This window comes from Methylobacterium hispanicum, assembly GCF_022179285.1.
GTDB classification, from domain to species: Bacteria; Pseudomonadota; Alphaproteobacteria; order Rhizobiales; family Beijerinckiaceae; genus Methylobacterium; species Methylobacterium hispanicum.
Genome location: NZ_BPQO01000033.1, coordinates 1 through 56,233 on the forward strand (window position 1 = coordinate 1; position 56,233 = coordinate 56,233).

The 56,233-nt window shown below is 65.4% G+C and carries 51 protein-coding genes and 4 pseudogenes (1 of these 55 cut by a window edge); 39 read left to right on the top strand and 16 right to left on the bottom strand.

Annotated elements, in window-relative coordinates; genetic code table 11:
* From MFF56_RS26905 to MFF56_RS26915, 3 genes and pseudogenes are all read right to left on the bottom strand, one after another.
* Positions 1-274: phage integrase N-terminal SAM-like domain-containing protein (locus tag MFF56_RS26905; protein ID WP_238231785.1), on the bottom strand; the 274-nt coding region annotated here is incomplete at its 3' end.
* A 170-nt stretch (positions 275-444) separates the two neighbouring features.
* Positions 445-1,858, bottom strand: a pseudogene (locus MFF56_RS26910) (TAXI family TRAP transporter solute-binding subunit).
* 318 nt (positions 1,859-2,176) lie between these two features.
* The gene (locus MFF56_RS26915; RefSeq protein ID WP_059410323.1) at positions 2,177-2,377 is read right to left on the bottom strand and encodes a hypothetical protein; all 201 of its coding nucleotides are present in this window, start codon (positions 2,375-2,377) and stop codon (positions 2,177-2,179) included.
* A gap of 156 nt (positions 2,378-2,533) precedes the next feature.
* On the opposite strand from MFF56_RS26915, the pseudogene MFF56_RS26920 reads away from it, so the two are divergent.
* From MFF56_RS26920 to MFF56_RS32350, 12 genes and pseudogenes are all read left to right on the top strand, one after another.
* Positions 2,534-3,576, top strand: a pseudogene (locus MFF56_RS26920) (IS3 family transposase); the annotation flags it as partial.
* 78 nt (positions 3,577-3,654) lie between these two features.
* Positions 3,655-4,754 (top strand): IS3-like element ISMex11 family transposase gene (locus tag MFF56_RS26925; RefSeq protein WP_089231740.1). Its coding sequence is split into 2 segments (ribosomal slippage): positions 3,655-3,907 and positions 3,907-4,754, totalling 1,101 coding nucleotides; the frame shifts between segments, so codons are not numbered across the junction.
* Between the two features lie 236 nt (positions 4,755-4,990).
* The gene (locus MFF56_RS26930) at positions 4,991-5,461 is read left to right on the top strand and encodes a hypothetical protein (protein ID WP_238231787.1); all 471 of its coding nucleotides are present in this window, start codon (positions 4,991-4,993) and stop codon (positions 5,459-5,461) included.
* A 1,862-nt stretch (positions 5,462-7,323) separates the two neighbouring features.
* Positions 7,324-7,902, top strand: coding sequence for an ABC transporter C-terminal domain-containing protein (locus MFF56_RS26935; RefSeq protein ID WP_139239580.1), 579 nt, complete (start codon positions 7,324-7,326; stop codon positions 7,900-7,902).
* Positions 7,903-8,602: 700 nt separating this feature from the next.
* Entirely contained in the window at positions 8,603-9,418 is an 816-nt protein-coding gene (locus MFF56_RS26940) for a hypothetical protein (protein WP_139239581.1), read from the top strand.
* Complete coding sequence (locus tag MFF56_RS26945; RefSeq protein ID WP_238231789.1) at positions 9,415-11,649, top strand: TnsB C-terminal domain-containing protein; 2,235 nt, start codon at positions 9,415-9,417, stop codon at positions 11,647-11,649. Before MFF56_RS26940 ends, MFF56_RS26945 begins: the two co-directional genes overlap by 4 nt.
* 1 nt (position 11,650) lies before the next feature.
* The gene (locus MFF56_RS26950) at positions 11,651-12,703 is read left to right on the top strand and encodes an AAA family ATPase (RefSeq protein ID WP_179696867.1); all 1,053 of its coding nucleotides are present in this window, start codon (positions 11,651-11,653) and stop codon (positions 12,701-12,703) included.
* Positions 12,696-13,787 (top strand): hypothetical protein, encoded by a 1,092-nt coding sequence (locus tag MFF56_RS26955; protein WP_139239620.1) that lies wholly within the window; start codon positions 12,696-12,698, stop codon positions 13,785-13,787. Before MFF56_RS26950 ends, MFF56_RS26955 begins: the two co-directional genes overlap by 8 nt.
* A gap of 1,070 nt (positions 13,788-14,857) precedes the next feature.
* Positions 14,858-15,226 (top strand): cupin domain-containing protein, encoded by a 369-nt coding sequence (locus tag MFF56_RS26960; protein WP_059408428.1) that lies wholly within the window; start codon positions 14,858-14,860, stop codon positions 15,224-15,226.
* A 306-nt stretch (positions 15,227-15,532) separates the two neighbouring features.
* Positions 15,533-15,817, top strand: coding sequence for a cyclase family protein (locus tag MFF56_RS32345; protein ID WP_179239982.1), 285 nt, complete (start codon positions 15,533-15,535; stop codon positions 15,815-15,817).
* Complete coding sequence (locus tag MFF56_RS26965) at positions 15,715-16,074, top strand: hypothetical protein (RefSeq protein WP_179696548.1); 360 nt, start codon at positions 15,715-15,717, stop codon at positions 16,072-16,074. Before MFF56_RS32345 ends, MFF56_RS26965 begins: the two co-directional genes overlap by 103 nt.
* A 28-nt stretch (positions 16,075-16,102) precedes the next feature.
* Entirely contained in the window at positions 16,103-16,534 is a 432-nt protein-coding gene (locus tag MFF56_RS32350; protein ID WP_179239981.1) for a LysR family transcriptional regulator, read from the top strand.
* On the opposite strand, the gene MFF56_RS26970 is transcribed toward MFF56_RS32350, so the two are convergent.
* Positions 16,525-17,040, bottom strand: coding sequence for a MarR family winged helix-turn-helix transcriptional regulator (locus MFF56_RS26970; protein ID WP_081948528.1), 516 nt, complete (start codon positions 17,038-17,040; stop codon positions 16,525-16,527). The genes MFF56_RS32350 and MFF56_RS26970 overlap by 10 nt on opposite strands.
* A gap of 168 nt (positions 17,041-17,208) precedes the next feature.
* Here MFF56_RS26970 and MFF56_RS26975 point away from each other — a divergent pair, with 168 nt between their 5' ends.
* The 5 genes from MFF56_RS26975 to MFF56_RS26995 all read left to right on the top strand — a co-directional run bounded on the left by MFF56_RS26975 (position 17,209) and on the right by MFF56_RS26995 (position 20,113).
* Positions 17,209-17,517 (top strand): hypothetical protein, encoded by a 309-nt coding sequence (locus MFF56_RS26975; protein ID WP_043378310.1) that lies wholly within the window; start codon positions 17,209-17,211, stop codon positions 17,515-17,517.
* Between the two features lie 79 nt (positions 17,518-17,596).
* Positions 17,597-18,124, top strand: coding sequence for a YkgB family protein (locus MFF56_RS26980; RefSeq protein WP_043378313.1), 528 nt, complete (start codon positions 17,597-17,599; stop codon positions 18,122-18,124).
* 45 nt (positions 18,125-18,169) lie between these two features.
* On the top strand, positions 18,170-18,721 hold the full coding sequence (locus MFF56_RS26985) for a carboxymuconolactone decarboxylase family protein (RefSeq protein ID WP_043378316.1): 552 nt from the start codon (positions 18,170-18,172) through the stop codon (positions 18,719-18,721).
* A gap of 343 nt (positions 18,722-19,064) precedes the next feature.
* Positions 19,065-19,205 carry a hypothetical protein gene (locus MFF56_RS26990; RefSeq protein WP_158713259.1) on the top strand — a complete coding sequence of 47 codons (141 nt, stop codon included), beginning with the start codon at positions 19,065-19,067 and terminating at the stop codon, positions 19,203-19,205.
* Positions 19,202-20,113, top strand: a complete 912-nt coding sequence (locus MFF56_RS26995) for a helix-turn-helix domain-containing protein (RefSeq protein WP_139239449.1) — start codon at positions 19,202-19,204, stop codon at positions 20,111-20,113. The genes MFF56_RS26990 and MFF56_RS26995 overlap by 4 nt, the downstream gene beginning before the upstream one ends.
* A 473-nt stretch (positions 20,114-20,586) precedes the next feature.
* On the opposite strand, the gene MFF56_RS27000 is transcribed toward MFF56_RS26995, so the two are convergent.
* Positions 20,587-21,183, bottom strand: a complete 597-nt coding sequence (locus MFF56_RS27000; RefSeq protein WP_051975887.1) for a cytochrome P460 family protein — start codon at positions 21,181-21,183, stop codon at positions 20,587-20,589.
* A gap of 36 nt (positions 21,184-21,219) precedes the next feature.
* On the bottom strand, positions 21,220-22,095 hold the full coding sequence (locus MFF56_RS27005; protein WP_051975888.1) for a cytochrome P460 family protein: 876 nt from the start codon (positions 22,093-22,095) through the stop codon (positions 21,220-21,222).
* A 226-nt stretch (positions 22,096-22,321) separates the two neighbouring features.
* Here MFF56_RS27005 and MFF56_RS27010 point away from each other — a divergent pair, with 226 nt between their 5' ends.
* The gene (locus MFF56_RS27010; protein ID WP_043378319.1) at positions 22,322-22,654 is read left to right on the top strand and encodes a hypothetical protein; all 333 of its coding nucleotides are present in this window, start codon (positions 22,322-22,324) and stop codon (positions 22,652-22,654) included.
* 66 nt (positions 22,655-22,720) lie between these two features.
* Here the strand turns inward: MFF56_RS27010 and MFF56_RS27015 are convergent, their stop codons facing one another.
* Both MFF56_RS27015 and MFF56_RS27020 read right to left on the bottom strand, forming a co-directional pair.
* Positions 22,721-25,486, bottom strand: a complete 2,766-nt coding sequence (locus tag MFF56_RS27015; protein ID WP_051975889.1) for a sensor domain-containing protein — start codon at positions 25,484-25,486, stop codon at positions 22,721-22,723.
* A gap of 608 nt (positions 25,487-26,094) precedes the next feature.
* On the bottom strand, positions 26,095-27,252 hold the full coding sequence (locus MFF56_RS27020; RefSeq protein WP_308445284.1) for an RNA-guided endonuclease InsQ/TnpB family protein: 1,158 nt from the start codon (positions 27,250-27,252) through the stop codon (positions 26,095-26,097).
* Here MFF56_RS27020 and tnpA point away from each other — a divergent pair.
* The gene (gene tnpA, locus MFF56_RS27025; RefSeq protein ID WP_043378321.1) at positions 27,205-27,612 is read left to right on the top strand and encodes an IS200/IS605 family transposase; all 408 of its coding nucleotides are present in this window, start codon (positions 27,205-27,207) and stop codon (positions 27,610-27,612) included. The genes MFF56_RS27020 and tnpA overlap by 48 nt on opposite strands.
* Positions 27,613-27,700: 88 nt before the next feature.
* Here tnpA and MFF56_RS27030 read toward each other — a convergent pair whose 3' ends face one another.
* Positions 27,701-28,972, bottom strand: coding sequence for a glycosyltransferase (locus MFF56_RS27030; protein ID WP_043378323.1), 1,272 nt, complete (start codon positions 28,970-28,972; stop codon positions 27,701-27,703).
* 485 nt (positions 28,973-29,457) lie between these two features.
* Positions 29,458-30,444, bottom strand: a complete 987-nt coding sequence (locus MFF56_RS27035) for an AraC family transcriptional regulator (protein WP_043378325.1) — start codon at positions 30,442-30,444, stop codon at positions 29,458-29,460.
* Positions 30,445-30,606: 162 nt separating this feature from the next.
* Here MFF56_RS27035 and MFF56_RS27040 point away from each other — a divergent pair, with 162 nt between their 5' ends.
* From MFF56_RS27040 to MFF56_RS27095, 12 genes are all read left to right on the top strand, one after another.
* The gene (locus tag MFF56_RS27040) at positions 30,607-31,296 is read left to right on the top strand and encodes a cytochrome b/b6 domain-containing protein (RefSeq protein WP_051975891.1); all 690 of its coding nucleotides are present in this window, start codon (positions 30,607-30,609) and stop codon (positions 31,294-31,296) included.
* On the top strand, positions 31,293-32,066 hold the full coding sequence (locus MFF56_RS27045; protein ID WP_043378328.1) for a molybdopterin-dependent oxidoreductase: 774 nt from the start codon (positions 31,293-31,295) through the stop codon (positions 32,064-32,066). The genes MFF56_RS27040 and MFF56_RS27045 overlap by 4 nt, the downstream gene beginning before the upstream one ends.
* Positions 32,063-32,593 (top strand): hypothetical protein, encoded by a 531-nt coding sequence (locus MFF56_RS27050; protein ID WP_043378331.1) that lies wholly within the window; start codon positions 32,063-32,065, stop codon positions 32,591-32,593. The genes MFF56_RS27045 and MFF56_RS27050 overlap by 4 nt, the downstream gene beginning before the upstream one ends.
* Before the next feature lie 70 nt (positions 32,594-32,663).
* Positions 32,664-33,356, top strand: coding sequence for a TIGR04282 family arsenosugar biosynthesis glycosyltransferase (locus tag MFF56_RS27055; protein WP_238231791.1), 693 nt, complete (start codon positions 32,664-32,666; stop codon positions 33,354-33,356).
* Entirely contained in the window at positions 33,353-34,711 is a 1,359-nt protein-coding gene (locus MFF56_RS27060) for an MptA/MptB family glycosyltransferase (RefSeq protein WP_043378335.1), read from the top strand. The genes MFF56_RS27055 and MFF56_RS27060 overlap by 4 nt, the downstream gene beginning before the upstream one ends.
* Positions 34,708-35,760, top strand: coding sequence for a radical SAM protein (locus MFF56_RS27065; protein ID WP_043378338.1), 1,053 nt, complete (start codon positions 34,708-34,710; stop codon positions 35,758-35,760). Before MFF56_RS27060 ends, MFF56_RS27065 begins: the two co-directional genes overlap by 4 nt.
* Before the next feature lie 3 nt (positions 35,761-35,763).
* Entirely contained in the window at positions 35,764-36,462 is a 699-nt protein-coding gene (locus tag MFF56_RS27070) for a glycosyltransferase family 2 protein (RefSeq protein WP_043378343.1), read from the top strand.
* On the top strand, positions 36,459-37,691 hold the full coding sequence (locus MFF56_RS27075; RefSeq protein ID WP_230365906.1) for a pyridoxal phosphate-dependent aminotransferase: 1,233 nt from the start codon (positions 36,459-36,461) through the stop codon (positions 37,689-37,691). The genes MFF56_RS27070 and MFF56_RS27075 overlap by 4 nt, the downstream gene beginning before the upstream one ends.
* A gap of 239 nt (positions 37,692-37,930) precedes the next feature.
* The gene (locus tag MFF56_RS27080) at positions 37,931-39,586 is read left to right on the top strand and encodes a patatin-like phospholipase family protein (RefSeq protein WP_210274612.1); all 1,656 of its coding nucleotides are present in this window, start codon (positions 37,931-37,933) and stop codon (positions 39,584-39,586) included.
* Between the two features lie 71 nt (positions 39,587-39,657).
* Positions 39,658-39,873: a ferredoxin gene (locus tag MFF56_RS27085; protein ID WP_043378346.1), complete on the top strand. Its 216-nt coding sequence runs from the start codon at positions 39,658-39,660 to the stop codon at positions 39,871-39,873.
* Positions 39,870-41,195, top strand: a complete 1,326-nt coding sequence (locus MFF56_RS27090; protein ID WP_043378349.1) for an NAD(P)/FAD-dependent oxidoreductase — start codon at positions 39,870-39,872, stop codon at positions 41,193-41,195. Before MFF56_RS27085 ends, MFF56_RS27090 begins: the two co-directional genes overlap by 4 nt.
* Positions 41,188-42,429 carry a cytochrome P450 gene (locus tag MFF56_RS27095; RefSeq protein ID WP_043378352.1) on the top strand — a complete coding sequence of 414 codons (1,242 nt, stop codon included), beginning with the start codon at positions 41,188-41,190 and terminating at the stop codon, positions 42,427-42,429. The genes MFF56_RS27090 and MFF56_RS27095 overlap by 8 nt, the downstream gene beginning before the upstream one ends.
* A 238-nt stretch (positions 42,430-42,667) precedes the next feature.
* Here MFF56_RS27095 and MFF56_RS27100 read toward each other — a convergent pair whose 3' ends face one another.
* Complete coding sequence (locus MFF56_RS27100; RefSeq protein WP_043378355.1) at positions 42,668-45,379, bottom strand: MGH1-like glycoside hydrolase domain-containing protein; 2,712 nt, start codon at positions 45,377-45,379, stop codon at positions 42,668-42,670.
* An 11-nt stretch (positions 45,380-45,390) separates the two neighbouring features.
* Entirely contained in the window at positions 45,391-47,328 is a 1,938-nt protein-coding gene (locus MFF56_RS27105) for an amylo-alpha-1,6-glucosidase (RefSeq protein ID WP_051975920.1), read from the bottom strand.
* 232 nt (positions 47,329-47,560) lie between these two features.
* Here MFF56_RS27105 and MFF56_RS27110 point away from each other — a divergent pair, with 232 nt between their 5' ends.
* Positions 47,561-47,824: a hypothetical protein gene (locus MFF56_RS27110; protein ID WP_043378358.1), complete on the top strand. Its 264-nt coding sequence runs from the start codon at positions 47,561-47,563 to the stop codon at positions 47,822-47,824.
* A 136-nt stretch (positions 47,825-47,960) separates the two neighbouring features.
* Here MFF56_RS27110 and MFF56_RS32175 read toward each other — a convergent pair.
* The 4 genes and pseudogenes from MFF56_RS32175 to MFF56_RS27125 form a co-directional block, all read right to left on the bottom strand.
* Positions 47,961-48,059 (bottom strand): annotated as a pseudogene (locus MFF56_RS32175) (zf-HC2 domain-containing protein); the annotation flags it as partial.
* A 26-nt stretch (positions 48,060-48,085) separates the two neighbouring features.
* Entirely contained in the window at positions 48,086-48,748 is a 663-nt protein-coding gene (locus MFF56_RS27115) for a sigma-70 family RNA polymerase sigma factor (RefSeq protein ID WP_230365905.1), read from the bottom strand.
* Complete coding sequence (locus tag MFF56_RS27120; protein ID WP_043378364.1) at positions 48,735-49,307, bottom strand: chlorite dismutase family protein; 573 nt, start codon at positions 49,305-49,307, stop codon at positions 48,735-48,737. Before MFF56_RS27120 ends, MFF56_RS27115 begins: the two co-directional genes overlap by 14 nt.
* A 935-nt stretch (positions 49,308-50,242) precedes the next feature.
* Complete coding sequence (locus tag MFF56_RS27125) at positions 50,243-51,154, bottom strand: LysR family transcriptional regulator (RefSeq protein WP_043378370.1); 912 nt, start codon at positions 51,152-51,154, stop codon at positions 50,243-50,245.
* Between the two features lie 306 nt (positions 51,155-51,460).
* Between MFF56_RS27125 and MFF56_RS27130 the strand changes: the two genes are divergently transcribed.
* The 7 genes and pseudogenes from MFF56_RS27130 to MFF56_RS27160 all read left to right on the top strand — a co-directional run.
* On the top strand, positions 51,461-52,327 hold the full coding sequence (locus tag MFF56_RS27130; protein WP_043378372.1) for an alpha/beta fold hydrolase: 867 nt from the start codon (positions 51,461-51,463) through the stop codon (positions 52,325-52,327).
* A 2-nt stretch (positions 52,328-52,329) separates the two neighbouring features.
* Positions 52,330-53,262: a C-terminal binding protein gene (locus tag MFF56_RS27135; RefSeq protein WP_043378923.1), complete on the top strand. Its 933-nt coding sequence runs from the start codon at positions 52,330-52,332 to the stop codon at positions 53,260-53,262.
* An 18-nt stretch (positions 53,263-53,280) separates the two neighbouring features.
* Positions 53,281-53,856: a carboxymuconolactone decarboxylase family protein gene (locus tag MFF56_RS27140; RefSeq protein WP_043378376.1), complete on the top strand. Its 576-nt coding sequence runs from the start codon at positions 53,281-53,283 to the stop codon at positions 53,854-53,856.
* Positions 53,857-53,878: 22 nt separating this feature from the next.
* Positions 53,879-54,601, top strand: a complete 723-nt coding sequence (locus tag MFF56_RS27145; protein WP_051975893.1) for a glutathione S-transferase family protein — start codon at positions 53,879-53,881, stop codon at positions 54,599-54,601.
* Positions 54,598-55,293 (top strand): annotated as a pseudogene (locus MFF56_RS27150) (glutathione binding-like protein). The gene MFF56_RS27145 and the pseudogene MFF56_RS27150 overlap by 4 nt, the downstream one beginning before the upstream one ends.
* Before the next feature lie 53 nt (positions 55,294-55,346).
* A complete protein-coding gene (locus tag MFF56_RS27155) occupies positions 55,347-55,700 on the top strand; it encodes an ABC transporter substrate-binding protein (RefSeq protein WP_043378379.1) in 354 nt (117 codons plus the stop codon).
* A protein-coding gene (locus tag MFF56_RS27160; protein WP_089231281.1) for an IS3 family transposase occupies positions 55,669-56,233 on the top strand; the annotation gives its coding sequence in 2 pieces (ribosomal slippage) (positions 55,669-55,936 and positions 55,936-56,233; 1,170 coding nt in all) (it continues 604 nt past the right edge of the window). Before MFF56_RS27155 ends, MFF56_RS27160 begins: the two co-directional genes overlap by 32 nt.

Consider the following 56,233-nt stretch of genomic DNA (forward strand, 5'->3'; position numbering starts at 1 on the left):
GCCGGTCGAGGGTGTGGGTGAAGAAGAAGCGCAATGCCGAGACGATGGCGTTGAGGGTCGGCACCGGCACGCCGGCCTCGCGCTGCTCGACCTGGAAGCGGCGCAGGTCCTGCGCGGTGGCCGTGTCGGGCCGGCGCCCGAGGAAGGTGGCGAGGCGGCCGACGTCGCGGATGTAGTTGCGCTGGGTCTCGTGCGAGAACCGGCGCAGGCTCATGTCGTCGATCAGGCGCTGGCGCAGGGGGCTGACCGCGCTGGCGGGGAGAAGATCGTGCATCGTGGGGCTCCTCGGATGAAGGAGCCTCGATGCTCGACCCGCCTCCGACGGGCCTCAAACGATGCGCGACGGTCCCGACCCTACCGCGCCCTCACCACACGCACCCTCCCGCGCAGCGGGTTCGTTCTTCGGCCAACTCCGGCCGTCTGCTTCGCGACCATCCCGGTCATTCAGCCATTCTTGCTTGTATCCTGGAAGCAGACGTCGAGGGGTGAGGCTTGGTCATTTAGCGAGGGGTATCCCTCACGAACGATAGCGCGCCGGATCGTCGAGCGGGCCGCGTCGATGGCCAGCGTGGCGGCGCCTAGCGTCCGCGCCTCGGTTGGCCTGTTTAGTGCGTGGCGCGCTATGCTGCCCGCGAGGTCTTCCACCTCACCGGCCATGTTCTCCAGGCGCTCGGGGTCGGTCTCGCGGCGTGCGTCGGACCGGAGCTCCAGCAGCCGCGCGGTGGCCACTTCGATCCTCTCCCGGCGGATGCGCCCGAGGCGCTGCCTCACCCAGGCCGCCGTCGAGCCCAGGCCGCCACCCAGGATGGCCACGAGGTAGATCCAGCTCTCGTAGCGCTCGATGAAGGTCTCCTGCTCGCGTTCGTAGTAGTCGATGGCGCCTGGGTGGATGGGCAAGCGGGCGCTGGTAGCGTCCGCCGTATCCTCATAATCCGGATGGCTGACGTCTTCCGCTGCCGGGACGGTCTCGGCTAGGGCCGCGCGCATCTCGAACAGGTGCTGCGTCACCTCCGCGGCGAGGCTGCGCGACAGGTCGGCCCGCGCCATCAGGCGGTAAGACGAGCCGACTGTCGCCACGTCCTCCGCCGGAAGGCGCGGATGGCCGCCGAACAGGGCGGCCGGCACTGTGACCGGCTGCACGCGCGGCCAGCGCGCCAGCACCGCGGCGGTGTCGGGTACGCCGAACAGTGCGACCTCGCCATCGGCGCTCGCCTCTCGAACCAGCCCGACAACCCGCCGCGCGGCCGAGGACGTAGGCGTCGTCAACAGCACCATCGCGTCGATACGGCCGTCCCCAAGCGCGGCCGCCACATCGGTCTCCTCTACCGGCACGAGGGCGACAGCCTTCTGCGGTAGGGGGCCGCCTGGAGCGCCGGTCAGAAGCTCCATTTCGTAATGGGCGACCAAGGTGCCGACCAGCGCCCTATCGGCGGTCCTGTTCGACAGCACGCCTAGTCGCCTGGCCGCCAAATCCGGGAAATCCTTGATACCGGATTGCGCGGGGGCGACAACGAACGCCGCCAGCCTTCGCAAGACGGCTAGGGTAAGGCCGTTCCCCGGCATCGAGACGTCCGGACGGACTACCGCGAGGTCGGCCTTCGGTCTTGAGCGCCTCTGCACTCTCGCGCACCCCGTCGAAAGCCGACACCGTCAGCCGGATGCCGAGCTTCCTGCGGGCGAGTTCGTCGGCGTAGGCCCGTAACAGGGCCGGCTCGGGGCCGCCTTTCGGGGCGACCGCGATGGTCAGCGCCGTAGGCCGCATCAGGTGGAGCGCGGCGGCGATCCCGAGGACGACAAGGAACGCCAGACCGAGAAGAAGCCATGCTTCCCGGCCAACCGGAAATGCCAACTTACGCACGCACGCTCCTCGCCCGCCGCGGCCCTGCCAGATAGTGTTGCCCAGGTGGGCGACGTGATGCCTGTTTTCGAGTGGGCGAGGAGTAGGCCGCCGAGCAATCGGCCGCTCCTGCTTGGACGCGTGCGAGCATGTGGGGGGCTGCCCGCTCAGCCGGTAATCTCGCCGTCGACGTTCGGCTGGGGCACCGTTTTCGCGTTTCAGGATGTCCAAAAAAGGTACTCAGCGGCGATCCGGTTCAGCGCTATCGAGGACGCTTGGAAGCGCTTTCCCTCTCTCGGACCCCCCGGCTCGCCGGCGCGGGCTTTTTCGCGTGCCTCATCAAGCCTCATCAAGCACGATGCTGGCTGCCAGGGTGGCTATCGATAGGTCCTCGCCCTCAGCGGTGGATGTGCGCACGTGGTAGCCGTCTCCCTCGAGCTCCTGGACTCTTTGAAGCGCCTCGGTGGCTGTCTCGGCCTGATGGACGACGCTCGGCTTCTCGGTGTTGGCGAGGTTGGCGCCAGCGATGATGTAACCCATAGATCCTCCTGCTGGGCGCCCTGCATAGGCTGGCTAGATGGCGCTCGCGAGGCCGAGCCCCGCTCCATCGTAGCGGCGGACTACAGGCACACATGAGGGTATCTGGACTTGCCTCGAGAAAGTGGAGAGCTCTTTTCCTGAAGGAGGAGGGGTCCGATGGCAGACCGGAAGCAGACCTTTACCCCTGAGTTTCGTGCTGAGGCGGTGCGATTGGCCCAGACGAGCGGGCGGTCCCGCCGCGAGGTCGCCGCCGATCTCGGTGTCGGGCTCTCGACGCTGCGCAACTGGATCGACGGTCGACGCGAGCGGGAGATGGACAACCCACCGGCCGATCGGCAGGAGGACATGGCCGCCGAGCTCAAGCGTCTGCGGCGCGAGAACGAGGTGCTGCGCCAGGAGCGGGAGATCCTGAAGCGGGCCACGGCTTTTTTCGCCAAGGAGGGAAGTCGATGAGGTTCCGCCTCATCGACGCGGCGAAGAAGGACTTCCCTGTCGCGCGCCTGTGCAAGGTTCTCGATGTCAGTCCGAGCGGCTACTTTGCCTGGAAGAGTCGTCCGGCCTCGACGCGGCAGCGCGAGGACCTCGTGCTGCTTGCCCACGTCCGATCCGCGTTCACGCTCTCGCACGAGACGTACGGCAGCCCGCGCATGACCCACGAGTTGCGTGAGCAGGGTTTGGCGGCAGGCAGAAGGCGCGTGGCCCGGCTGATGCGGGAGAACGGGCTCAAGGCTCGCCAGCCGCGCCGCTTCCGGCGCACGACGGACAGCGGCCACGCCTTCCCGATCGCGCCCAACCACCTCGACCAGGACTTCATGGCGGCCGGGCCGGATCGGAAGTGGGGAAGCGATATCTCCTACATCTGGACGCGGGAGGGTTGGCTGTACCTGGCGGTGGTCCTCGACTTGTACTCTCGGCGGGTCGTGGGCTGGGCGGCGAGCGACCGTCTCCACAAGGAACTCGCGCTGACCGCGCTGCGACGAGCCCTCGTCGTCCGGCAGCCTGGATCAGATCTGCTCCATCATTCCGACCGCGACAGTCAGTACTGTTCAAACGAGTATCAGGCAGAACTACGAGGACATGGCATCGTGATTTCGATGTCTGGCAAGGGAAATTGCTTCGACAACGCGATGGTCGAGACGTTCTTCAAGACGCTGAAGAGCGAGTTGGTCTGGCGCACCGCGTTCCAGACACGAGCCGATGACGTCCCCCCATCGCTTTGGTCCGGCGTGAGTGCGAGTTTTCCGGTTTTGTGAGACCCTGAGGGGAGGAGCAGAGCCGTGAAGAAGAGCAGGTTCACCGAGGAGCAGATCGCCTTCGCGCTGAAGCAGGCCGAGACCGGGACACCGGTCGCGGAGGTGCTGCGTCGGATGGGCATCTCCGAGCAGACGTTTTACCGCTGGAAGAAGCTCTACGGCGGCTTGGGCACAGGCGAGCTGAGGCGGCTGAAGCAGCTTGAGGACGAGAACCGCAAGCTCAAGCAACTCGTGGCCGATCTGAGCCTCGACAAGCACATCTTGCAGGACGTGCTCGCAAAAAAGCTCTGACGCCTGCTCGGCGACGCGAACTCGTGCACCAGGTTCAGGAGGCGCACGGGGTGAGCGAGCGGCGCGGCTGCGCCGCGCTCGGCGTCGGCCGGTCGGGCGTCCGCTACCGCTCGACCAAGCCCGATCAGGCACCACTGCGGATGCGCATCTGCGATCTGGCCAAGAGCCGGGTGCGCTACGGCTACTTCAGGATCTACATCCTGCTGCGCCGGGAAGGTTGGCGGGTGAATCACAAAAGGGTCCACCGCCTCTACAGGGATGAGGGCCTTAGCCTGCGGCTCAAGCGGCCCCGCCGGCACGTCAGTGCGGCACACCGTGAGCGTCAGCCGGCCGCGCTCCGGCCGAACGAACGCTGGTCGATGGACTTCGTCTCCGACGCGCTGTTCGATGGCCGCCGGCTGCGAGCTCTGACGGTCGTCGATGCGTTCACGCGCGAGGCCCTGGCGATTGAGGTCGACCAAGGCAACAAGGGCGAGCAGGTCGTGGCGGTCGTCGCCCGCTTGGCAATGCTGCGCGGAGCACCGTGCGCGATCCAGGTCGATAATGGGCCTGAGTTCGTCTCGAAAGCACTCGACCGCTGGGCCTACGAGAACGGCGTCACGTTGGACTTCTCGCGCCCTGGCAAGCCGACCGACAACGCGCTGGTCGAGTCGTTCAACGGCCGCCTGCGCGACGAGTGCCTGAACGCGAACTGGTTCTTGTCGTTGGCCGACGCCAGGAGCAAGATCGAGACGTGGCGGCGGCAGTACAACGAGAGCCGTCCTCACACCGCCCTGGGGTGGCTGACACCCCAGGAATTCGCCCTGGCGGCGGCCCTGCAGGCCGCCGAATGAGATCCGGAGGCTCACCTTTCGGCCGGACCAAAATCCGGGGGACCCTCACAAAACCGGAAAACTCGCACTCACGCCGGACCAAAGCGATGGGGGGACGTCAGCTCGCGCGACTGATCCGCCAGTTGGCTGGCTGCGCCCACTCGGGCTTTGCCCCACACGTAGCCTCATACCAGCTGAGCGCGGAGGCGAGCCGTTGCACCAGCTCCCGAGCGAGCCCGCACAAGTGCCGACGCGGAGTGACAAACATCCACGAAGGAATGATGTTATGCTCCAAGCGAGGCACCTTCGCAGGTGGCTGCGATGCACCTGCGATCGAAGGAACCTGCGTGGTCGGGCGTTCCAAGAGTCATCTGACGAATATGACCGGCGCGGAATTCCGTTCGCGCCTCCGTGAGCTAGGGCGAACGGATGCAGCATTCGCGGAGGAGGTCGGCAGTTCAACTCGCAGCGTGAGCCGATGGGTCAGCGAAGGGCCACCGCCCGAAATCGCCTATCTCGTCGACCTCTTGCTGACTCTCGAGTTGCATATCGGCGCACCCATTTCGCCGGAAGGAGGTGCGGGAAAGGACGCTTTTGATATCGCGTTCGACGACATGCTTGCGCGCGCAGCTATAAGTGGCCGAAAATCCGAATTGATTGCGAGTATGCGCCGCTGGTTAGAGCACCAATATGTCAAGATGAGCAGAAGTACTACTGGTGAAAGTTAGCATCTCGCAGTCGTCGATCGCACGCGAACGCCCGCGACGTCTCGAGGTCAACGGGAAGACGGACGCACCGTCCAAGCTGGTAGCCGTCTTCCCCCAGCGGCTGGCCGCCGCACGTCGGTCCTTCAGTTGAGCTGAGAGTTGCTCAACCCGGTTGCAGCCGTTGAGGCGTCATTTCGGGCAAGCGGCGGGAGACTCATTCCTCGGCGGCGGGATCGCGGGCCGAGCGTCCTTGCTCCAGACGTGCTCGCGGAAGAAGTAGCTGTCATGGTCGCGATTGCCGACAGCCTACCTAAGCATGCCCGGAAGCTGATCGAGCAGCGGGAACGCAAGCGGCCACTCATACCCTGCGCCGGCACAATCAAGGCTGTCGCGAGGCCTTGCCATCAGCGATCACGCGCACCGTGGTGGCACACCCACCAAGTGATCGGCCATGAGCCTAACGATCGTCTCGGTTTCAGCTGCAAACTCCGTCATTTCGCAACCACTGGCCCCATTCTCCGGAGCGAGCCCGCTGGTTCCGTCGAGAGAAACCGCGCCGCCTTGCGAGCCGTACTCCTGAGAGGCTGAGGAGCCGCTTCCAAACGCAAGCGCGGGCTCAATAGATGGAGAGCTGGGCGGTCCATCGCCAAGGTCCAGGCTCGACTCCCACAGCGCGCCGCTTGCTTCGGTCTGGATCCGCCAGAAGATGGCCGAGAAGGCGCAGCGAAAAATTCTGCGGGCTCCCACTCCGATTTGCCCGTTGCGCCTCCGATAGCACCGATCCCGAGCAGCGTGGACAAGTCGCTCATTACATCAGACGGCTCAAGCGGTTACAGTAACAACCGGTGACGGGCATCCCCATGATTCACAGATCCGCCAGAAGCGTTCATTTGGTGGTGCGCCATTTTGTCTATACTGTATCCATGCTGGTATTTCGGGGCCGATCGGAGGCAATGCCGCCGGATGTCGGATGTTAATGATGGCAGCTGGCTCGCGATGATTGCCGCCGCGATGAGTTAATGTCTCGCCGATCCGTGCGTTGCCGGTGCGAGCTGAGCAGGCATGGAGGCAATCAAGATGGACCCAATCTCCCCAGCTGAACTAAGGAACGAATTTGGACGGAAAGCGAGTCGTCACAGTTTTGTATCGATAAAAAACATGCGGCCGATCAGATATAATCAGCGCTGGCACCGTGATGCCCTTGTCCAACTATCCCTTGATCCGTCTGTGATAGCATTCGAAGCCGAGTCCGAGCCGCTCCCCCACGAAGTGCTGAACTTGATCGTTACCATTTTGGGCGGGCAGATGCGTGTTTCCCTCGTTCGGGACCACACCAACAGCACTGACTCAAACCAAGCGAAAGACCAGATAAGAATCAGCAGATCGACGATTCTGCGGGAGCCAAGAGCGAGTAATGCAAGAGCAATATGGGCCACTCGAAAGAGCATCGTATCTATCGGAGACAGAGTGAGAATTTTAGGAAAGCTAGATGCTGCGCCGAATGGCCTCAAGTTGGCGGAGTTGCTCGCATGCATCTCGACGTCACGAGTCGACCCAGTCGATGCAATCCTTGCTCTTGTATGCCAGGGCTTGGTCACTCTCGATATCGAGAAGCCAATCGCACCAAGCACAACCGTCCGACGTTCCTTGAATCCAAGATCGGACTGTGGACCCAAGACAGCTTTGAAGTCCTAGCTCGCGTCCTTGAGTACGGATAATCAGCTGATTGTTCCGGAGCGGGGCCGATCCGAATGTGTCCGGAGCTTTTGGAGGGCAGCGGAGATCAATCGTCCATGTCCATCCAAGCCACTTGCCACCGCTGTCCAATGCTCTACAAAATGCCGAGGATTGCTCTTCGTCTCCGCCTGAGGGAGCGAACCCAGATGTCGAAACGACGTCGAGAGATTGAGCAGCTTGAGGCTGAAATCGCTGCCATGGAGCAGCAGGTTCAGCAGATCGCTTCTAAGCGAGCAGTCGCAGTACTGCGTATGAGAACGCTCGAAGCCATGGAATTTTTCGAGACCGCGGCCGTTCCACATCAGGAGCGACAAGGGCATTTACCTCTCATACCCATCAATGGCGACATGCGAGGTGGTCCTTCTGAGCAGCGAAGTCGGCCGATAAAGGGAAAAAATACTACGACTGCACCCACTGACAAGAAGCGGTTGGTTGATAGAGACAAGCTGGCTGAATTGACGCGCCAACTGTGTCCAGCGCGTCAAAAAGCCGTGCTTCTGGTCGTCGAGATGATCGAAGCAGCGTATCCTTCAAGCGTCACATCTGCGGAGATCAATTCTCGATTCGCTGAAGATGGGACCGTCTCGATATCCGTGCTTGCGAAGTGCAAGACGGCTCTCCATCGGTCTCAGCTCGTGTCATTTAGTCGGGTAGATCAGAGGTGGTCCATCAAAGGAGCGCCAACTGACTCCGAGTCGCCAGGTTTGGCAATCGTGCCAGCATGACTGTGCAGCGGAGGAAGCATGAATTCACCGGCTTACAGCTGGGAGGCCGCCGGAAAGGTGGTGCGCAATAGCGCAAAGCGAAGGCGCGGCCTTTTGGGCCGCGCCTTCCAGGTGCGAATCTCAGGCTAGCAACCAGCTTCGCACCTCCAGACACTTTCGATTCGTCTGTTTCGAAGCCCCTGTGGCAAGCAGGGACTTCGACCGACACTCTGCAGGTACCATGCCGCTGTAGCAAGCAGAGGCACGGGCCGAGCGCTGAGACTTTGGCATTTTTGACGTCAAAGGCAAGCCTCTCCCCTGTGGGATCGGTCGGTACTGGGCGGTCGACGGCTTTCAGCACGCGCCCCTGTGTTCCGCGGGCAAACAGCTCAGCAGGTTGGAAGGCCCGTCCATCCGGCTCCCAACCTTGGATATCGAGCGCGGCGAAGTGGGTGCCGGACCGGCCCCCGCCAAGAGGTGTCATCGACTCCCTCATGCATCGAGCTCGCGTCGTGTTGGTCCGTAGCCGTTCCTCAAGCCGTTCCGGGGCGCGGGCAATAACGGCAGCAGGCACAGCACGGCGAGCAGATGGCGCGCGGCTGAGTGTGGATTGGCAGCAGTAGACGAAAAATTTTCCCTGTAGAAATAAGCATATTTATCGGGCCAAGCGACTGAACTGCCGATCGCAGAAGGAGAGGTTTAGTTTATCGGAGGAGATGTCATGTTTCAACCTCGTGTATTTAGGAGCGCTGACAAAAGAATACTGCATAAATCTGGACCCGAAAAAGTCTGGGAAAGCCTTGGTCCGGGCGTAGAGGTATTCAGATATCCAACTGGCGAACCCGTACGGCGGATCATCACTCAAGGTGGCTCAAGGAAAGTTGGCGGGTTCTACTCGTGGAAGATGATGAACCACACCGTCTTCGAGTCTGTGACCGAAGAGCGTTGCAGCATGCTGATGGACGTTCACTCCGCCGTTGACGCATTCTACGCCCAGCCTGAAACCATCCGCGTTACGGGTACCGAAGGCAATTCCTTCGAGTACACTCCGGACTTTCTAAGCATTTTAGGTGGAACAAGGTTCCGACTTGAGAATAAGCGTGCTTGTGATCTGTGGCCACCGAAACCGGCCGACCGCTACGACGAGTCGGGCATCCGGAAATGGGAGAAAGCCGCACTTGTGCGCGCTCGCCTCCGTGCCGTGCGGCAAGCCTACACACGCTGCGGCCTACAATGGAAATTGGTCTTAGACCTTCATATCGCCAACATGGCTGCACCGGAGGTAGTGGACGAACTGGTCTCACATGGCGGACGTCCGATTAGTGAGGGGGATTGGCGCCGCCTCCGGGAACATATTATCGCAGCCGAAAACGCCACGACGCTGGATGCCGCGTCCGCTGTTCTGCGTGAAGCAGAGGACCCGCGGGGGACGGTTCTGGCGCGTGTAAGTGAGGGCCTCCTCGGGATCGATCTCCACGAAATCCCTAGAGACGAGAGCCTTGTCTTCCTCACCGGCAGACGGAGGGACGAGGTATGACGGACGTCATGGAAGCGGACCTGAGCAGCGAAGACTCAATCGAGCCGGTCACCATAGATCATATTGTACCTGACGATCTTGAGGTCGGGGCTTTCATTATCTACGAAGGAAGGCCGTTTAGTTTCCTTCATAAAGATGAAGGGTGTGCGCCACTTATTTTCAAATCCGAAACCGGCCCTCCTCGGCTGATTGAGCTGCTGCCGACCGAATATATTCACAAAATTGCGCTCGGCGAAATAAAAAGGCCTGGTAGAAAAAACATCGCCGGACTAAATGCAGAGCCTGAGTCGTATAGGCATGACGAGAAATTTGAGGCGCTTCCTAAAAAAGCGCGAGAAGTTGCAGGATTGAAGGATTTATATGTCGAAGAGTTTGCGCGCAGGATCCGAGACGCCGAAGAACGAGGTGAGAGGTTCGCGCGAAACGAAACGAATGCATTGATTGTTCGCGAAATCGTAGATGCTGCTCTACCAAAGGACGTTCATCCACCGGCCATGCGATCGGCCCGCAGCATTTTGCGTTGGTTGCAGAGATCGGAGCTTAAGAAGGGCTCTCCGATGGCGAACGTCCACGGCAACTACCAACGTCCATACAACCGTAAAATATCCCAACGTGTGCTGGACCTTATTGCCACGATCATTCGTGAACAAGCCGACACTCTACCTCATGCCTTGCGGCCAGGTATTATCCGCGGTCAAGTAAACACCAAAATTAAAGAAATAAATTTGGAGGAGAGGCTCCAAATACCGCCAGTAAGAACAACAACTGTGACTTCAGAGTTCAATCGTTACGACGGATGGATACGGCTTGCAGCTACAAAGGGTAAACATGCGGCGGACTTGGAATTCGGTGCCGTCGGAAAACTCGTCCGGCCAACACGTATCAATCAGCATTGGGAGCTTGACCATCACTCGATCGACCTCATCCCCATTTTAGGAAGCACAGAACTCGGGCAAATGTTGTCAAAATCGGCGTTAGGCAGATTGGACATAACTTTAGCGATAGACGTTTACTCGGGCTATCCCGTTGGATTCTACCCGTCTTTCGAAGGTACTGGTCTGCTGCCTTCTTTGATGTGCATTGCTCATGGCGTTCAGGAAAAGACCTACGTGGCTCAACGCTTCCCGCATATCAGCGGCTCACTGCTCGCACATGGCAAGCCTACCAAGGTCCGGTTCGATCGCGCACGGGAGTACGTCGGCAGACAGATGGCGAGATCTCTCCGCAGAGTTGGAATTGGCTTCGAGCTGGCGCGACCCAGATTTCCAGACGATAAACCATACATTGAACGATTTTTTGGAACGCTCGAGAATGATTTCGTCTCTTGGCTTAAAGGAAGAACCGGATCAAGCCCTCGTGACAGGGGTGCTGCAAACCCCGCGAAGGAGGCGGCTATTGAACTAGATGATTTCGTTGCGCTTCTGCACGAATATTTTATCACTGTTTACGCTCGCAGACCCCAAAGAGGTCTTGATTGGGAAACCCCGGAGCAACGCTGGCTGCGAGGTCTGCGAAACTATAAGCCTAGGCTTCTGACTCCTGATGAACAAGCTCGCGTAGACGTTCTTGCCTCCATTGAGGTAAAGGTGAACGCTGGCCGGGAGGGGATACAGTGGCGCAACAAGCATTATCAATCCCCGGAGCTTCAGAGCATCCGCCGTACGTCGGGTAATTTCGGAGTTCGCAAAAACTCTATGACTCCGCTGATTGGCAGAATTTCACTACGAGACGTCGGCGTTATATTCGTGTCCGTTCCTAATACTGATACTCCCTCAGAGATTGCTGTTCCCTGTACCGCAGCGGCAGCACACGGCAGGACTGTTTGGCAGGACGAAGTTGTACAGGCGCTTCTTCGCCAGAAGAAAAAGAATCCGCAATCGAAGATCGACTATGAGGATGGATTTTCGGCGCTGTTCCGCCGGTCGATTGGATGCATGGGCATCAAAACCGACAAAGCCTCGAAGCTTGGTTCATCTCGCGGTGCAGTTACCGCTGCACGATTTACCGGCGTGATGGTCGACGGCGTATGTAAACATGCTTTGACGCGTCTGGTTCGTGACGGCACTGCGCTTGATCTGTTCGGCCAATTGGCGGCGCAAGATAAAAGCCAGGCGGTCTGCGAAGAAAATATAAATGCAATAAATACGGATGATGAGGACATCGTCGATATCTACGATGACATGCCTGCCGATGAAATAGATATGAGCGATCTCCTCGGTGAGGAGGATTGAGGTGGCAATATTCCCTCACGAGCTTCCGCACAAGAAGCGGCTGGATTACATAGACAGGATCTTTATACGGCATGATGCGATCAAGATCGCCGCACAGGCTCTCCAGCACCTCACGTTCGCTCCGAATCGGCGCAGGGAAGGATCCGTAGGATATATACGCGGATATTCACGTTGCGGCAAAAGCGAAATTCTAAAACGTCACATCGAAGAACTTACTGGCACACAGGTCGGAAAGGGGCTTCAGCGGCTCATCGAAGGCAACGGCCATTTGATCGTTTACCTCGAGCTTTCTGCCGGGGAAACACCGCTAGGTGTTGCGACCCGATGGTTGCGCCTCTTCGAGGATTTGCGTGTGAGCGCACGGGGCCGCAGGTATGAGCCGCCCCTACGTGAGCGTGACGCGATTCAGCGCGCTATAGATATTTCCAATGACAACAACGTCACGCTTGTCGCGCTCGACGAGTACCAGAATTTGTTCAGAAGTGGATCTTCTGCGGCAGTCGATGCAGCCAGAAGTATGCTCATAACCATGCAGAATGCAGCAACGTTTCCGATCGCAATCACCGGTTCTCCGCTCCTAGAGGAATTGTTCTCGCGACATGAGGCAGTTAAGGAACGTGCGGGTCCAAGAGTACTCTTAAAGCCGCTGCCGTTCCGTGCGCGGAAAGAACAAATTGCGTTCGCTAGTGTAATTAAAAAATTTGAAGACAAGCTACCGTTCTTGCAGAAGCCGGGATTGTCGACGAAGGATTGGTTACAGTCGACATTTTTTGCAACGCGCGGCCGTCTTGGGCGGCTCACCCTGCTCACTCGCGCTGCGACTGATTTGGCATTCGCCGATTGCGCTGAGGGAACGATGCCTTCGACGTTGTCTATCAAGCATTTAAATCAAGCTTTCGATCTACTTCATGGCGACGATCCTACAATGAATGGCGTAAATCCTTGGGTCAAAGATTTCCAACTTCCCAATATTCCGCTGTCGGTCGAGGACGCAATGCGCATCAATTTGGACGATAGGAAGCGACGCAAAGGAAGGACGCTTTACGATGAGTGACGTGCCTCCTTCAGCGGCGCGGCTGCGTCGAACCGTACAAGCACAACCTGGGGAGGACCTAAGAAGTGTAGTCGTGCGCTACGCTCGGATAAAACGTATATCGGTCGAGATGCTTCTGCGTTTTGGCCTGCAGGTAGACGCGAATAGCTTAGCTTCTGTCCCGCTTCGCAGATACCAACTCGAGACGTTTGCGGACCTTGCGGGTCTCGAGCTGCAAAAGCTTGCAAATGATGCATTTGCCGAAGGTAAGAACGGCTTTGAGCTTTTCGGTCAGGACGCTGGCTTGGACGTCATCGAGCCACATCGGCGGCGAGTGGCACCCGGCATGCTCAAATCGGATGGTATTCCCTGGATCAGGGCGCACTGGCAAGTCGCCTGCCTTCCATGCGATCCGGACACTGGGGAATGTTTTGTTCAAATCTGTCCTACATGTCAGAAGTCGCTTTCTTGGGTAGGAATCGAGAGTGTCTATCTGTGTCAAAACTGCGCTATCGATTTGCGTATGGTCGCGCCCCGGTACGCCTCAGAGAGGAAACAGGAGTTGGCCAAGCTAATGGTCGGCGTGCTGCGTCGCGACGCGAACGCCCTCACGCAGTTGCCGGCCATAATTGCGCATTCAACTGCCCGCGAGCAACTCGCCTTCTTCTCGGTTCTCGCCAGTCTATCCTTCATTGTCGCAGGCCGTATCTTGCCACATGGGGCATTTGCAACTTTCCGCGGCCTTGAGCTTGCGCTCGAATATCCCTCTTGTCTCGATGGCATAATCGCAGATATAGTCCGGTCTCATGAAGAATGTAGCATTAAATTGGGCTGGTTTGCGGCGTTCATGGAAGTACGTTGTCGAGTAAAATTGCTCCCTTCCGGAAAGCTTAAGCGATCGATGGAGAGGCGTATCTTTAGAATTATGGGAATTGACGAGAAAAACTACATGGTTGTTCGCAGGGTCAGGCCTGATTTTTCTTCGGAATCTTGGCGATCAATTTCCTTTAAATACCAGAGTTTCCTGAGAGGCGTCCCAGCCAATCGTGAACCGGAATCATTGCCCGTGGGCGTAATCGATATGCCGGGCCCATTTCAGTCTTGATTTTTTCAACAATTTCGAGTTCTGCGACTCTCCTGAGGCAGGACTCGGCTTCGTCTTTTCCTAATATCTCTCGTTCGATGTCGCGCATCGTCTTGTAATCATCCGAGATGAATTCCAGCAGGAGTCTCACTCCTGGGTGGTACAATGCCTTGAAAAACAGATCTTCCCGCGCAAGTTGAGAGATCATGTTGCATTGTGGACGGCCGGATGCGTCGTCGAAAATATTAAGCTTGCTCGTATTTTGATTTGAGGGTTCCGCGCGAGTGCTACGGCGGGGCGGCTGCGCGGGTGATGCCCTTTCCATGTCCCACTCCCTCGAAATCAGTCTCTCAACTGCTGCAACATCAGGTGCGGAGTCGTGATGTGAACAGGCTCGCCGCGCCGAATCCATATGTCCGAAATCTGGCTAGAGCGTGCGTAGCTACAGCTGTTTAACCGTTCCGCGCTCGGTGTCTATCGGTCGGTTCAATAAAGCTGGCTTTCACCCTGTCAATGAGGAGCTATCGTGCGGTCGATCCAGTGTCAGAATATTTGTTCGAACTGCTTTTTGGTGTCAATTCGCCGGCATTCGGTGACAGAATAAGAGTGTCGTCGGCGGTGAGATCGCTTGAGAGCTCAGATTATTTCGGTGCCAATTTATTCCGAGCCCGACACGGGCTTCGCACAGGCCGCCATCGTCGGCCGGTTCGAGGCCGGACCCGCCGCGATCCGGGTCGAGGCTTGAAGGGGGGGCGATGCCACCTCGTGACGCGCTCGCCGCTCCGATGCTGCGCGACAAGGTGCACGGAGCGTCCTCGGCGTTCACGTCCTAGAGCCTGCTGCGCAAGGCGGGCAACGCGGCCTCGACACCGTGCCGAACCGGTGGTCGTCGCGGGCTTGATCGATCGGCCCGAGCGGGTGATAGAGGCCCTATGCGCGGGGGCCGTCGCGTTCACGGTCGGCACGGCAGTGTTGGATGGCGTCTTCCAGGCCCAATCGTCCGCGCTCGCCGACCAGTTCGAGGCCATCCGGGCTGCGCTCGCGGCCGCGTGGGGCTGCAACAAGAGCCCTCCACAGCAAGGAGCGACATCATGGACAAGGTCAACCTCGCGAAGGCGTTCAGCACGTTCTCGGACCACTGGAGCCCCAAGATCGCCGGCGACCTGGGCGACTTTCAGGTCAAGCTCGCCAAGTTTAGGGGTTCCTTTCACTGGCACCAGCACGACCAAGAGGACGAACTCTTCCTCGTCGTCGAGGGTCGGTTGCGAATGAGCTTCCGCGACCGGCCGGCGCTTGATCTCGATCCGGGCGAGTTCATCATCGTCCCTCACGGGACCGAGCACTTGCCGGAGGCGCTCACCGACGAGTGCCATGTCGTGCTGTTGGAGCCGAACACCACGCTGAACACCGGCAACGTCGAGAATGAGCACACCATTCGCGAGCTCGGCCGGGTCGCCTGATGGGGCACGACCCGCATTCGGTCGAGGATCTCTGGGCGCTGCTGCCGCAACTGCGTGCGGCGCGCTGGGGGACCTGGCGCATGCCTTCGACGTGGACATTCTCCACCGCTCGAGCTTCGCCCCGGCGCAGCGGACGGTGATCTACCACCAAGATCCCGGCGTGGGCAGCAAGAAACACGGCTTCCTTGCCGAGGAGTGGCGATTGCAGGGCCAGTGGGGCGCGCATGTCGACCCGCCAGCTCAGTTCGTGCGGGTCCCCCGCTTCCTGCATCGGATAGCGGTGCAGAGCTGGTCTTTCCGCTCGTCGTGTCGATCATCGGCGAGCACACGGTAACCGATCCGGATTACCGTGCGAGGCTTGAGGATGTCCGAGCCTGGGAAGGACACAACGGACCCATGCCGGCGGGCGCCTTCGTCGCGCCGCGGACCGACTGGTCGCGTCGCTGGCCCAGCCAGGAGGGCATGCTGAACCGGCATGTGGCCGGCATGTGCCACTTCCCGGCTGGAGCCGCGACGTTCCTGCCTACGTGCATGAGGAACGAGACATCACCGCTTCCGGGTATGACACCACCGATACCGACCCGGACGTGATCGTCAGCGGAGGCGCCGTGTTCTTGGAAGCCTACGCTCTCGGATTGCCCCGCCGGCAGGTCGAGCTGACGGTCAATCTCGATCAGGTGCACATGTGCGGCTGTCTGCCGGTCGCGAGTTGGCCAAAGATGAAGCAGAGCGCGGGCTTTCCCGCACGGATTTTCGCCCTAATGCCGGCCGCCGGCGATAGCGACCTGCCAAATCGAGCCGGCCGGTCCGCGGAGGACGTGGGGCTGAGCCCCGCTCGGATCGGATGACGCTTTGGCTCGTCGGGCTGGAAGCACCGTGCGATCGGGAGGCCGGCTTGAAGCCACCCCGATTGATCTCGTATCGTTGCATATCGCGCTTCAGGTCAACGAGCTTGGAAGCATTCGGTGCGCCGCCGAGGTACTCGGATCGCCGGCGTCCGTAGTGAGCCGTCGAATTCGTGCGCTCGAGGACACGCTGCCGGTTTCGCTGTTCGATGGGTCGGCTCGTGGCGTAGAGCCGACGATCGCCGGGCATCGGCTGCGGAGTGCTGCACGGTCCATCATCGTCGATTCCGAACACACGGTTCGTTCCGCACTCGCCCTCGACATAGATCGAATGGGATCGCTTCGGGGAGCTGGTCGCAGCCATCGCCGCGGGACAAGCGTGTCAGCTTCTCGACGCGTACAGCCCGACTCATGCAAGTATCGACAACGACCATACGGACGGCCTACTTGGGTTCAGACTTGATCACGGTCCGCCAACTTCGCCAATGCTCGGCGAAGCGAGCCCGCATTTGCCTCGCCGAGACGAGCCAAACACTCCGCCTGCATGTGCTCCCACAGTGGAACGGTTTCGTCGAGACGGGCACGGCCCACCTCTGTTAGGTGAACGCGCCGGGCACGCCGATCGTCCGGATCGGGTTCGATCGTGATCAACCCACGCCGCTCGAGCAGCTTGATGTTGGCCGTGAGCGTGCTTTTATCGAGGGCAAGCTCATCGGCCAATTCACGCATCGTCGGTCCGTCAGCACAGGCGAGCACGGTGAGAAGTGTGAACTGCCAGTTCGAAAGACCGACGGCTCGGAACGCCGCGTCGAACTCGCGCCCGATCACGCGGGCGGCGCGCTGGACGGCGACGCAGATGCATGCCTGCTCGATGGCTGCAGCCGCGACGGGGGTCAGCTTGAAGGACGAGGGCACGTCGTGGTTCCAAACGGAAGCTGGTTCTAGGATATAGATCGAGCGAGCGCTCATGCGAGCCGCCGAGCCGGACCTCCAAGAAGTTTGATATCACATCATGTGCGCCGGCGCACGTGCCGCGGACGAAAATGGTTTTATATAAAACTTGTTCAACGAGCGGCGCCATTCGCCGCCTCGAATCAATCGCGGCAGAGACCCGCTCAGGCTCGACGGAGATCCAAGATGTTCATGCGCACGATGTCAGCGTTCACGGTCGCGTTTGCCTTGACCGCCACCACGCTGCCGGCCGCGGCCCAGCAGAGCCGCACCTTCACCGCCTGGGGCCACGAATTCGTCGCGCCGGAGATCGACCCCCGGGAGATCACGCCCGCCGCCCCGAACGGCGCGGGCCCTGCCCCGTTGCGCAGCAACGGTCGGACCACCGCCTACACCGCCTCTTCCGGACAGCCTGCGACCACGGCATCGACGGCTCGGAACCCGACGCGAGCCATCGACGTCCGGGGCGCCCGCTTTGAAGTTCCGGCGCGGTGATGCGTCGTACCCTCTCCTGGACGGCGAAGGTGCATCTCGTCTCCGCCGGCACAACTTCGCAATAGAAAGCTCGATTCCCATGTCCAATCACTCTCTTGTTTCCGGCCGAAGCGGCGCCTTTGTCGAAGTCGGTCCGGCTTTGACTGCGATCGAGCGGTACGGGGATCACCTGACCCGAGCGGCGCTCTACGGTTCGCTCGCCGTCATCTACGCTTGGTTCGGGGGAATGAAGTTTACAGCCTATGAAGCGGAAGGACTGGTTCCGCTGGTCGGCAACAGCCCGCTGTTGAGCTGGTTCTACAGCATCTTCAGCGTGCGTGGCTTCTCGGCTTTCCTCGGCGTGCTCGAACTCAGCATCGGCGCCCTCGTCGCCGCGCGGCTCGTCAACCCCAAGCTCTCCGCGCTCGGCGGTCTCCTGTCGGCCGGCCTCTTCGTCACGACCCTGAGCTTTATGGCGTCGACGCCCGGTGTCGCCGCGCCGGAGCTCGGCTTCCCCGCCATCTCGGTGTCGATCGGTCAGTTCCTCCTCAAGGATGTCGGCCTGCTCGCCATTTCGCTTTGGATTGCCGCCGACTCGCTCAAGGCGATCCGTCACCGTCGCGACTGATTTGTCGCCGGCCTCGGATACCGACCATTAATGAGGAGACCCACCATGCAACGCATCGCTTCCATCGACCCGGTCACGGCGACCGGTAGCGTCAAAGATCTGCTTGAGGGTGTGAGAACGCAGCTCGGTGTCGTACCGAACCTTCACAAGGTCCTCGCGCAGAGCTCGGCCGGCCTGGAAGGCGTGCTGGCCTTCTCCGGTGCTCTCGCACGGGGTACGCTCGATCCCGCGACGCGCGAGCGCATCGCGCTGGCCATTGCGAACGTCAACGGCTGCGACTACTGCAACGCCGCCCACACGGCGCTCGCCAAGCACCGCAAGCTGGATGAGGCGGAGATCGCGGCCAACCGCACAGGCCGCTCGACCGACGCCCGCGCGGATGTGGCGGTCAACTTCGCCCGCAAGATCGCGGTCACCCGCGCCGATGTCGCTGAGGACGACCTCGCGGCTTTGCGCAGGGTCGGTTACACGGACGCGCAGATCGTCGAGATCGTGCTTCATGTCGCGGTCAACGTGCTGACCAACTACGTCAACGAGGTGTTCAAGACCGAGGTCGACTTCCCGCATATCGGGCCTGCCACGCGCATCGCGGGCTGACGTCGAGCGGAGCCGGAGCCTCGGCACATGGGCTCTGGCTCCGTCGTGGGAGTGCGGATCACCGCCGTGGGGCGCATGAGCTCCGTTTCGACGCACTCTCTTTAACCGGACCGTCATTCATTTCGGCGGAGAGCGCTCCAGCCCGACGCGCTGCGTTCTCCGATCGTATGACGAGGTCCAGCTAGTGCTCTGACGCCGACAAAGCGTACACAAGGCAGCGCCGTTTTCGCATCGATAGCAGCAAGTTAACGGACAGGCACGTGGTGCGTTCGTTGGCGTCTGTGCACTAGCGGCCGTTCCGGGCGATCCACGCCCCCGCCCAAGATCGCCGGAAGACCCCGTTATGATCCAGTTCACCGTCCATACTACCGACCTCTGCTCCGGAGCTTCGAAGGTGGTGCTCGCCGACGTCGAACAGGCGCTCGGCTTCGTGCCGCGTGCGCTGAACTATGGGCGCCCGGATCGGAGGGGGGACTGCTCGTGAACACGCCGGCGATCATCGCCCTTTTGGCACAAGGCCGGGATAGCCAACCAGTCAAGCGGCCGAAGGGACGAGCAGAGTACACCGAATCCGTGGCGTTCCAGACGCGCAACGACGATGAGGCTTGGAAGCCTTGGGCCGAGCCGAACCGCGAGCACCATGACTTGACACTTCGGTTCTGCACATTCGACTGCGACATTTTGCAAGACGATAATTATCAATTTCATACTCAAAAATCACTAAGTAGCATTTACTTGGTGTGTCTAGATGAACACCCGCGGCTTCCGATCGGCGGATTTCGCACCCTGAATATCTACGTACCTGAACCGTCGCTTGGCGATATAGTCGAGTCCGGGGATTCAGTTTCGTCTGCTGCGCCAACAGGATCGATTGACCCCAGAGCCGTTCCTGACTGGCAACTTCGTCGCCTTGAAGTCGAGATGCTGGCTGAAATGCGCATGGCTCGACCTTTATCGCGTCTTCGCATCGATACGTTGGGACTGGAGGTTGCGGTCCATCTTCTTCGGCAGCACTCGTCCATGAACGGCGCAGTCCGTTGGGAATCCCTCGGTCCGCGCCGTAGCCGTTTCGATCCCGCCGTCGGAAGGGCGATCGAGTACATGGAATCGCGTTGGGCCGACGATATCAGGCTGGTGGACGTGGCTCGCGCGGCGCAGCTATCTCCACGCAAGCTCACGACTCTTGTTGCCAAGGCAACGGGTTTGCCTCCCCACCGTTGGCTCATGCGCCGTCGTATCGAACGCGCGTGCGAAATGCTGCTCGATCCGCGCCGCTCGATCACCGAGGTCGCCTTTGCGTGCGGATTCCACTCCTCGCAGCACTTCGCGACCAGGTTTCGCAAGCAGATTGGTTGTACGCCGAGTGCATATCGACGGGAGCGGCTCTCGTGAATTTTTCTGACACTCCACACCGAAGCGACGGCTGCAGCAGGATTCTCAATTTTTTCGGAGAGGACTTTGCATGCACGTCTGGATAAATTCCAGCAACGAGTATTGCATATTGCTTTAGTTAATTTGATACATTAAATAATTACTTTTGTCCCGTGATATATCGATATTGTAATTATGATATACATTAACTAGATATTTTTTGTTTTATCAATCGAAGACAATAAATGCCCCCTGCCAATAAATAAGAAAGATGAAACTTACGAGATCACGCGGCGGCAGGTTGTTCGGACCTCTTAGTGAACAGAGCGCCTGGCCCATTCGCTCAGGCTGATGGAGGTGATGCGCGGGGATCAGTCGACGAGCCCGTTGCAGGCGTCGCAGCAGAGGTCGAGGGCAATGGCGCTAGGATGATGACAACAACCGCGAGCTTCGTCGTGATGTGCCATCCAGCTTGATCGAGCAGCAGCGTGGCCTCAGCGGGCAAGGACTGGGTAACCTTTGACGTACAGCCAGTCGGTGGCTTGCGCCGGGGTGTGGCAGCCCAGACATTCCTGGCGATAGTCGAGCGTCTTGGTCTTGTCCGGGCTCCCTTTGTCGAACCATGCCCAGCCCCACCCGTCACCCCAAAGCGGATTGCCCGGGTAGCTGCCGCGATCGTCTTTCACCATCATGAACCAACCGGCTAGACCGGCGGCCCGACTCACCCGGCCGGTGGTCATGTCCTCGCTCTCGGCGTTGAACACCTCCTTCACCAAGACGGTGCCATTTTTGAACCGGCCGTTGGCTCGATACTCGTCGATCGCGCCCGGAGAGACGTAGACCGTATGCATCTCCTTCGAGCCTGGCACGGTATCGGAGGCGACAGCCCAGGTGCCGAGGAACTGGTAAGCCGCTCGATAGTCGAGAGGTAGACGCATGGTGCCGGCGACGTCGACCAGCCCAACCGACGCCCTCGGGGTTTCTGCAACGTTCGCGGACCGTACCTGTTGGGCGAGCAAGCCTGTCGCCGCGGCGAGCGTCGCTCCGCAGGTTAGAAGAAGAGTAGCCGAGGGAAGACGGCGACGGAACATATGATCCTCCACTGACAACGCCGAGCGCTTGGGCCCCTAGTTCTTGCCGACGCGCTCCAGCAAGCCACGCAGCACCGGGTAGTGCTGAATGAATACGAAATCCCGGCCGGCGTTTGCAGCATGGCAGGCATTGCAGGTCTCGACGGCCTTTACCTCGGTCGCCGAGGCGTATTGTGCCTCGGGCACGTGACCGAAGGAGAAGTAGGCCCATTGACCCGGTTCGTTCGCGAAGCGACGCGAGTCCTTCACAGCCGCCTCGAGACCGGCATACTCTGCCATGAAATAGCCTTTGCCGCTCGATTCCGTGATCGCGCCGTTTGCCGGGTCCGTCGTGCTGTTGATCTGCTGGCGCACGAGCTCCTTGACGATCACAGTACCTTCGCGGAACTCTCCCGTCCGTTTGAAGTGCTCCCAAGCAGTCGGCTCGACATAGACGATGTGAAACTCCGGGAATGGCGCCTCCGGTAGGTTGAGCCGGTTCGGCGTCAGCGGCGTGCCGATGAACGGCCACTCGCGCCAGCCGATCGGGCGCACCAGCCGGCCGTCCGGCAGGTACTCGGCGACGTACGGGGTCCGCCTGCCGTCGACCGTGTACGGCTGGGCCGGCGGACGACCGGATTCGGCCGCGGCCGCAGCCCGCTCCTGCGGCTGGTTCTGCCGGGCTGCGCCGCTTTGCTGCGGGGGTGGCGTCTGCCTAAGCTGCTCCGGGGTGCGCTCCTGCGACTGGGTCTGTCGGGGCTGCGGTTCGCCGCTCGGCTGGGGCGGCGGTACTTGCCCCGACCGCGCCGTACCGGCCGCGGGCGGCGGCGTGGTCTGCGCCTCGGAGCTCTGGATCCCGCCACAGCCGACCATCAGGGCGACAGCCCCGGCCGTCCGAAGCAGCGTCCAGCGATGACGAGACATGAAGAACATTTTCGGATCCTCCGGATTGCGGCATGGCCCGAACGGCGCGTCAGGGCGAAGCTCGACGGTTCGGCACGCGCGCGTGTTCCTGGCCGGTTGCCGGGCCAGCCCGAGATATGAGGCACACGACCAGCCCTCTGCAAGATCACGCCCGGTTCGCAGGCGACGCGTAAGGGTGCCCGCGCCGACGCGCGATTGCGTTCACGAAAAAGAGGCGACGTTCACGATCCGGAGCATGGGTCAGGTCGACGCGATCCATGCCGCAGCGCAAAGCACAACGGACGCGGTCGGCGGTATCGCGGCGACGATCGCGCAGTCGAGTGGCACGGCGCGCGCCGTCGCCGCTGCCGCCGACGACCAGGATCAGGTCGGCCAGGAGATCGCCCGTGCCATCGCGAGTGCGGCCGAGCAGACCATCGCCGGGCGCATCGGGACGATGCGAGCGGCGGCCGCCTCCAACGGGGGTCCGAGCGGGCGCGGTGCGAGCGGACGCCGGGCAGCGAATCAGGGCTCTCACATCCCGCGGAGCGCGATACCAGCCTTTCCTGAACGCGTGCGCACAGCCTGAGCGACGTGCGACGAGGCTGCAGGTTCATATGCGGCCCTCGTCCGAACCGGGTTGCGCGCGCGATCGTCAGGCGGCTCGCGCGGCCTGTTCAGTCGCCGCGATCAGCTGCCGCAGATCGGCGACCGGCAGCGGACGGCTGAACAGGTAGCCCTGCATCTCGTCGCAACCCTCATGCTGCAGGTGATCGCGCTGCGCCGCGGTCTCGACACCTTCGGCCACTGTCGTGATGCCCAGATCGGCACCGAGTCCGGCCACCGCCCGCACGATCGCCGCGCAGTGGCGGTTGACACCGAGCTCGCGCACAAAGGACTGATCGATCTTGATCTTGTCGAAGGGAAACGTCCGGAGATAGCTCAAGGAGGAGTAGCCCGTCCCGAAATCGTCCATGGCGATGCGCACGCCGAGGTTGCGCAGCCGGTGTAGGACCGCCAGGTTGGCGTCGCTGTCGGCGAGCAGCACCGACTCCGTGATCTCCAGCTCCAGTCGGCTGGGATCGAGCCCGGCGTTCGCCAGGGCCGACACGACGGCCGGGACGAGGCTCTGCTGACGGAACTGCACGGGCGAGAGATTGACCGCGACCTTGATCTCGCCCGGCCAGGTTGCCGCCTCCCGGCACGCTTCGCGCAGGACCCATTCGCCGATCGGCGCGATCAGGCCGGTCTCCTCGGCGATCGGGATGAACTCGGCCGGCGAGACGAAGCCACGCTCGGGATGGCGCCAGCGCAGCAGCGCCTCGCAGGCGTTGATGCGGTTCTCCCGCAGGTTCAGGAGCGGCTGGTAGAACAGCTCCAAGGCGCCGGTGTTCAGCGCCTCGCGCAGCTCGCGCTCCAGCGTACGACGCGCCTGGATGCGGGCGTTCATCTCCGGCTCGAAGAACCGGAACGTGCCGCGTCGCTCCGCTTTGGCCTGATACAGCGCGAGGTCGGCGTTGTTGAGCAGAAGGTCCGGCGTGGTCCCGTCGCCCGGCAGCATCGCGATACCGAGGCTCGCTCCGATCACCACCTTCTGACCGATGATGGAGAACGGCTGCGCCAAGCACTCGACCAGGCGCGCGGCGAGCTGGCCCGCAGCTTCAGGCGACGGCGCGCTCGCCTGCAGGATGGCGAACTCGTCACCGCCGAAGCGGGCGACCAAGTCCTCCTCGCGCACGCAGTGCCGGAGGCGATCCGCCACCGCGCGCAGCAGCGCGTCGCCGGCTGCGTGTCCCAGCGTGTCGTTGACTGCCTTGAACCCGTCGAGATCGAGGCAGAGCACGGCCGCCGGCTCGGCATGACGATGCTGTCGCTCGAGCGCGTCGCTCAGACGTTCGCGGAAGCAGGCACGGTTCGGCAGGTCGGTGAGCGGGTCGTGGTGTGCCATGTGAGCGATCCGCGCCTCAACGGCGCGGCGCTCCGTCACGTCCTCGGCGATCCCGAGCAGGTACTGCGGTCGCCCTTCCTCGTCGCTCACGGCGAGCTTCTTGACGTGCAGGAGGCGCGTACCGTTGCCGCGCGTCTCGAATTGACGCTCCTCGACGATCGCGTCCCGACCGCTGGCGCGAAACAGCGCCGCGTCCTGATCCAGCACGGCCCGGGCCGTCGTGTGCTGAAACAGAGCATGCGACGGCCCTCCGATCAGTTCGTCGCGCGGCACGCCGAGCAGGGCCTCGCAGGCACGGTTGACGAGCAGGAGGCGGTGATCAACCGCATCCTGCACGTAGAGCATCGCGGGGATGTTCTCGATCACCGTGTCGAGGAAGCTGCGCGTGCGGCGCAGTTCCGCCTCGGCGAGCTGGCGCTCGGTGACGTCGATGCTCGCAGCGAGCACGGCCGGCCGGCCCCGCAGCATGAGCGGACGCACGTAAGGCAGGATCTGGATCACCGATCCATCCGCCTTGCAATGACGCCAGATCCGCTCGCCATCGTAGGGCTTCGTCCGGTTCGCGAAGACGATCTGCAGTTCGGCACGGTCCGCCTCCGGTCGGATGTCGTGGGCTGTCATCGCCAGGAAGCGGTCGCGGCTGTAGCCGTAGTGCTCGACGGCGGCGGTGTTGACGTCGAGGAAGCGCAAGGATCCGGCGTCCAAGACCCACATCGGAACCGGGTTGGCCTCGAACAACATCCGGAAGGAGGCTTCGCGGGTGCGCAGCTCCGTGATGTCGACGAGGGTGACTACGAGCAGGTCGCCGAGTGGGGCTACGGCGATCTTGAGGTAGGATTCCGCATCGTCCCCGATGAATTCCAGCTCGAAATTGTCGCTTCCGCCGTTCTCGACGACACGGAACAGGCGAGCTGTGATCTCCTGCGCGTGATGACCCATGTAGACTTCGGAAAGATGCTGCCACAACAGGCTGTCCAACGACCGGCGCATCAGCTGCGCGGCGCCGGCGTTCAGGGTGACGATCTGCAGATCACACAGCTGTCCGTCCGCGTCGCGCACGGGCGCGAGGGCGAGAACCCCTTCCCGGGTCGACTGGTAGACTTGTTCGATGAGACTGGATCGGGTCTGGGGTTCGCTGACGTGGACGAGGGCGACCGGGAAGCCCCAGTGCGTGTGCAGGGGCAACGCGAGGATCTCGTGAACCTCGACGATGCCGTTCTCGACGCGGCTTGCAACCTGCCGCTCTGGCTGGCCGGTCCGGAGGGCGCGTCGCACGATTTGATCCAAGAGCCGCGCGCAGTCGCTCCGCTGGTGTCCGGCGGCATGACGGGGCGTCCCTTCGAGCCATGTAGCGACGGCTGATGCCGTTTGCAGGTGGACGAGATCTGGCCCGTCGAGGCGCACCAGCACCGTGCCATCGGCGAAACGACCGAGCGAGCCGAGAGCGATCTCTTCGTAAGGCGGCAACGCCATACCCGGCTTCCGAGCGGCATGCCAACGTTGGCTCAGGATGTGGGCAGCACTGCCCGCGAGTCCAGGCGGTCGTTGCTTGGTCTGAGGCGACATGGCGCGAAGAGCGTTCTGGCGGATGCGGGCGAATGACCGTTGGCCGAATTCGCTAAATATTTCTGAATAACCGATTGGATCGGTGACAAAAACCGCAGCGATAAGCCGGCTAGCGATATCTCTCAAGTCATGCGTGCGTGCGAAAATCCGCACCTGGAGCTCCTGAACACGGGTCTGTTACAGACATTCGACGTTTGAAACCGGAACGCGGAACATGAATCTTGATGATTTACACTCTGGATAGCCGTGCAGTCCTTGCCCGGCCTTCACAGCGTCCGAAAGCTCTTTCCCGCTCGCCCGCCCGGATCGGGACAGCGCGGCCGTCCCGATTTCCGTTCGTCGACGTCAGGCGTGGAAGGTGCATCGATCGTGCACGCCACATTCGGGGCTGCAGATCCAACCGACGGCGCTTTTCGACCGGTGCGAGGAATCGAACGGGCTCTCGATCACCTGCATGACGTTATGTGAAGGCGTCATCGCGCTGTCATGATGCACCTTCGTGATGTCTCCCCGACTTAAAAGCCGGGGCTTCCATGCCCGGACGGGCACGGCGTCTCACATCCGAGACGAGCGATATTCCGCGCGGCATTCTGGTCGCGCTCATGTTCTGATCCGCACTCGCCGCACGTCCACCGCCTGATGCTGAGACCGGCCAGCCCCGTGGGTCCACTGAGGCGCCCACAGAACGAACAGGTCCGTGTCGTGTTGGCTTCGTTCACCTCGGCGTAGGCGACCCCTGCGTGATCGCATTTGTACCGGAGCATGCCGCGTAGCGTAGACCATCCGGCGTCGAGCACGCTCTTCGCCATCCGGGTCTTCGTCATAGCCGAGGCCGACACGTCGCCGACCGTGATCTTGCGGGCGCGATCCACGAGCGCCCGAGAGAATTTGTGAAGCACATCCTTCCGCCGATTGGCGATCTTGGCGTGAATCGATTTGACCTGCCGCTTGCGCCTCTTGCGCTGCGCTTCGGCGAGCTTGGGTTCGAGGCAGCGATAGAACTGCGCCTGCTCAAGTCCTGTGCCGTCCGAGCACTTGGCGACGGACTTGAGCCCGAGATCGACGCCGATGTCATCGCGCCCGCGCCCCTGCGAACGGGGCACCTCGCACACGAGGTTGCAGTACCAACGGCCGCGCGCGTCTTGGCTGAAGTTGCCCGACTTGATCCGCCCCTCGACGGCGCGGTGCAGCCACAGGCGGAAGCGCTGGCCACGCAGGAGCACGGTTGTTCCGTCGAGGGCGATGTCTTGGTTCGTGAACGGCACCCACCCGAGCGCCCGCCTGGGCCCACGGCTCGCACGCCAGCGAAGCTTCGGACGGCGCGCAGCCTTCCGTTTTATGACGTACTGGTTGATCATCTCTTGCACGACCTGCGACGGAAGGCCGAGCAGCTTGCCACTGCCCTTGGTCAGAACGCGAAGCTGCTTCTTGGCCGCCCAGATCGGACCACGCTGTGCCGAGCGCATGCTGATCTCGTTAAAGTAGTTCCAGACCGTATTGACCGCATCGCCGAGCGCGATCAGCCGCTCGTCGCGTCCTTGACGCGGAAGCTGAAGGTCTTCAGAACCGTTTGGTCTGTAAGGGTGGTCACGCCCTTGACATAGGGCATCGAGACGGTTTGGTCTATGGAGCTTCGCACCGGGCGGCACGTCGTCTTCACCCTGCACGCCCACCTAGTGTTCACGACGAAGCGGCGGGGCAAGGTGCTGACCCGTGCGCACCTCGACCGGCTCCAAGCGATCTTCGCCAGCGTGTGTGCGGACTTCGAGGTCGAGTTGCGCGAGTTCAACGGCGAGCGGGACCACGTTCACCTGCTGGTGTTCTATCCGCCGAAGGTTCGGCTCTCGGAACTGGTCAACAGCTTGAAGGGAGTGTCGAGCCGCCTGCTGAAGAAGGAGTTCCCCGAGATCGCCTCGTTCTGGTCTGTCAGGAAGAGCCGAGGCGTGCTGTGGACACCGAGCTACTTCGCCGGGTCGGTGGGCGGCGCCCCGCTCTCGATCCTGAAGCAGTACATCGAGAACCAAGGTCGCTGATCGCGGCTGTCGCCGCGAGCGCGCCTACAACCTCTCCCTGAAAGAAGAGGGATTGGCGCGCGTTCCGCTAAGAGCGAAAGTCGAAACTCTACCCCGACACGTGGGTGAGAGCGTCGATGGCAGCTAGGATCTCGCGCCCTGGGTCCAGATCGGCGAAGGCCCGTGCCATCACACGAGCACGTTCGCGAAACCGCTGCTCCGTGAGCACCCTCTCGACGGCCCAACGCAAGGCGTCCACGGTCGGGCGGTTCGTCGCAAGATTCAAGCCGACGCCCGACCACTCGATCCGGGCTCCGACCTCGGCCTTGTCCTCGGTCAAGCCGGCGGAGACAATCGGAACGCCAGCGGCGAGAGCTTGTGAGACGCTTCCGTAGCCCCCGTTGGTTACCAGGAGATCGATTTTGGGGAGAAGCACGTCGAAAGGCAGAAAGGTGGCGACCCGGCCATTAGCCGGTATTTCACAGTGTATCTCCTCTACGGATCTCCCGCCAGTTGTTGCAACGATGAGAAGATCGTCGCGCCCCTCAAGCGCCTGGAGCGTCGGCTCAAGTAGTTCGCTGAAATCAGCGTTTGCGAGCGTGCCTTGTGTCACTAGGATGATGCTCTTGCCGCTCTCCAGATCCGGCCACCATTCCGGTACCGCGACCGCCATCGGCGTGGTCGGCAGCAGCCCGACAAAACGCAGTCCTGGAGGAAACGTACCGAAATCGTACTCGAACTCGCGGACGCTCGGCTGCAGGAATGCGTCGGGCAGTATCGCGAGCGATTGGGTCAACGAGGCTGGCAAAGGTCGCGCGCCGAGCCGGGCCAGGCGGGCGTCGGTGAGGGCGCGAACCGGTCGGACGAATGAGGCATCGAGACCCACCTTCAATGCGGCGTAGCGAGCACGCTCGATGTCGTCCCGGGCCGGGAGCAGCCCCATGCCGACCGGCGCATCGTCGGGACGGTCGAGGAACAGAAAGCTGATGTTGAGTACGATGATCGGAGGCCGGCACGTCGTCGCATCGAGAAGAAGCGGCAAGATCCCAAGAAACAGGCTGCCTGCCACGATCACATCCGGAGCCTCCGTCCGGATCGTCTCGCGCAGAACCGCGGCTTGCGTCGCCATCGGTTCGATGAAGCGGTGCTCGAATTCGTGCGTCCACCGCACCGGTCCAGGCGGCAGGTGCGGCTCCAGATAGGTCGCCGCACCCCTGTCTTCGTAAGCTGTGAGGCGCAAACCCGAAGATTCGACCTTCTGCCGAAACGAAGGATCGGTCACCACCAAGACGGTGTCGCCGCGCCTGGCCAGCAGTCGTCCCACAGCCAACAGGGGGTTGACGTGGCCCGTAAGGGGGCTGGCTGCAATCAAAACTTTCATGCCGACATCCGGCGCAATCCTCGATCAGGGTTAGTCACATTTATTTCGCGTGTGTCGCTCGGTCCGTTACCAGCGGTTCCGCAAGTATCGGCTGGCGCCTTCGCAATCGGCGTTGCGAAGTTCGGCCAAGGTGATGCGAACTCGCTCCTGCGGGGGAACCAGGAAGCCGCACCGCGTCCGTCGCTGGTCGGACGGCACGTGAAACAAGCCTTGTTCCATCGCATGTCAGGCGATCACCTCGAATGTGGCGCCTCATGCACGTGCGGCCGCCGCGCACGTCGCAACGGTGCCGCTCGCCATAGGACTGCGACCGATCTGAAATTGTCGACACGGGATATGCGGCGCAGCACCTGTTTTGGACGATAACGCACGCCAGTCCGCTTCCATGCCTGCCTTCGATCCGCAAAATCGAGCGGGAAATCGCGAAGATGGTAGGCTCGATGTCGTCGTCGCATGGGCTGCCGGTTCTCCAGGCCAGCGCGCGCTCAATCTTCGCCCGTGACATCCTGTGCGGAGTCGAAGGTCGCGTTGGATCCGGGTTCGATGGCCTTGGCCGCGTCCGCGCATCGACCGCGGTATGCGCTCGGATCGACGCCGTAGGCCGCCTTGAAGGCATGCGAGAAGTAGCTTCGACTGGTGTAGCCCACACTTGCGGCGATGACCTTCACGGGCATGGGCGACGTCGTCAGCAACTGTGCCGCGAGGCGCAGGCGGACCCGGTGCAGGTACTCGATGGGCCCCTCGCCGAAGATGGCGGAGAACCGCTCGGCGAACGCGGACCGGCTCATCCCGCAGAGTGCAGCGAGACTATCGACCGTGTGGGAGGCGCCGGGTGCGTCGAGGACCGCCGCGACGGCGCGCATGAGCCGCGGATCCCGCAGCGCCGCGAAGATTGGCGAACTGGTACCCCGCTCCTTCAGGTGAACCCGCAGCAGAATGGCGAGGCACTGCCTCATCAGCGCGCTCGTCACCTCCTGCGTGCCGAGTCCGGGCTGGACCAACTCCTCGATCATGAAGGCGAAGGCGTGCCGCAGTCGGTCGTTGCCCGACAGGTCCTCGATCAATGCGCCCTGCAGGCGGTCGAAGAGGCCGAGCGCGCCGGCGTAACTGGCCGAGATCGCGCCGCAAGCCACGAGGATGTCGCGACTGCCGTCGCCGGCCGTCAGCGCGACGAGGCCGTCGGGAAGCACCCTGAGCGCATCTCGAGCTGTAACCGTGTGCATGGCCCCGGCGAAACCGAGGGAGTGAGGAACGCCGCGCGGCGGAATCACCATGCTGTTCGGCCCGAAGGCCACGGGCTCCTGGTCGCCGACGACGATAGTCCCGGTGCCTGACAAGACATAATGGACGAGCAGGGCGTCAGCGATGCCCTGCTTCCGCAATCGCCACCCCGATTGAATCTCGCAGAATGCGAAGGCATGAACCCTCACCGTCAAAGTCGATAGTAATTTGACTAATACATGATCTGACATGTGTGCCGACCGAATCAAAGCGCAACGGATTTAAACGATATCGTGCCGGAAGACGAAATGAATTAGGAGTTGTAGCATGATACAACAAACCACACCCGTGAAGCACGCACGCAGCATAAGCCACGCTGGGATGCTCGACGTCCTTCCACGCGATCACGGTTCATGTCCGTGTTGAGAGGCAACCCTGGAACTGCGCCGACGCAGTCCACAGCTGTGCCTCGCCGGCTGCATCCCTGGCCGGTACGGGTCATGCACTGGACGAACGCCGCGGCGATGGTGGTGCTGATCGGGTCCGGCTGGGGCATCTACGACGATTCCGTCATCATCCACGGCATCTATTTCCCCAAGTCGGCCCGGATCGGATCCTGGGCGGCCGAGAGCCTGCTCTGGCACTTCGCCGCCATGTGGGTGCTGGTCGCCAACGGCGCCGCCTATCTCGTCTACGGCGTCGCGACCGGGCGCCTGCGCGAGCGCCTCCTGCCGATCCGTCCGCGCGAAATCGTGCAGACCGTCCGCGACACGTTGCGGCTCAAGCTCGCGCACGAGGACCTCACGACCTACAACGCCGTCCAGAAGATCCTCTACATCGTCGCCATCCTGGCCGGCATCGGCCAGGTCGTCAGCGGCCTGGCCATCTGGAAGCCGGTCCAGTTCTCCGGGCTCGTCGCGCTGCTCGGCGGGTTCCAGGGCGCGCGCCTCGTCCACTTCGCCGGCATGGCGGTGCTGGTCGGCTTCCTCGTCGTTCACGTCGTGCTGTCCCTGCTCGTGCCGCGAACGCTGTGGGCGATGCTGACCGGCGGCCCCGTACGCCGCCCGGCCCTCCCTGCCACGGCGCGGGAGGCGACGCGATGAGGTCGCCGTTCCGCCCCCTCAAGGTGCCGGATCCCGGCATCCTCGACGACCACCGCGCTTTGGTCCGGAGGATCGAGCGTCGCGGCCTCCTGCGGGGCGGCCTGTCGCTCGGCGCGCTCACGATGTTGACCGGCTGCGACGTGACGGACACGAGCGCGGTCGGGCGGGCGCTCCGTGCCATGTCCGACTTCAACGACGGCGTCCAGGCCGCCCTTTTCGATCCCCGAAAGCTCGCGCCCGAGTATCCGGGGTCCCAGGTGCTGAAGCCGCCGCGCTTCAACGCCTACTACGACGTCGAGGACGTCAAGCCGATCGACGGCGACGCGTGGCGGCTGGAACTCGCCGGGTTGATCTCCGACAAGCGGCCCTGGACGCGCCGCCGGATCGCGGAGCTGCCCGAGCGCGAGATCATCATTCGCCACGTCTGCGTCGAGGGCTGGGACTACATCGGGCAGTGGTCGGGCGTACCGCTCCGGGCGTTCCTGGAGCGCGTCGGCGCCGACCTCACCGCCAAGTACGTCGCCTTCAAGACGGCGGACGACTACCCGAGCAGCATCGACATGGCGACCGCGCTGCACCCCCAGACACTGCTCGCGACCAGATACGCCCGCGAAGAATTGCCTGACCCGTATGGATACCCGCTGCGCCTGCGCATGGCGGTCAAGCTCGGCTACAAGAATCCGAAGTGGATCACGGTCATCGAAGTCACCAACACCTACCCCGGCGGATACTGGGAGAGCCGCGGCTTCGGCTGGTTCGCAGGCCTATGAGCGTCCGCGCGATCCGGTGCGCCGTCGGCACCTGCCTGCTCACGCTGGCGCTCTCCGCATCGGCGCAGGCGCAGACGCCGGGCCCCTCCCCGGCCCCCGACCACATGCCGAAGCCCGGCATGACCGCGCCCGAGATGGCGGGTCGCGCGGCGGACCGGTTTCCGCAGCCGGTGCGCGTCGGCGACCTCGCCGGCCGCCTCCTGCTCCGGCCGGAGGAGTCCCAGTCCGTCCTCGGCCGCGTCACGGGGCTCGTGCGCCGCGGCGACGGCGCGGGCGAGATGGCCGTGCGCCTCGACGGTGCGTTGGGGCTGGGCTGGCTAGGCCTGCGAGCGGTCGCCTGGAGCGGATTCGGGTCCCGGCTCGTGGCCGTGCCGGTGGAGGCGGTGGCGCTCCTGGGCGAGCACGTCGCCCTCATGGGCCTGACGCCCGAGCGCCTGCGCGCGCTGCCGACCTTCACGCCCGGTTCCGCCACCGAGATACCGCCGGACGAGACGATCCGCCTCGGGATCGTCCGCCCCTTCCATTGACCACGCGGGAGCCTTCTACATGGCACGAGGACCGACCTCCGGACCGGCCCCCACCTGCGCGATCGGGGTGATGGCGAAAGCGCCGCGAAGCGGGCGCTCCAAGACGCGGCTGTGCCCGCCGCTGACCCTCGACGACGCAGCGGCTCTGAGCGCCGCCTTCCTGCGCGACACGACCGCCAACATCCAAGAGGCGGCCCGCGCCGCGCCGATTGCCGCCTACGCGGCTTTCGCGCCGCCGGGCGCGGAGGCTCTGGTGATCCCCCATCTTGCGCGGGGAACCGACCTCGTCCTGGCGGATGGAAGCGTCACAACCGCGGCGCAGGTCGAGGGCTTCGGCCGTTGCCTGCTGCAGGCCGTCCAGGGCATGCTGGCGCACGGTCACGCGGCGGCCTGCGTGCTGAGCTCCGACATCCCGACCCTGCCGACGCGGCTCCTGATCCAGGCGGCCCGGATCCTGCTCGAACCGGGCGAGCGGGGCGTGTTCGGCGCCTGCGACGACGGCGGCTACTACATCCTCGGCCTCAAGCAGGCCCATGCCCGCCTGTTCGCCGACATCGCCTGGAGCACCGACACCGTCGCCGAAGCGACCCGCGCCCGGGCGCGCGAGATCGGCCTCGATCTCGTCGAGCTGGAGCCCTGGTACGACGTCGACGACGCGGCCTCGCTCGCGCGGCTCGCCGCCGACAGGACCGGCTACGCGGCCCCGGCGACGCGCTCGGTCCTGGCGCGGCTCGCGCGCGCGTCGGAGTTGGTGCCGGCATGATCCGGCTTCTCGCCAGCCCCGCTCATCGGCTCGCGGCCCTCGGCCTCCTGCTTCTGGCCGTCACTGTCGGCGCGCTGGCGATCCAGGTGCCGGGCGCCGACACCGTCGGCGCGGCGCCCCAATCCAACGCCTTCATCGGCGTGGTCGCGGTCGGCCTCGCGGTCTACCTCCTCGCCGTGCGCCTCGTGTTGCGGGAGCGGCTGCCGCGCGCGGCCCTATGGACGATCCTCGGCATCGCCGTGCTGCTGCGGGCCGCTTTGCTGCCGGCGCTGCCGTTCCTGTCGACCGACATCTACCGCTACGTCTGGGACGGGCAGGTCCAGGCCGCCGGAATCAACCCCTACCGCTACATCCCGGCCGACCCCGCCCTCGAGCGGCTGCGCGACCCGGCGGTCTACCCGCTGATCAACCGCAAGGACTACGCTCGTACGATTTACCCGCCCGCGGCGCAGCTGGTCTTCGCCGCCGTCGGGCAGGTATCGCACAGCGTCACCGGGATGAAGCTGGCGATGTTGGGTTTCGAGGCCCTGGGCATGCTGGCCATGCTCGCGGTTCTGCGCGGCGCCGGCTTGCCTTCGGCCCGCATCCTGATCTACGCCTGGAATCCGCTGGCCCTGTGGTCCTTCGCGCGCGACGGGCACGTCGATGCCGTGGCGATCGGCCTCCTCGGCATCGCGTTGCTGGCCCGCACCCGTCGTCGGTACGGGCTCGCGGGCGCGCTCCTGGGCGCGGCGACGCTGGTGAAGGTTCTGCCTGTCGCGGTCGCGCCCGCCTTCGTCCGTGGAGGCCGGCTGTGGCGGCCTATGCTCGCCGGGGTGGCCGTGATCGCCGTCCTGTACCTGCCCTACCTCGCTGCCGGCCCGAACGTGTTCGGTTTCGCCGGCGGCTACGGGGCCGAGGAGGGCTACGACACCGGCGTGGGCTACTGGCTGCTCGCCGGTCTCGGGCATCTCGGGCTCAGCCCCCCGAGCCTGCTGCGGACCTACCTGGTCTGCGCCGGACTGACGCTCGCCGCCCTCGCGCTCCGGATCGCCTTCGGCCCGAACCGGCAGACCGCGCCCGACGCGGTCGCGCTGTGCCGCGATGCCGGGCTCCTCGCAGCCCTCACCACCTGCGCGGCGAGCCCACACTACGCTTGGTACTATCCCTGGCTGGCGCTGCCCGCGGTGGTCGCGCCGGCCCCGGCCCTGATCTGGCTCGGCTCGGCGCCGATCCTGTTCCTGATCGACCCGTTCGACGACCGCTTCCTGTGGCCGTCGCTGGTCTTCGTCCCGGCCCTCTTCCTAGCCGCCCGCTCCCTGCGGCAGGCCTGCACCGCACCCCTCTCCGCTCTCCCGGAAGGAACCGCACCATGACGGCCTCAGCCGCAGTGAAGGACCCGCGCCGCTACTTCGAGGCGGTCGGCCCCGACCGCGCCTCCGAGGCCTTGGCGCCGCCGGTCTGCCTCTATCTGGAGGTCACGAACCGCTGCAACCTGCTGTGCGAGACCTGCCCGCGCACCTTCGAGACCCTGGAGCCCCCGGCCGACATGAGCTGGGCGCTGTTCAGCCGGATCGTCGACCAGGTTCCGGACGTCGCCCGGGTCGTGCTCCACGGGGTCGGCGAGCCGATGCTGGTGAAGGACCTGCCGCGGATGGTCCGCTACCTCAAGGACCGCGGCACCTACGTCCTGTTCAACACCAACGGCACCCTGATGCAGCCGAGGCGCTTTCAGGAGCTGATCGATACCGGGCTCGACGAGCTGCGCGTCTCCCTCGATGCCGCCGACCGGGCCTCGTACCGCCGGGTGCGGGGCAAGGACTTCTTCGACCGCATCGTGCGCGACGTCGGCAAGTTCGTCGCGTTCCAGAAGGCGACCGGCGCCGCGACCCCCCGGGTCTCGCTCTGGCTCACGGGCCTCAAGGAGACCGTGGACCAGCTCCCGACCTTCGTGCGGCTCGCCGCCGAGATGGGCGTGACCGAGGTGCACCTGCAGCGCCTCGTCTTCGACGAGGCCGGGTACGGTATGGCCCGCGCCGACCTGTCGCTGTTCGAGAGCACCCAGGCGGCGGAGGCCGCCGCCATCGCCGAGGCCGAGGCCATCGGCCGTTCGCTAGGGGTGACGCTCGACGCCTCGGGCGCGACCGAGCCCGGAATCAGCCTGAAGCGTCAGGAGGACCGCGCCTGGGCCACCTGTCGGCGACCCTGGTCCCTGATGTACGTCACCGCCCACGGTCGGGCGCTGCCCTGCTGCATCGCGCCGTTCTCGGTGCGCGGCTATTCCAACTACACGCTGGGCGACGCCACGCAGGCCACGCTCCGGGAGATCTGGAACGGCGCGGCCTATCGCGACTTCCGGACGTCGCTCCTCTCCGACGTGCCGCCCGCCCCGTGCCGGAACTGCGGCCTGCGCTGGAGTCTCTGAGCGATGCATCCGGTCAGCATCGTCATCCCGACCCTGAACGAGGCCGAAGCGATCGGCGCGGTGATCCGCGAGATCCCGCCGGCCTACGCGGCGGACGTCGTCGTCGCCGACAGCGGCTCGACCGACGGGACGCAGGACGTCGCCCGGGCCGCGGGCGCCCGGGTGATCGAGGCCGGACGCGGCTACGGCCGGGCCTGCGCGCTCGGGGCGGCCGCGGCCGATCCGGCCTCGCGCGTGATCGTCTATCTCGACGGCGACGGCGCGGATCGCGGCGACCTGATCGACCGGATCGCCGGGCCGGTGCTCGCCGGCCGCCACGACCTCGTCCTCGCCTCGCGCACGCTGGGCAGCCGCGAGCCCGGATCGATGCTCTGGCACCAAGTGCTCGCCGGCCGGCTCGCCGGCCTCGGCATCGGCCTACGCTACGGCGTCCGATACACCGACATGTGCGCCTACCGCGCCATCGACCGCGCCGTGCTGCGGGCCCTCGCCCTGCGCGAGCCGACCTACGGCTGGAACATCGAGATGCAGATGCAGGCCGCGCGAGCCGGCCTGCGCATCCGCGAGGTGCCTATGCCCTACCGGCGCCGGTTGGGCGGATCCTCGAAGGTCGCGGGTTCGCTCGGTGGGACGATGCGGGCCGCCGCTCGGATCGGCGCGACCTACCTGCGCGTCGCCGCCGGCTCGGAGCGGCGCGCGTGAGGCCGGCGATGGCGCTCAAGGACGACGCTGCACCGGGCCTTTGGGCCGGCGCCCGGACGGAGGCGCCCGGCCCCGATACGGACCACGGGATCGCGCCCGCAGGGTCGTTCGCGCTGGCGGCGTACCTGGATCGCTGGTCGGCCTGCGCGCATCACGACCTCGCCGCCTCGGACTCGGAGCCGCTGTCGCTCGCCGCCTTGCTGCGCCTTGCCGGCCCGGAGGATCGTCGGCGCTGGCGGAGGGCCGACCTCGGCTACGCCGACCCGCGCGGCGCCTCCTGGCTGCGCGCCACGATCGCCGGCTGCTACCGCCGGCTCGCTGCCGACGACGTGCTGGTCAGCGCAGGGGCGCAGGAAGCAGTGGCCTGCGTGCTGAGTGCGCTGCTCGGTCCGGCCGATCACGCGGTGGTGGTGGTGCCGATCTACCAACCCTCGGAGCTCGTCGTGTCGCGGCTGTGCGCGGCCGATGGCGTCGCCCTCCGACCGGAACCGGCCTGGACCCTCGATCTCGACGGGCTGGTCGCCGCCATCCGGCCGAACACGCGGCTGGTGCTGATGAATTTTCCCAACAGCCCGACCGGCGCGTCGCTGGATCGAACGACTCTGGAGAGGCTGGTCGACCTCTGTCGCCGACACGGGCTCTGGCTCGTCAACGACGAGGTCTATCGCCAGACGGACCTCGACCCGGGCCGAGCCGTCCCACCCGTCGTCGACGTGTACGAGCGCGGGATCTCCATCAACGGGTTGTCGAAGGGCTTCGGGCTTCCGGGCCTGCGCGTCGGCTGGGCCGCCTGTCGCGACCGCGGGGCGCTCGACCGCGTCCTCGCGGTCAAGAGCCTGCTGTCGAGCTGCCTCGCCGGACCGAGCGAGATCCTGGCGCAGGTCGCGCTGCGGGCCGAGCAGCGCCTGACCGGCCGCGCCCGCGCGATCGGGCGGCGCAACCACCACCGTCTGCGTGCTCTGCTCGATCGCTACCCGAACCTGTTCGATCCGGAAGAACCGACGAATCTCGCCTTCGCCTGCCCCCGCTTCCGTGGGCGAGAGGGTGCGACCGAGTTCTCGAAGGCTCTCGCGTCCGAGGACGGCGTCCTCGTGCTGCCCTCCGCGTTGTGGCACTCGGCGCTGGCGCCGGTCCCCACGGACCGCCTGCGCCTCGGCCTCGGTCGCGTCGGCAGCGGCGCGGCGCTCGGGATCCTCGGGGATCATCTGCAGCGGCGCGCCGGCCGATGAGTGCCGAGATCGGACGCGACCGGAGCATCGAGCACCCCGGTTCCGTTCCTCCGGGCGCGGCCCCAGCCGCTTCCCCGAGGCTCACCGGGCTCGGCGGCCTATCCGCACCACCCACGGAGGCCGAACGCCTCGGCGCCTGCGACGTGGCGCCCGTCCCTGCCGCCCGGGCTTCGGGGCGCACGGAGATTCCGTTTCTTGCCCCCCTCGACGGAGACGCCGACGTCGCGATCCGGGCGCGGATGACCTCCGTCGCCGTCGCCGGAGGGCGGACGCTGTTCGAGGAGGGGGACGAGGCCGACGCCCTCTACACGCTCGTGAGCGGCGCGGTCGGCCTCTCGATCCGCGACCCGCGCGACGGCAGCGTGCGCCGCCTCATCCGACTCGCCCCTCCGGATACCGTGGGCGAACTCGCCCTGCTCACCGGCGAGCCGCGCTCGGTCACGGCAACGGCCCTGCGCGATACGCACCTCCTGCGGCTCTCCCGCGCGTCGTTCGAGGATCTGATCGCCGCCCATCCCGGGACGCTGCTCTATTTCGCCCGGATCCTGGCCGCGCGGCTGCGCACCGCCCATACGGGCGTGACCCTGAGCCATGCGCCGCGGAGCTTCGCCGTCCTGGCGGTGACCGAGGGCCTCAAGGCGACGGCCTTCGGCGAGCGGCTGGCGCAGGCCCTCGATGCCGCGCTGCCGGGGCGGACCGGCTGCCTCTCCGAATGGCCCCCCGAGGCCGACGAGGCGTGGTTCCACCGCTACGAGCAAACGCACGACCGCACGGTCTTCGTCGCCCACCAGATCGACTGCCCCTGGTGCCGGCTCTGCCTGCGCCACGCCGACCACGTCCTGTTGCTGGCCGAGCCAGGCGCGCCGCCACGGCCCGGCGCCGCGGACTATCTCGCTTCGATCCGCTCCGACTGGATCCGCATGGACCTCGCCGTGGCGCAGCCCGCCGAGGCGCGCCTGCCGCGCCCTCTGCATCCCGACGTCGCCGCGCTGCCCTTCTCCCTGCGGCTCCAGGTTCGCGAGAACCACGGTGGCGACTTCGCCCGGCTTGCCCGGATCGCGTCCGGCCATGCCCGCGCCCTCGTCCTCGGCGGCGGCGGCGCCCGCGGCCTCGCCCATCTCGGCGTTCTGCGGGCGCTCGGCGAGGCCGGGCTCGACATCGATCTCGTCGGCGGCACCAGCATGGGCTCGATCCTGGCCGCCAGCGTCGCCCTTGACTGGAGCCTCGACGCGATCGAGACCCACACGGTGGCTTCCTTCGTCGGACGCAACCCCCTCGACGACTACACCCTGCCGTTCCACGCCCTGACGCGCGGGGCCAAGGTGGATGCGGGGTTGGCCGAGCGGTTCGGCGATGCCCGCGTCGAGGATCTCTGGCGCCCGTTCTTCTGCGTGTCCTCGAACCTCACGACCGGCACCGCAATGGTCCACTGGGCGGGCCCCCTCGACCGGGCGATCCGCGCCAGCATCGCCATTCCCGGCCTGCTGCCCCCGGTGGCGAGTGCGGACGGCATCCTCGTGGACGGCGGCATGATGAACAACCTGCCTGCCGACGTGATGGCCGATCTCGACCGCGGGCCGGTTCTCGCCGTGGATGTCGGCAGCGACGCCGCCTTCCAGGTCATGCCGCGGCAGGGCCGGAGCGCGCAGGCGTTCCGGCGCCTCCTCGGCATCTCGGACCAGCTCCCCGGCATCGCGCACCTGCTCCTGCGCTCCGCGATGGTGTCGAGCGACGCCCAGACCATGGCGGCCGTCACCCGGGCTGCGGTCCTGCTCAAGCCCTCCTTGGCCGGGGTCGATCTGCGGGCGTGGTCGAGCTTCGAGACGACGGCCGAACTCGGCTATCGCTGCGCCCGGGAAGCGCTGGAGTCGGGCCGCCTGGGAGCCTGGACATGAGCCGCTCCGATGTTCGGGCAGGCGCAGATCCCGACCGACCGGTCATCCGCACATCTCTTCGGAGCCCCTGAATGCGTGTCGTGGTCGATCTCAACCGCTGCCAGAGCTACGCGCAGTGCTGCTACGCCGCCCCTGAGCATTTCGAGGTGCGCGGTCACGAGATCCTGTTCTACGATCCGGCGCCGCCCGAGGCGAAGAGGTCGCAGGTCGAGCGGGCGCAGCAGGCCTGCCCCGTCCGGGCCATCGCGATCGAGCCCGCCGGACTCGCCGAGGGTGACGAGCCGTGACGGACGGGCAGCGACCGGGCATCGTCGTGGTAGGCGCCTCCCTCGCCGGCCTGCGGGGCGCGGAGGCGTTGCGGGACGGCGGCTATGACGGCCCTCTGACCCTGGTCGGGGACGAGCCGCACCGGCCCTACGACCGGCCGCCTCTGTCCAAGCACGTCCTGGCGGGCGAGCTTCACCCCGACGCGACCGCACTTCCGCAACTCACCCGTCTGCGCGCGCAGTGGCGGCTCGGCCTGCCGGCCGTCGCCCTGGACCGGGACCGCCGGGTGGTGCGCCTCGCCGACGGCGCGACGCTTCCCTACGAGACGCTCCTGATCGCCACCGGCGCCAGGGCGCGGCCATGGCCCGGAGAAGGCGCCGATCTCGCCGGGATCTTCACGATCCGGACCCTGGAGGATGCCCGCTCCCTGCGGAGCGCGCTGGCGCTGCGGCCGAGCCGCGTCCTCATCGTCGGCGCCGGCCTGATCGGCTGCGAGGCCGCCTCCTGCTGCCGCGATCTCGGCCTGGCGGTGACGCTCGTCGATCCCAACCCGACGCCGCTCGCCCGCCTCCTCGGGACGGTGATCGGGGCCACACTCGCCGGGCGGATGCGGGCTTCCGGAGTGGACCTCCGCCCGAACGTCAAGGTGGTGGCCTTCTCCGGCGAGGATGGACAAGTCCGCCGCGCCCACTTGGCGGGTGGCGCGGACATCGCGACGGATCTCGTCATCGTCGCCCTCGGCGCGACGCGCGACACGGGTTGGCTCGCCGCGGCCGCCCTCGTCGCCGACCCGGGAGGCCTGACCTGCGACGCGGCCTGCCGCGCCCTGACCACGACGGGGGAGCCCGATCCCGCCATCTACGCGGCCGGCGATGTCGCGCGCTGGCCGAACCCACTCACCGGCGGCCGCTTGGTGACCGTCGAGCATTGGGGCAACGCGGTGGACCAGGCCCGGCACGCGGCGGCGAACATGCTTGCTCCGCCCACGGGCCAGGTCGAATACCAGCACGTGCCTTCCTTCTGGTCGAGCCAGTTCGGTCTCAACATCAAGCTCGCCGGCCTGACCGAGGGGGCGGAGGCGCTCGCGATCGTCCAGGGATCGCGGGCCTCGCACCGGTTCCTCGCCGTCTATGGCCGGGCCGGGCGAACCGTCGCGGCCCTCTCCTTCGATCAGGCACGCTGGCTTCCCGCCTATGCCGAGGCCGTGGCTGACGGGGCGGCCTTCCCGCCGATCCTCGGCGCCACCGACCAGCCGCGGATCGAGACCCTGGAGCCCGGCTTTCCCAGCCCGCGGCGATCCTCCGGCCGATCGGTTACGGCTCTGGAGACGGCCCATGCCTGACGAGACGCTGTTCGCGCAGGTTCTCGATCCGAGAAACAGGGCGAACCCCTATCCCCTCTACGCGCGCTTGCGCGAGACGCCCGTGTCCCGGCAGGCGGACGGCAGCTACGTCGTCAGCACCCATGCCGCGCTGAAGAGCCTGATTTTCGATCCCCGGCTGAGCTCGGAAGACCTGCCGCCCTCGCGGCGACCCAGAACGGGCAACCCTCTGAAGGACTGGATCCTCAACCCGATCCGGAATCGGGTGGTCAACGGCCATCGCCCGCTGATCTTCCGCGATCCGCCCGACCACGACACCCTGCGCGGTTTCGTGATGAAGGAGTTCACGATCGCCCGGGTGCGGGAATCTCACGCCAAGGTTGCGAAGCTCGTGGATGCCCTGATCGACAAGTGCCACGGCCGCGACACTGTCTGCTTGGTGGAGGACCTGTCCTATCCGCTGCCGGTGGCCGTCATCTGCGAGCTGCTCGGCGTGCCCGAGGCCGATGAGGCGCAATTCCACGTCTGGGCGATCCGCCTCGCGACGGCCCTGGAGCCCGACGTGCGCCACGACGAGGCGGGGCGGCGGGAGATCGCCGCAACCTTCGACGCGATCTCCGACTACATGCGTCGGCTGATCCGCGAGAAGCGCCGCCATCCGGCCGACGACATGCTCAGCGGGCTCGCCGCCCACGGTGGCCGGGGCAGCGCGGCCATGGGCGACATAGACCTGATCTCGACGGCGATCCTGCTCCTCGTCGCGGGTCACGAGACGACGGTGAATCTCATCACCAACAGCATGCTCACACTGCTCAGGCATCCGGAGGAGCTGCGAAAGCTGAAGGCCGACCCCGAGCGGGCACCCCGCGTGATCGAGGAGATGCTGCGCTACGAGCCCCCCGTCCATTTCCGCACCCGCAAGGCGCTCGGCGCCATCGCGGTGGCGGGAACGACGATCCCGCCGGGATCGTCGGTGGTGCTGCTCTTTGCGGCCGGAAACCGCGACCCGGCGCGGTTCGAGCAACCGGACCGGTTCGATCCGGACCGGACGGACAACCAGCATTTCGGGTTCGGCGGTGGCCTCCATTACTGCGTGGGCGCGCCCCTCGCGCGGATCGAGGCCGAGATCGCCCTTGTCACGCTCTGCCGGCGCCTCATCGCACCGAGGCTCCTGGACGACCCGCCGCCTTACCGACCGGGCGCTTCCCTCCGCGGTCCACAGCACCTCGGCATCGCCATAGCGGGGATCGCGTGATCCTACAGGCGCGAACGGTTATGAGACGATGGCGAGAGCCAAGCGCGGTCGTCTTGCGGAGCGGGGTACGTCAGCTCTGGACTTGCGTCGGTCTGGATGCTGCTCGTCGTTACGTCTGGATCGAGGAGCCGGGAGCGGTCCTCCTTCATCTGCGCGCCGAACCAGCCGGCGATGGACGACTTCAGCGACGCGGTGTCTCCCCCGCAGGATAAGACACCGGAGCCGGGGGGCCCGATCGTCAGGACGGGATGGCGCGGGTGATCGGCAGTGCGGTGAGGCGCCCGGGCCTCAGGAGCAGTGCTACGAGGCCTGTCCAGCCCGTCTGATGCATCGCGCCGAGCCCTGCGCCGGTATCGCCGTGGAAGTACTCGTGAAACGGGATGCAGTCGCACACATGCGGATCGTCGGCGAGAGCGCCATAGGAGGCGAGCACCGGCCGGCGTCCATCTGGCCCGCGCAGGAATAGCCTGCAGAGGCGCTCGCTCAACTCGTCGGCGATCTCGGGCAGGCTGAGATAACGGCCGGAGCCGGTCGGGCACTCGAAGCGGGTGTCGTCGCCATAGAACGTCCCGAAGCGGTCGAGCGCCTCGATGAGGAGGATGTTAATCGGCATCCAGACCGGACCGCGCCAATTCGAGTTGCCCCCGAACGTGGCGGTCGTCGATTCCGCTGGTTCGTAGTCGACGGAGTAGCGGGCACCGCTCCAATCGAGAACGAACGGGTGCTCGGCATGCGCCTTCGACAGAGAGCGAATACCGTGGTCGGAGAAGAGCTCGGTCTCGTCGAGCATCCGCGCCAGAAGCGCCTTCATGCGGTGCCGGCGCAGCAGCGAGAGCAGCATCCGGTCGCCGCCCGGGCCGGGCGGCGGTCCCTCACCCTCGCCTTGGCTCCAGTGCGAGACCAAGGCGGCGAGGTCGGGACGGTTACGCAGCATCCACTCGGCCCGGCGCGCGAAGCCGGGGAATCGGTCGCGCAAGGAAATGTCGAGCACCTCGACGGCGCAAAGCGGGATCAACCCGACCAGCGAGCGGACGCGCAACGGCAGCATCTTGCCGTCGGGCAGGTTCAGCACGTCGTAGAAGAATTCATCCGCCTCATCCCAGAGGCCGACCCCGCTGCCGCCGATGTCGGTCATCGCCTCGGCAATGTAGAGGAAGTGCTCGAAGAACTTGGTCGCGATGTCCTCGTAGACCGGGTCCTCGGCGGCCAGTTCAAGGGCGATCCGCATCAGGTTGAGCGTGTACATCGCCATCCAGGCGGTGCCGTCGGCCTGGTCGATGGTGCCGCCGGTGGGCAGCGGCGCCGAGCGGTCGAAGATGCCGATGTTATCCAGTCCGAGGAAGCCGCCCTGGAAGACGTTGCGCCCGTCCGCGTCCTTCCGGTTCACCCACCAGGTGAAGTTCAGCATCAGCTTGTGGAACACCCGCTCCAGGAATGTCCGGTCGGGTCGCCCGGTGAGCGCGGCGTCCATCTGGTAGACGCGCAACGCCGCCCAGGCATGAACCGGCGGGTTCACGTCGCCGAAGGCCCACTCGTAGGCCGGCAGCTGGCCGTTGGGGTGCATGTACCACTCGCGCGTCAGCAGCACGAGTTGGCCCTTGGCGAATTCTGGGTCAATCAGCGCGAAGGTCACGCAGTGGAAGGCGAGGTCCCAGGCCGCGTACCAGGGGTATTCCCAGGTGTCGGGCATCGAGACGATGTCGGCGTTGTTGAGGTGCGCCCACTCGCTGTCGCGTCCGTGTCGCCGCTCCGCTGGGGGCTCCGGCTGCGTCGGATCGCCCATCAGCCAGCGGCGCACGTCGAAGTGGTAGAATTGCTTCGACCAGAGCATGCCGGCCAGGGCCTGGCGCTGGACGAGGCGTGCGTCGGGGTCCGTCATGTCGCGTTGAAGGGCGGCGTAGAAGGCGTCGGCCTCCGCGACCCGACGCGCGAACACCGCCTCGAAACCCGCGTCGTCGAGACCCGGCGCGTCGGCCGGGGACAACCGGTAGCGCAAGACGATCGTCTCGCCGGCCATCAGCGTGTGGCGGCTCAGCGCCGCGCACTTGGTGCCCTCGTGGAGCGGGTTCACCCGCGTGCGGGTTCCCGCCACCACATCGTCGTTGATCGCGTCCTTGGGGTGGTACGATCCGCTCACGCCGAACAGGCGAGCAGTGTTGGTCTCGTTCTCGCAGAACAGGAACTCGGCCGGCTGTAGGGCCCTGAACAGCCGACAGGGACCCGCGGCGCGGGTCGCCTCGACGCTTGGCCCCTCGACGAGCCGGAGGAGCGGCCGCTTCGGATCCTCGCGCCACGACCACGTGTTGCGCGACCACAGATGGGGCAGGACGTGGATTTCGGCCGCTTCCGGCCCGCGATTGACGACCGAGACCCGCATCAGCACGTCGTCGGGGGCGGCCTTGGCGTACTCGACCGTGACGTCGAAGCAGCGGTTCTCCGCCAGTACACCGGTGTCGGCGAGCTCGTACTCGGGCATGTCGCGGCCCTTGCGCCGTCGGTTCTCGGCCACGAGCTCGGCGTAGGGAAACGCCGCGTGCGGGTACCTGTAGAGCATCCGCATGTACGAGTGCGTCGGCGTGCCGTCGAGGAGCCAGTAGAGTTCCTTCATGTCTTCGCCGTGGTTGCCCTCCTCGTTGGTCAAGCCGAACATCCGCTCCTTGAGGATTGGGTCCCGCCCGTTCCAGAGGGCCAGCGCGAGACACCAGAGCTGCTTGTCGTCGCTGAACCCGGCGATGCCGTCCTCGCCCCAGCGGTAGGCCCGCGAGCGCGCGTGATCATGGGGCAGGTAGTCCCAGGCGGTGCCGTCCCGGCTGTAATCCTCGCGGACCGTCCCCCATTGCCGCTCGGCGAGATACGGTCCCCAGCGGTGCCACCCGTCCGCGGCACAGGCCCGAAGACGGCGTCCTTCCTCGGTCTCGAACAGGTGGGATGCGTTCGGGCCCTCAGGCATTGCGGTCTCCCTCAGAACGCTTTGAGGCCGAGCATCCGGCGCAGGCGGATATATTCGCCAAGCGACCAGGCCTGGAACGGGCAGCCGCCGGGTCGATAGGGCGCATCGCCGTCGGCGACTTCGCTGACATGACCGAGGCCGGCCTCGCCGAGGTGCTGCTCCAGCGGCGGCAGAAAGCGAGCCCGCCCCTCCGTCAGGGCCGCCTCGCTGCGGCCGCGGACCGAGAGCCACGCGTCGACGAAGGGACCGAGCAGCCAGGGCCAGACCGTGCCCTGGTGGTACGCACCGTCTCGCGTCCGCGCGTCGCCCCCGTAATGACCGGCATAGGCGGGATCGTCCGGCGACAGGGTGCGCAGGCCGAGCGGCGTCAGAAGCCTGTGCTCGACCGCATCGACGACGGATTTGGCGAGCTCCCCAGTCAGGAGCGGAAACGGGAGACCGCCGACGCAGAAGATCTGGTTCGGACGCACCGCCGCATCGTGCGTGCCGGGGACGTGGTCGACATCGACGACGTCGAATAAGCCACCCACCGGGTTTGGAAATTTCTGCGCGAAGCTCGCTCGCGCCGCGGTCTCGGCCTCGGAGAAGCGCGGCTCCCACAGCGTCGCCGCGATGTGGAGGGCGTTGATCCAGAGGGCCTGGATCTCGACCGGCTTGCCGATACGGGGCGTGACCACCCAATCGCCGACCTTGGCGTCCATCCACGTGAGTTGCCATCCGGGCTGACCGGCCGCGATCAGACCATCCGCATCGGCCCGGATGCCGAAACGGGTACCGGCAGCGTAGCCATCGAGGATCGCGAGGCAGGCTGTACGCAGAGCTGGCTCGGACTGGACGGAGCGCCCAACCAGCCTGCAGGCTGCCAAGAAGTCGTACACGCTGACCACGTACCAGAGCGAGGCGTCGACGGAATTGTATTCCGGTACCTCGCCGGAATCCGGGAAACGGTTGGGCATCATGCCCTCGCTGACGACGCCCGCCCAGGCTCTGAGGATGCTCTCCGCGGTGTCGAGTTCGCCGGTCGCCAGCAGCAGGCCGCGCAGCGCGATGAAGGTGTCACGCCCCCAATCCGTAAACCAGGGGAAGCCTGCCACCAGGGTACTGCCCCGTCCTCGATCAACCCGGTAGCTCAGGGCACTTCGGCGAAGATCCGGACCGGCCCGCGTCGCGCGCGCCGCGGCGATCATCCGGTCAGCCAAGGCTCGGACGCGGACCGGCCCGCTCTCGCCAGCGCGTAGCAGCATCAGCCCGGGCTCGGGCCCCGCGAGATCGAAGCGAAAGCTGCCGGGCGCGGCGAGATCCTCGACGCAGTCGAGTCCCCGCGCCCGCTCCGCCGCGTAGAGGAACTGGCGATACCAGTCCGGTTCATGTCGATAGGTGCCCGTGGTCAGGGCGGAGATCGCCGGTCGATCCGGATAGGGATGCCACGTGACGCAGGTTCCGGTCTCCGCGCCGCCGATTTGTGGCTTGAAGTCGAAAGCGGGATTTGCGGTTTGCAGGCTGTGATAGTCCCGTCCCGAGAGCAGCGGGACGACGACGAGCGTGCAAGGACCAGCGCCTGAGATCCGCCGCCATCGCAGCAGCGTGTCGCAGGCATCGGGATCAACCAAGATCTCCTGGGTGATCTCGGTGCCATCCGGCAGGCCGAATGTCCATGACGGCCAGGGCTCGTGAGTGAAGCTCGTAATTCGCTCAAAACCGCGCGGATGGATCACGTCCGGCAGGTAGCGCTGGGCGCTGAGATCGGTGTGTCCGGCCGCGGTCTCGATCCAGGCCTCGATGCCGTTGACGAGCACCGTCCGCCCGGTCGGCGGATTCGCCGCCGTGAGCAGGAGCGCGTGGTAGCGGCGTGTCCGGACGCCCGAAACGGTGCCCGAGGCGAAACCGCCGAGCCCGTCGGCCTCCAGCCACTCGAACGCCTCGCCCGGCAGGGGTATCGCGTCAGGCATCCCGGTGTCCCGCTCCGTCCGCGCGGCATCCGGCGTGCGCAGCCGCACGCGGATCCGGCCTCCTGCAGGCACTCAGGATCATGGCGCGATCGACGCGCCGCGGAGAACCTCGATGTTCGATCCAGCCCGCGCCCTTCCTCCGATCGTCGGCGCGATCGCGGCCTTCTTCAGCCTGATGGTCGTCGCCTTCGTCTGAACGCTTCCCGCTCCAAACCACGTAGGGACAAAGATCATGACCCGCCCCGCTTTCGCCGCCATCGCTCTCATCACCTTCGCTGCGTTCCCGGTCAGTGCCGCGCCGGTCGACCATTTGCCGGCCGCGGTCGGCTCGGCATCGACGATGCCACAGGCGCTGTTCCGCCAAGTGACGTCGAACGGTACGACGAAGCCGGGGGGCTCGGCCCTCGACGGGCGCAGTGGGACCACCGCGGCGCTCGACCGGAAGAGTCGCGCTCTGCACAACCTGATCGCGACCTCGATCTGTACCGGTTGCTGACCGGCGCTCACCGCGATGCCTCCCGCAGGGCCGCCACGAGTTCGTCCTCGCGGGCGGCGTCGAGGGGCGGAGGCGGGAGCCGGCCGAGAGCGTCGCGCGTGAGCGCGATCTGCCGCACGAAACGCCGGCAATTCCTGCAGGTCGCGAGATGAAGCCGGATGCGCCATCGAACGCGTCCGGACACCTCCGCGTCCACGAACGCGCCTGCCTGCTCCGCCGCCTCTCGACACCGCATCCGATCATCCTCGCCCGTTCCGCTCGTCACGCTCGCGCCGCGTCGCGGGTCAACGCCTCGAACACCCGTCGGATCTTCAGCCTCGCTCGATCGAGCAGCACGCGCTGACGCGCCTCGCCGAGGCCGAGCAACTCCTCCGTCTCGCGCGGGCCGAAACCCTCGATGTCGCGATGCCGGATCACGGCGGCCTCGTCCGGCGGCAGAGCGGCGATGGCCGCCTCGACCGCTTGCCAGACCTGCCGCCCCGCGAGCCCGCGCTCCAAGTCGATCTCGCTCCAGTGCCAGGGCGCCTCACGCCAGTGGCCGTCGGCGAGGAAGGCATCGGCGTCGAAACCGGATCCCTCGTCCTCGTCATGCCGTGGCGTGAGTTCCGCGAAGGTCGCGGTGCGCCTGGCGGAGACCGAGGCCTTGCGCGCGATGTTCAGGACGATCCCGGTCAGCCACGTGCGCAGCGACGAGCGCGCCTCGAATCCCGCGATGTTGCGCATCACCGCGATCCAGGCCTCCTGCACCGCCTCCTCCGCCGCCTCCCGCGTCAGGTGTGCGCCACGGGCGATCGCCACGAGCCGCACGTGATAGCGCCGCACGAGGATCCGGAAAGCGGCCTCCTCGCCGAGCCGAAGCCGCGGAAGCAGCAGGTCGTCGCTCGGTTCCAGATCGGCCGTCATCACCGGATCAGCCTGGCGCATCACGGGTCAACCTGATGTCGACCTCGCGCTCGACGAAGGTCCACTCGCGGGTAGCGCGTAGCGCTGCGACGAGCGCCTCGAAGGCTACCTCGTGCTCCGGCGGGAACTCGAACCACGTCAGGAAATCGAACGGCTCGCCGAGGTCACGACTGTGGTGGAGTCGCCGTGCGATCGCCGGCAGGTAGCCGAGGCCGATGCTCGTGTGGTGCGAGGTTTCCTCGAAGATCGCCCGGCGCTCGTCCTGAGCCAGCTCCCACCAGCGCGCCGACTTCCTGATCGGGATCAGGGCGGCCCGCGTCGCCGAAGGTCGATCGAGAGGTGGCTGCACGGCGCGTAGCCGCTGCGCCTCGTTGCTGGTTGTATAGCGCAGATTGCTCACCACCCCGCGCAAGCGCCAGATCGTGCCGGTCGAAGGACCGGTCCGCTGTCCCATGTTGCCGATCGGAAGGCTGACGGAAAGGCGGGTTGCGCTGGGCAGACGCTCCCCAAGCGGCGACTCCGCGCGCGTCACCCGCCAAGGGCCTGCATCGCCACCCGCGAACTCGATCAGGTCGATCATTCCGCCATCCTCTCGGTAAAGGCCGCTTCGCTTGCAAGGCTCGCCGCGTTACACAGTCGAAGGCAGTCAACATCTTCCCCGCCCTGAAGGACGAGGATTTTCGGAGACCGTGAGATCTCGTGCAGTTGACGCTTCATAGGGCCGCTGATGCAAACCCTCCACGTTGAGCAAAGGTGTGTTCCATCTCCGACGAATATCAAACGCCGCGTTCGTGTCGGCAAGAACGTGGCGAGAAGGATAGGTCGGAGAAGGTTTCATTTGTCGAGGCACCATTTCTATCGGGTGGGCCAGATCCTGTGTTTCGTGCCGATCCGCAGCGGCGATGATCGGGCCCTTGCCTGCGGCGAGGCGGGCAGTGTACGCGGCGCGTCGTCTGGGACTGCGCCCTCGACCGGGACTTGTCACCCGGCCGAGTGGGCTGCTTGAGGGGGTGAAACAGCCGGGAGACCGATAGGAGCACCTGATGCATTCCACACCGCAATCCGGATAGCCAAGAAACTCGTGGGCTCGTCACCCGGTGCAACGCCGGATGGGACGCACCGGGCCGTACGCGCCCATGAAGGGAGCGCATCAGGTCATGGCTTATCGGATCGGCTAAGGTCCGCGCGCTCGCTCCGCCCGTCGACGCAGACTTCGACCACCGCGATCCTGGTCCCGTTCCGTAGGATCGACGGTGGAAGGTTCGCGAAGACGCCGGCGTCGAAAGATCGGTCGACGACCCGCTCATCGGCCTTCCGCGGATACGTCCTCGCGAATCGGCCATCGGCATGGTCCCCGACCGTGCACACGACGAGGACCGCCGCAAACGCGTGGATCCGCGAGTCGGGCACTTGTACGACATCCCGACTCTCGTCGCTCATTCAAACGACCGATGATCGACCAGTTGCGGAAACTTTCCCTTCGAGCCGAGGTAAGGCCAAGCCCTTCGAACGCTCTCAACCGGCGCCAGAGATCCGTGCGTCCTGCAGAAATTCTCTTCTCAGGTAGTCGATGGCTGCCCGCACCTTGAGCGGAACGAACCGGCGCGACGGGTAGACGGCCTGCATCGGCAACGGCATCGGCCGGTGAGCGGGGAGGATGATCTTCACCCGTCCCGTCTCGATCTCGTCGCGGAACGCCCAGATCGGCACGACGCCGATGCCGAGGCCCGCGATGACGCCCTCGCGCACCCCTTCCGAATTGTTGACCCGGAAACGACCCGCGACGTCGACTGAGACGGGTCCATCCGGGCTCGTGAACGACCAGCGGTGGCCGGCGACGAGACGCGTGTAGACGATGCAGTCATGGGCGGCGAGGTCGCCCGGGCACGTGGGTTCGCCGCATTTCGCGAGATAGGCCGGGGCGGCGACCGTGACGCGCCGCGTGATCCCGATCCGTTTCGCGACGAGGCCCGGATCGGTGATCTCGCCGACCCGGATCGCGAGGTCGATCGCCTCCTCGACCAGGTCGGAGAAGGCGTCGTTCATGATGAGATCGACGCGGATGTCCGGGTAGCGCTCCGCGAACAGCGCAAGGCGCGGCACGACGTGCAGACGCCCGAACACGACCGGCACGGTGAGTCGCAGCGTTCCGGACGGCCGGCCCTTGCGCCTGCCGACCGCGGCTTCGGCCTCGGCCAGCGTCTCGAGCGACCGCAGGGCGTGTTCGTAGAAGACGCGACCGTCCTCCGTCACGGCGAGCGCGCGGGTCGTGCGGGTGATGAGCCGCGTGCCGAGATGCTGTTCCAGCGAAGCCACTTGCCGGCTGATCGTCGGCTGGGTGGTACAGAGCTCGGCCGCCACGGCGGTGAAGCTGCCGGCCTCCACGACCCGCACGTAGGTCCGCATGGCCGTGATCAGGTCGTTCATCCATACCGTCCCCGTATCGTCCGGAGCTCCGACACCCCGTAGCCGACCGCGGCGGACCGGTCACCGATGACTGCCGATCGAGGCGGTGGATTCCGGCGGGCGACGACGCCCGCGAGACCGACGCATCCTTCGGCACGCGCCGCTCGCTCGCGCCGCCACGGTCCCCGTCGCCACGGTCCCCGTCGCCACGAGCGCCCAGGATCTTCCAGCACGTACTCATACAGGTCGCGTATAGATCCTATTCCCGCGTCACCTCTTCTCACGACTCCCGGTTGTCCGCACGCTGGTTGCAAAGGGGAGACCCTCATGACTCCGGATGCACGGCACCATACGGCCCAGGTCAACGGCATCCGGATGCACTACCTCGACGCGGGTGCGGGCCCGGCCGTGCTGCTTCTGCACGGCTATCCGGAGACGCATTTCGCGCGGCGCCATCAGTGGCCCGTCCTGGCCGAGCGGTATCGAATCATCGCTCCGGATCTGCGCGGCTATGGCGCGACCGACAAGCCCGATACGGGATACGACAAGCGGTCGATGGCGGGAGACGTCCGGGCCCTGATGGCGCATTGCGGCATCGGGCGTGCCGCCCTCGTCGGTCACGACCGCGGCGCCCGTGTCGCGACACGGTTCGCCAAGGACTACCCGGAGGCCATCGACCGCCTCGTCGTGATCGACAACATACCGACGCGCGTGGTCTTCCAGGCCACGGACGCGCGGCTCGCCAAGCTCTATTGGTTCTTCTACTTCCAGCAGGTGCCGCATCTTCCGGAGGCGCTGGTCGCAGGGCGCGAGGAGATGTTCCTGCGGCACTTCTTCGATAGCTGGTCCTACGCGCCGGGTGCGATCGGCGAGGAGGCGGTGGCGGAGTACGTCCGCGCCTATTCTCGGCCCGGCGCCTTCCGCGGCGCCTTCGCGGACTACCGGGCAGGACCGGTCGACCTCGCGCAGGACGAGGCCGACGCCGACCGGCTGATCGCGTGCCCGACCCTCGCGATCTGGGGCGCCGACTTCGACCTCGTGGGCCGGACCTTCGACGTCCTGGCCGTGTGGCAGGGCATGGCCGGAGACGTGCGCGGCGTCGCCATTCCGCAATGCGGGCACCTGCCTCCAGAGGAGCGGCCCGACCGCGTCAACGCGGAACTCCTTGCCATTCTCGAGCCGTGGCGGGGCTGACCATGACAAGGCGGAAGGTCGTCGTCACCGACCACGTATTCCCGAACCTGGAGCCCGAACGCGCAATCCTCGACGGCTTGGCCGATCTGGTCGTCGCGCCGTCCACGGACCCGCAAGCTCTGCTGGAGGTCTGCCGCGATGCCGACGCTCTGCTGAACTGCTACGCGAGGCTTCCGCCGACCCTCGTCCAGCAACTGGAGCGCTGCGCGATCATCGCGCGCTACGGCATCGGCGTGGACACGATCCCGCTGCCCACGACGCGGGACAAGGGCATCCGGGTGACCAATGTCCCGGACTACTGCATCGAAGAAGTCGCCGATCACACCCTGGCGCTGATGCTGGCGCTCGCCCGCGGGCTGGTCCGCGGGATCGACCAGACCCGCGCGGGCGTGTGGAACGTGGCCGCCGTCGCGCCTCTCCACCGCCTCCGCGGACGCACGCTCGTCCTGCTCGGGTTCGGGCGCATCGCGCGCGCCCTGGGCCTGGACATCCTCGTGTGCGACCCGTTCGTCCCTCAGGACCCGATCGCGGGGCTGGGGGCCCGCCGCGTCGAACGCGACGAGGCCTGGGAGGCGGCCGACATCCTCTCGCTCCACGTGCCGCTGGAGGCCGAGACGCACCACGTCGTCAACGCCGAGAGCTTGGCGCGGCTGAAGCCCGGGGCCCTCCTCGTCAACACCTCCCGCGGCGGCCTCGTCGACCTTCCCGCAGTGTGCGCGGCGCTGGCATCGGGGCGATTAGGCGGCGCCGCGCTTGATGTCCTCGAGACCGAGCCGCCGACGGCGGAGACTTGGATCGGGACCGTTCCCAACCTCATCGTGACGCCGCACCTCGCCTTCTACTCGGAGGAATCGCTGGTCGATCTCCAGAGGCGCACCGCCGAGGAGGTGGCCCCGGCGCTGCGCGGCGAGCCAGCCCTCAATCCCGTCCACTGATCGCAGGAAGGCACCGTCATGGACCTGACCATCCACACCCCCGGGACCGCGCCCGAGCGGTCGAAGCCGATCGCGGCCGACTCGCTCGAGCGCTACGGCTTCCTGCCGAACCTGCACGGGATCATGGCCGAGTCGCCGGTTATGTACGAAATCTATCGGCAGACCGGCGCGACCTTTGCCAGGCGCACCCTGTCCGTGCTCGAACGCCAGATCGTCCTGCGGGCGATCGACTACGAGAACGAGTGCCATCACTGCATGGCGGTGCACTCGCCGATCGCCACGCGCGAGAGGATTCCCGGGGCAATCCTGTCCGCGCTGCGCCACGGCGACCCGCTGGCCGACCCGAAGCTCGAGACGCTGCGCAGCTTCGCCGCCGCCATGACCCGGACTCGCGGCCAAGTCGGGCAGGCCGAGCTCGATCGCTTCGAAGCGGCGGGCTACACGCGGGAGAACCTGATCGAGGCGATCGTCGCCATCGGGTACGAGGTGCTCGGCAACGACATCGATCACGTCGCGGCCACGCCCCTCGACGCGGCGTTCGAGGCCTACGCGTGGAGCAAGCCCGAACCCGTCCAGCAGGCCGACGCGGCCTGAATGGCGCGGTGGAACGGGTCCGATGGCGCTGAAGCTCTACGATCTCGCGGCGGCCGACGAGCGCGTCCGGTTCAGTCCGTTCGTCTGGCGCGTGCGTCTGGCGCTTGCGCACAAGGGCCTCTCGGCTGACACGGTGCCGTGGCGCTTCACCGACAAGGCGACCATCGCCTTCTCGGGCCAGGATCGCGTTCCCGTCCTAGTGGACGAAGGCGCGGTGATCGTCGATTCCTGGTCGATCGCCTGTCATCTCGACGCCAAGTATCCCGACCGGCCGTCCCTGCTGGGTCCGCGCGAGGCCCGAGCCGGGATCGTGTTCGTCAGGAACTGGTGCGACGGGGTCGTGATTCCCGGGATCGGGCGCCAGATCGTGCTGGACGTCTGGACCATCCTGCACGAGCGCGACCAAGAATACTTCAGGCGCACGCGGGAGGCGCGGTTCGGGGCGACGCTCGAGGCGGTCGCGGCGGGCGCCGATCAGGCCCTGCCCGCCTTCCGGGCCTCCCTCGAGCCGCTCCGCGCGACCATCCGGTCGCAACCCTTCCTGGGGGGCGAGCGCCCGAACTTTGCCGACTACATCGTATTCGCCGCGTTCCAGTGGGCTCGATGCTCGTCGCCGCGCGGACTCCTGGCGGCGGACGACCCGGTCGCGGCCTGGCGCGACCGGTCGCTCGCCCTCTTCGACGGCCTGGCTGCGAGGGCGGCTCGCGCCCACCTCTCCAACGAAGGATCGGATTCTCCGCCATGATCGACGTGCATTTCTGGACGACCCCGAACGGCTACAAGATCCTGCTGGCGCTGGAGGAGGCTGGAGCGGCCTACCGGATCGTGCCGGTCAACATCAGCGAGGGCCGGCAGTTCGAACCCGACTTTCTGCGCATCTCCCCGAACGGCCGCATGCCGGCCATCGTCGATCACGCGCCGGCCGACGGCGGCGAGCCCGTTCCGGTCTTCGAGTCCGGCGCGATCCTGATCTACCTCGCCGAGAAGCTCGGCGGCCTGATGCCCGACGACCGGCGCAGCCGCAAGACCACGCTGGAATGGCTGATGTGGCAGATGGGCGGGCTCGGCCCCATGCTCGGCCAGAATCACCATTTCAGCCACTACGCGCCCGAGCGCATTCCCTATGCGATAGAACGCTACGTCAAGGAGACGTCGCGCCTCTACGGGGTCCTCGACGAGCGATTGGCCGATCGCCCCTTCATCGTAGGCGACGCATACGGCATCGCCGACATGGCGGCCTACCCGTGATGCCTGCTGTGGGAACGGCAGGGTCAGCGGATCGAGGAGTACCCGAACGTCCGCCGTTGGCTCGATGCCCTGGCGGTGCGCCCCTCCGTGCAGCGCGCCTACGCGGCCGGTAAGGCCGTCAACTCGACTCCGACCGTCACCGAGGAGTCGAAGGCCATCCTGTTCGGCCAGGGACGCCGCGGCGGCTGAGCGCCGCGACCACGCTTCCGAAGCCCGAGCGTCACGACACGGGGAGGACGACCATGACCGGACGGTTCGGCGCGCGCGGCCGCGCCGCCGCGTTCCGCGCGCTCGCGGCGGCCCTCGTCCCGACCGGTGCTCCGGCCGCGGAGGCCTTCTCCGACGGCGTCGTCAAGATCGGTGTGCTCGGCGACCGATCGAGCGTCTACGCGGACAAGTCGGGCGCGGGCTCGGAGCTGGCCGCCCGCATGACCGCGGAGGAGGCGGCGGCGCTGTTGCCCGGGGTCGCCATCCGGATCGTCGGCGCCGACCACCAGAACAAGCCCGACATTGGACTTGCCTCGCAAAAGTGGAGAGCTCTTTTCCTGAAGGAGGAGGGTTCCGATGTCAGACCGGAAGCAAACCTTTACCCCTGAGTTTCGTGCCGAGGCGGTGCGACTGGCGCAGACGAGCGGGCGGTCCCGCCGGGAAGTCGCCGCCGATCTAGGCGTCGGGCTCTCGACGCTGCGCAACTGGATCGACGGCCGACGTGAGCGGGAGATGGACCACCCGCCGGCGGAACGGCAGGAGGACATGGCCGCCGAGCTCAAGCGCCTGCGCCGCGAGAACGAGGTGCTGCGCCAGGAGCGGGAGATCCTGAAGCGGGCCACGGCTTTTTTCGCCAAAGAGGGAAGTCGATGAGGTTCCGCCTCGTCGACGCGGCGAAGAAGGACTTCCCGGTCGCGCGCCTGTGCAAGGTCCTCGACGTCAGTCCGAGCGGCTACTTTGCCTGGAAGAATCGTCCGGCTTCGGCACGGCAGCGCGAGGACCTCGTGCTGCTTGCCCATGTTCGCTCCGCCTTCACGCTCTCGCACGAGACGTATGGCAGCCCGCGCATGACGCATGAGTTGCGCGAGCAGGGCTTGGCGGCAGGCCGGCGACGCGTGGCCCGGCTGATGCGGGAGAACGG

What these genes read in the sequence shown, in the direction of transcription:
- MFF56_RS26915 (WP_059410323.1), bottom strand. Translation starts at nt 2,377, where the DNA reads ATGGGTTACATCATCGCTGGCGCCAACCTCGCCAACACCGAGAAGCCG.
- MFF56_RS26935 (WP_139239580.1), top strand. Translation starts at nt 7,324, where the DNA reads ATGTCGAAACGACGTCGAGAGATTGAGCAGCTTGAGGCTGAAATCGCT.
- MFF56_RS26940 (WP_139239581.1), top strand. Translation starts at nt 8,603, where the DNA reads ATGTTTCAACCTCGTGTATTTAGGAGCGCTGACAAAAGAATACTGCAT.
- MFF56_RS26945 (WP_238231789.1), top strand. Translation starts at nt 9,415, where the DNA reads ATGACGGACGTCATGGAAGCGGACCTGAGCAGCGAAGACTCAATCGAG.
- MFF56_RS26955 (WP_139239620.1), top strand. Translation starts at nt 12,696, where the DNA reads ATGAGTGACGTGCCTCCTTCAGCGGCGCGGCTGCGTCGAACCGTACAA.
- MFF56_RS26960 (WP_059408428.1), top strand. Translation starts at nt 14,858, where the DNA reads ATGGACAAGGTCAACCTCGCGAAGGCGTTCAGCACGTTCTCGGACCAC.
- MFF56_RS26970 (WP_081948528.1), bottom strand. Translation starts at nt 17,040, where the DNA reads ATGAGCGCTCGCTCGATCTATATCCTAGAACCAGCTTCCGTTTGGAAC.
- MFF56_RS26975 (WP_043378310.1), top strand. Translation starts at nt 17,209, where the DNA reads ATGTTCATGCGCACGATGTCAGCGTTCACGGTCGCGTTTGCCTTGACC.
- MFF56_RS26980 (WP_043378313.1), top strand. Translation starts at nt 17,597, where the DNA reads ATGTCCAATCACTCTCTTGTTTCCGGCCGAAGCGGCGCCTTTGTCGAA.
- MFF56_RS26985 (WP_043378316.1), top strand. Translation starts at nt 18,170, where the DNA reads ATGCAACGCATCGCTTCCATCGACCCGGTCACGGCGACCGGTAGCGTC.
- MFF56_RS26990 (WP_158713259.1), top strand. Translation starts at nt 19,065, where the DNA reads ATGATCCAGTTCACCGTCCATACTACCGACCTCTGCTCCGGAGCTTCG.
- MFF56_RS27000 (WP_051975887.1), bottom strand. Translation starts at nt 21,183, where the DNA reads ATGTTCCGTCGCCGTCTTCCCTCGGCTACTCTTCTTCTAACCTGCGGA.
- MFF56_RS27005 (WP_051975888.1), bottom strand. Translation starts at nt 22,095, where the DNA reads ATGTTCTTCATGTCTCGTCATCGCTGGACGCTGCTTCGGACGGCCGGG.
- MFF56_RS27010 (WP_043378319.1), top strand. Translation starts at nt 22,322, where the DNA reads ATGGGTCAGGTCGACGCGATCCATGCCGCAGCGCAAAGCACAACGGAC.
- MFF56_RS27015 (WP_051975889.1), bottom strand. Translation starts at nt 25,486, where the DNA reads ATGGCGTTGCCGCCTTACGAAGAGATCGCTCTCGGCTCGCTCGGTCGT.
- tnpA (WP_043378321.1), top strand. Translation starts at nt 27,205, where the DNA reads ATGGAGCTTCGCACCGGGCGGCACGTCGTCTTCACCCTGCACGCCCAC.
- MFF56_RS27030 (WP_043378323.1), bottom strand. Translation starts at nt 28,972, where the DNA reads ATGAAAGTTTTGATTGCAGCCAGCCCCCTTACGGGCCACGTCAACCCC.
- MFF56_RS27035 (WP_043378325.1), bottom strand. Translation starts at nt 30,444, where the DNA reads ATGTCAGATCATGTATTAGTCAAATTACTATCGACTTTGACGGTGAGG.
- MFF56_RS27040 (WP_051975891.1), top strand. Translation starts at nt 30,607, where the DNA reads ATGTCCGTGTTGAGAGGCAACCCTGGAACTGCGCCGACGCAGTCCACA.
- MFF56_RS27045 (WP_043378328.1), top strand. Translation starts at nt 31,293, where the DNA reads ATGAGGTCGCCGTTCCGCCCCCTCAAGGTGCCGGATCCCGGCATCCTC.
- MFF56_RS27050 (WP_043378331.1), top strand. Translation starts at nt 32,063, where the DNA reads ATGAGCGTCCGCGCGATCCGGTGCGCCGTCGGCACCTGCCTGCTCACG.
- MFF56_RS27055 (WP_238231791.1), top strand. Translation starts at nt 32,664, where the DNA reads ATGGCGAAAGCGCCGCGAAGCGGGCGCTCCAAGACGCGGCTGTGCCCG.
- MFF56_RS27060 (WP_043378335.1), top strand. Translation starts at nt 33,353, where the DNA reads ATGATCCGGCTTCTCGCCAGCCCCGCTCATCGGCTCGCGGCCCTCGGC.
- MFF56_RS27065 (WP_043378338.1), top strand. Translation starts at nt 34,708, where the DNA reads ATGACGGCCTCAGCCGCAGTGAAGGACCCGCGCCGCTACTTCGAGGCG.
- MFF56_RS27070 (WP_043378343.1), top strand. Translation starts at nt 35,764, where the DNA reads ATGCATCCGGTCAGCATCGTCATCCCGACCCTGAACGAGGCCGAAGCG.
- MFF56_RS27080 (WP_210274612.1), top strand. Translation starts at nt 37,931, where the DNA reads ATGACCTCCGTCGCCGTCGCCGGAGGGCGGACGCTGTTCGAGGAGGGG.
- MFF56_RS27085 (WP_043378346.1), top strand. Translation starts at nt 39,658, where the DNA reads ATGCGTGTCGTGGTCGATCTCAACCGCTGCCAGAGCTACGCGCAGTGC.
- MFF56_RS27095 (WP_043378352.1), top strand. Translation starts at nt 41,188, where the DNA reads ATGCCTGACGAGACGCTGTTCGCGCAGGTTCTCGATCCGAGAAACAGG.
- MFF56_RS27100 (WP_043378355.1), bottom strand. Translation starts at nt 45,379, where the DNA reads ATGCCTGAGGGCCCGAACGCATCCCACCTGTTCGAGACCGAGGAAGGA.
- MFF56_RS27105 (WP_051975920.1), bottom strand. Translation starts at nt 47,328, where the DNA reads ATGCCTGACGCGATACCCCTGCCGGGCGAGGCGTTCGAGTGGCTGGAG.
- MFF56_RS27110 (WP_043378358.1), top strand. Translation starts at nt 47,561, where the DNA reads ATGACCCGCCCCGCTTTCGCCGCCATCGCTCTCATCACCTTCGCTGCG.
- MFF56_RS27115 (WP_230365905.1), bottom strand. Translation starts at nt 48,748, where the DNA reads ATGCGCCAGGCTGATCCGGTGATGACGGCCGATCTGGAACCGAGCGAC.
- MFF56_RS27120 (WP_043378364.1), bottom strand. Translation starts at nt 49,307, where the DNA reads ATGATCGACCTGATCGAGTTCGCGGGTGGCGATGCAGGCCCTTGGCGG.
- MFF56_RS27125 (WP_043378370.1), bottom strand. Translation starts at nt 51,154, where the DNA reads ATGAACGACCTGATCACGGCCATGCGGACCTACGTGCGGGTCGTGGAG.
- MFF56_RS27130 (WP_043378372.1), top strand. Translation starts at nt 51,461, where the DNA reads ATGACTCCGGATGCACGGCACCATACGGCCCAGGTCAACGGCATCCGG.
- MFF56_RS27135 (WP_043378923.1), top strand. Translation starts at nt 52,330, where the DNA reads ATGACAAGGCGGAAGGTCGTCGTCACCGACCACGTATTCCCGAACCTG.
- MFF56_RS27140 (WP_043378376.1), top strand. Translation starts at nt 53,281, where the DNA reads ATGGACCTGACCATCCACACCCCCGGGACCGCGCCCGAGCGGTCGAAG.
- MFF56_RS27145 (WP_051975893.1), top strand. Translation starts at nt 53,879, where the DNA reads ATGGCGCTGAAGCTCTACGATCTCGCGGCGGCCGACGAGCGCGTCCGG.
- MFF56_RS27155 (WP_043378379.1), top strand. Translation starts at nt 55,347, where the DNA reads ATGACCGGACGGTTCGGCGCGCGCGGCCGCGCCGCCGCGTTCCGCGCG.